We start from the raw sequence: 47,849 nt of genomic DNA on the forward strand, positions 1-47,849 counted from the left end.
CGCCGCGCGAGGGCATGCCTCGCCACGCGTATCGAGTCCAGGCAGGCAGGCAGCAACCGTTCCTCGTCACGGGCGGGCACCACCACGACGACGCGCTCGACCGACGTCACGCCAGCCCCTCCGCGGCCGCAGGCGACGCGAAGCCGGGTCGGGCCAGCACGTCGACCCTGAAGTCCTGCTCCACATGGCTCACGACCGTCTCCATACCCACGATCCCCGAAGCCACTCGGTGCACGGTGTCCCCGTCCAGGGGCCAGCCCTGCACCGGGTGGCGCCAGTGGCACAGGACCAGGACCCCGTGCGGGGCAAGGCACCCCACGGCGCGGCGCAGGGCCTCGTCGAGCTCGTCGGCGTGCCAGAAGTAGCCGATCTCCGACAGCACGACGACGTCGAACTCGCCCTCCGGCCACTGCTGCGGGGCACGCAGCCGCAGCACCTGCACTCCGGGCACGTCGGCGAACCGTCGACGGGCTCGCGCCACCGCCTCGGCACTGAGGTCGGTCGCCACGACCGAGGTCGCCCGGGACGCCAGCTCGGCGGTGAGGACGCCGGTCGAGCAGCCCACCTCGAGCACCCGGCCCAGCCGCGCGGTGGGCAGGCACGACATCGTCACAGCCCGCTTGCGCTGCTCGTACCAGGAGCTCTCGAACCCCCACGGGTCGTCGCCGTCGTCGAACATCGCGTCGAAGTCGTGGTCACTCCCCCGCGCCACCTCGCTGCCGTCTGACACCTCGTCATGGCCACGCGACTCGTCACCGCCCGCCGGCACGGCTGACAGGAACACCTCGAAGGGGCGGGCGAAGCGGGCCAGGAACTCGGGCGTGAGCAGGGCCTCGTCACCCGGCGACGGCGACAGGGCCGCGGTCTGTGACGTGTGGCAGGCCAGCGCCTCAGCCTTGAGCCGCTGCAGCTCGGGGTCGAGGTCGAGGCACGTCACGTCCAGGCTGTCGAGGGCCGCGGTGGCACCCCAGTGCCACAGCCACACGGGGTACTCCAGCAGGCGGACGCCGGCCCCGGACGCGACGCGAGCCGCGACCCGCCCGGTTGCCTCGTGGTCTGCGTGCCCGTCGCGGCGCCACGGCGCGGCGACCAGGGTGCTCGGGCCGACCAAGGGCGCCAGCGCCTGCTCCAGCTCGTCCTCGTGGTCGGCGAGCTGGCTGTCCGGCAGGGCGAGCAGCACCAGGTCGGCGCGGGGGTGTGCCCGCGCCACAGCTTGCCGGACCTCCTCCACGCGCAGGACGGCGAGTTGGTCCGGGCGGTGGGTCGTGGAGTCGGGGTGCGACGCCTCCCCCGACGTCGCGACGACGACGGTGGCGGGCAGCCCCGCCCGTCCCGCGGCGGCGAGCAGGCCCGCAGCGGCCAGCGTCTCGTCGTCCGGGTGGGCCGCGACCACGACGACTCCCGTCGAGGCGCCGAGCAGCTGCCGGTCGCCGACGCGGGTGCGGGTCCACAGGGCGCGGAGCCACTGCGCCTCCGGGGTACCCGCGGCGTGCGGGTCGAAGCCGGGTGCCTCGCCGTCCGGACGGCTGGCGGCGTCGCTCACGGTCGGTCGCTCACGGTCGGTCGCTCACGGTCGGTCGCTCACGGTCGGTCACTGCCGGCTGCCAGCACCTGCGCGCCGAGCGCCGCCTCGTCACGCTCGGCGTGGTGCTGGCGCAGGTAGACCTGCAGGTCGGCGGTGCGGGCGGCGTGCGCGGCGTCGGAGGTCAGTGGACCCGGCCCGAGGGCGTGGCCCACGCGCGTGGCGACGTCCTCGGCCACCGAGGCGACCACGCCGCGTACGCGGGCCGCGAGCAGGGCACCGGCGGCACCGTCGGCATTGCCGGCGTCCACCGCGGCAGCCGCCTCGGCCAGCACCGCGCGGGCGGCGTGCAGGCCGGTGTCGACCGCCCCGACGTGCATGAGCGCGACCTGGTCGGGCGCCCGGCGACCGGCTGTCGCAGCGAGGGTGCGGGCCATCCCGACCGCCCCGCCGTACCAGCAGGCCGCGACCCCCATGCCGCCCCACGCGAAGCCCGGGCGCTCGAGGTACCACTCGTCCCCACCCACCGGCTGGGCCGGCACGGCGTCGTAGTGGGTGGCCACGCTGGTGAGCTCGGGCAGGCCGCGGGAGACCCAGCCGGTCGGGTCGTCGTGGGTGACCCCGGGGTGACGCAGGTCGACGGCGAACGCGCGGCGGGCCGTCGGCGAGGTGTGGGCGGTCACGACGGCATGGGTCAGGTGCTGGGCCAGCGAGCACCAGGGCTTGGTGCCGGTGAGCGTCCAGGCGCCGGTGTCGTCGGCCACCGCCTCCAGCCGGACCCCGGGCGCGTGCGCGGCGTAGACGCCCCAGGACTGCCCGGGACCAGCGCAGTCCCCCGCACCCGCCTGGTCGAGGATGGCGAGGGCGTCGAGGTGCGGCTCGACCGCCCGGGCGACGGTGAGGTCGACAGCAGCGAGCGAGACCAGCAGCGACCACAGCTCGGCTGTGCGCCCGTGCCCGGGAAGCGGAACGTCGCCGAGGTCGTCGAGCAGGGCCAGTCCGGCGCCTGGGTCACCGGCTGCGTCCACCGCTCGCCGGAGAAGCTCGTCGACGCCCATGGAGGCCGCGCCTCCGGAGCCGGCGCCGGGCACGACACCCGAGGCACCCGGAGCGAGCTCCACCCAGACCGGGTCCGCCCCGGCAAGTCTCGCAGCCATCGGGTGCGGGGTGGGTGCTACTGGATCAGCTTGCGGTCGCGCAGGGTCGCCAGGGCCTCGTCGAGGATCGCCTTGCCATCGGCGTCGGAGCGGCGCTCCTTCACGTAGGCCAGGTGCGTCTTGTAGGGCTCGACCTTCGGCGGGGCGGGCGGGTTGGCCTCGTCCTGGCCGGCGGGGAACCCGCAGCGCGGGCAGTCCCAGGTCTCGGGGACCGCGAGGCCCGGCTCCTCGGCGAAGCTGGGACGGGTCTGGTGGCCGTTGGCGCACCAGTAGGACACGAAGACGCGAGGAGCGGCGTCGCCGCGCTCGGCCTCGCCCATCGGGCCGGCGCCGACTCGGCTGCCGCGGATTGCGTTGCCACCTGCCATGTTGGAAGTACTTCCTCTCGGGTCAGGCGGAGAAGCGGTCGATGAGACCGATGCCGACGATGCACGCGAACCACACGATGCCCACCGCGACGGTGAAGCGGTCGAGGTTGCGCTCGGCCACGGACGACGAGCCCAGCGAGGTGGACATGCCACCGCCGAACATGTCGGACATGCCGCCACCCTTGCCCTTGTGGAGCAGGATGAGCAGCGTCAGGAACAGACCACCGATGACCAGCAGCACCTGCAGGCCAATGCGTACGGCTTCCACGGTTCACCCATCTTCGTCGACAACAGTCCGCCACCGAAACGGCAGCAGCGGTCAGGATACCTGTTCGCCGCGCCGGCCAGAACCGGCCGCGCCGGGCTCAGGCCGTCTTGTGGTGGTCGCGGTAGCGACAGATGGAGGAGAACTCCTCCGGCACGATCGAGGCACCGCCGACGAGGGCGCCGTCGACGTCCTCCTGCTCCATGATCGCGGCGACGTTGGCCGCCTTGACCGAACCGCCGTACAGCACCCGCACGCTGTCGGCGAGGCTGCCGCTGTAGAGCTCGGCCAGCTTGGTCCGGATGGCCGCACACACCTCCTGGGCGTCCTCGGGGGTGGCGACCTCACCGGTGCCGATCGCCCACACGGGCTCGTACGCGACGACCAAGGTCGCGGCCTGCTCGGCGGTGACGCCCGCGAGCCCGGCCTCGACCTGGGCCAGGACGTGCTGCACGTGCTCGCCTGCCTGTCGGACCTCGAGCCCTTCGCCCACGCAGAAGATCGGGACGAGCCCGTGCTTGAACGCAGCCTTGACCTTGGCGTTGACGACCTGGTCGGTCTCGGCGTGGTACTCGCGCCGCTCGCTGTGGCCGACCACGACGTAGCTGCACCCCAGCTTGGCCAGGAACGCGCCGGAGACCTCACCGGTGTAGGCACCGGCGTCGTGGACCGACAGGTCCTGGGCGCCGTGCCGCAGCTGCAGGCGGTCACCGTCGATGAGCGTCTGCACCGAGCGCAGGTCCGTGAACGGCGGGAGCACGACCACCTCGACGGCGGCGAAGTCGTGGCGGCCGTCGCGCAGGGTCCAGTCGAGCTTCTGCACGAGGTGGGTCGCCTGCAGGTGGTCGAGGTTCATCTTCCAGTTGCCCGCCATCAGGGGCGTGCGGCCGGAGGTCTTGGCTGCCATGGGGTGGTCCTAGGGGTGTGACGGTGGGCCGGGCGCTGGGCCCGGCCCACCGGGGACGTCGTGGGGCGGGTGGTGCGGTGGTCAGGCGCGGGTCTCGTCGAGCACCGTGAGACCCGGGAGCTGCTTGCCCTCGAGGTACTCCAGGCTCGCGCCACCGCCGGTGGAGATGTGGCCGAACTGCTCGTCGGCGAACCCCAGCTGCCGCACGGCCGCAGCGGAGTCGCCTCCGCCGACGACCGTCAGGGCGCCCTGGGCGGTCACCTCGACGAGGGCCTTGGCCACGGCAGCCGTGCCGGCGGCGTACGGCTCCATCTCGAACGCCCCCATGGGGCCGTTCCAGAAGACGGTGCGGCAGTCGGCGAGCTTCTCGGCGAACAGCACCCCGGACTCCGGGCCGATGTCCAGGCCCATCCGGTCGGCCGGTATGGCGCCGGCCGGCACCACGTCGTGCTCGGCGTCGGCCGAGAACTCGGTCGCGGCGACGATGTCGACGGGGAGCACGATCTCGACACCTCGCTCCTTGGCCTGGTCGAGGTAGCCCTTGACCGTCTCGACCTGGTCGGCCTCGAGCAGGCTCTTGCCGACCTCGTAGCCCTGGGCCGCGAAGAACGTGAACACCATGCCGCCGCCGATGAGCAGGCGGTCGGCGGTCTGCAGGAGGTTGTCGATGACCCCGAGCTTGTCGGACACCTTCGCGCCACCGAGCACCACGGCATACGGGCGCTCGGGGTCCTGGGTCAGGCGCTGGAGCACGCCCACCTCGGTCTCGACCAGGCCACCGACAGCGGACGGCAGCAGGCGGGCCACGTCGTAGACGCTGGCCTGCTTGCGGTGCACCACCCCGAACCCGTCGGACACGAAGACGTCGGCGAGACCGGCCAGCTGACCGGCGAACTCCGCGCGCTCCTCGTCGGTCTTGGCCGTCTCCCCCGCGTTGAACCGCAGGTTCTCCAGCAGCACGACGTCGCCGTCCTGCGCGGCGTCGACGGCCGCACGGGCGCTGTCACCCACGGTGTCGGTGGCGAAGGTGACGTCGCGGCCGAGGACCTGCCCGAGGCGCTCGGCGACCGGGGCCAGGGAGTACCTGTCCTCGGGCGCGCCCTTGGGGCGCCCGAGGTGGGCGCACACGATGACGCGTGCGCCCGCCTCGGACAGGGCCTTGATGGTCGGCGCGGACGCCTTGATCCGGCCGTCGTCGGTGATGGTGCGCCCGTCGAGGGGCACGTTGAGGTCTGACCGGACGAGGACGCGCTTGCCGCGCAGGTCGCCCAGCTCGGAGATCGACTGCATGGGTCGGCTCAGTCCGCTCGGTGGGCGGCGCTCAGAGCGACGAGCCGACGAGGGTCACGAGGTCGGCGAGGCGGTTGGAGTAGCCCCACTCGTTGTCGTACCAGCCGACGACCTTGACCTGGTTGCCGATGACCTTGGTGAGGCCGGCGTCGAAGATGCAGGACGCCGGGTCGGTCTCGATGTCCTTGGAGACGATCGGGTCCTCGGTGTAGACGAGGATGCCCTTGAGCGGGCCCTCGGCGGCGGCCTTGACCGCGGCGTTGACCTCCTCGACCGTGGTCTCGCGGGACGCCTCGAAGGTGAGGTCGGTCGCCGAGCCGGTGGGCACGGGCACACGCAGCGCGTAGCCGTCGAGCTTGCCCTTGAGCTCGGGCAGCACGAGGGCGACGGCCTTCGCCGCACCGGTCGTGGTCGGCACGATGTTGAGGGCCGCGGCGCGAGCGCGGCGCAGGTCCTTGTGCGGGCCGTCGTGCAGGTTCTGGTCGCCGGTGTAGGCGTGGATCGTGGTCATGAGGCCCTTGACGATGCCGAACTCGTCGTTGAGGACCTTGGCCATCGGCGCCAGGCAGTTCGTGGTGCAGGACGCGTTGGAGATGATCGTGTGCTTGTCGGCGTCGTAGGCGCTGTCGTTGACGCCCATGACGACGGTGACGTCCTCGTTCTTGGCCGGGGCCGAGATGATGACCTTCTTGGCACCGTTGTCGACGTGCACCTTGGCCTTGGTGGCGTCGGTGAAGAAGCCGGTCGACTCGATGACGACGTCAGCGCCCAGCTCGCCCCACTTGAGGTTGGCGGGGTCGCGCTCGGCGAAGACCTTGAACGTCTTGCCGCCGGCGGTGATGTCGGTGTCGGTCGAGGTGACGTCACCGTCGAAGCGACCGAGGATCGAGTCGTACTTGAGCAGGTGCGCCAGCGTGGCGTTGTCGGTGAGGTCGTTGACGGCGACGATCTCGATGTCGGCGCCGGAGGCGACCACAGCGCGGTAGAAGTTGCGGCCGATGCGGCCGAAGCCGTTGATGCCTACGCGAACAGTCACGATGCCTGGTCCTTCTCAGATGGGGACGGTATGCCGCGTGGCGCGGCACGAGTGTTCGCTCCGACCCTATTGGATCGGGCGGCCACGTCGACAGCGTGGTCCGGTGTACGGGCCGGTAACCGGCGGCCGCAAACCTGCCGGCAGGCCACGGCGACGAGCCGGCGACCAGCCAGGTGCAGATGGCGATGTGCAGAAGGCGAGGTGCAGCCGGCTAGGAGTCGCCGCCGTAGAGGTCGCGCGTGTAGACCTTCGCCTCGACGTCGCGCAGCTCGGCCACCATGCGGTTGGCGACGATGACGTCGGACTCGGCCTTGAACGCCGCGAGGTCGCGCACCACCCGGGAGCCGAAGAAGTGGTCGCCGGTCAGGCCCGGCTCGTAGACGACCACCTCGACGCCCTTGGCCTTGATGCGCTTCATGATCCCCTGCACGCTGCTGGACCGGTAGTTGTCCGACTCGGACTTCATGATCAACCGGTGGATGCCGACCACCGTGGGCCGGCGGCGCAGGATGTCGTTCGCGACGAAGTCCTTGCGCGTGGTGTTGGCGTTGACGATGCCCTCGATGAGGCTCTGGGGCACGTTCTGGTAGTTCGCCAGCAGCTGCTTGGTGTCCTTGGGGAGGCAGTAGCCGCCGTAGCCGAAGGACGGGTTGTTGTAGTGGTGCCCGATCCGCGGGTCGAGGCCGACGCCGTCGATGATCTGGCGCGAGTCCAGGCCGTGGGTGGCGGCGAAGGTGTCGAGCTCGTTGAAGAACGCCACCCGCATCGCGAGGAAGGTGTTCGCGAACAGCTTGATGGCCTCGGCCTCGGTGCTGTCGGTCAGCAGGACGGCGACGTCGTCCTCCTGCGCCGCCTCGAGCAGCAGGTCGGCGAACCGCTGGGCCCGGTCGCTGCGTTCCCCCACCACGATCCGTGACGGGTGGAGCAGGTCCCACAGCGCCTTGCCCTCGCGCAGGAACTCCGGGCTGAACACGACCGAGTCGAGGCCGAGCCGCGCCGACACCTCCTTCGTGAAGCCCACCGGCACGGTCGACTTCACCACCAGGGTCGCGGCGGGGTTGCGGCTCGAGGCGTCCTTGAGGACGGACTCGACGCTGGAGGTGTTGAAGTAGTTGGTGTCGGGGTCGTAGTCGGTGGGGGTGGCGACCACGACTAACTCCGCCCCCGCGTAGGCCTCGTCGGGGTCGGTGGTGAACGACAGGTCGAGGCCCCCGCCCGCCAGGAAGCGCTGGATGTCGGCATCGTGGATGGGGCTGGTGCCGCCCTTGAGGGTCTGGACGCGCGCCTCGTCGATGTCGAGGGCCACGACGGGGTGCCGCTGCGCGAGCAGCACGGCGATCGAGAGCCCGACGTACCCGGTGCCGACGACCGTGACCCTGGTGCGGGCGGGGCCCTGGTCGGGGCCGGCGCCCCGGTTGGGAGCGGTGCCCTCGTCGGGGACCGCGCCCTGGTCAGGGGCGGCGCTCACGCGTCGAGCATGTCGGGCGTGAGGTTGGCCTCGGTACCGGGGATGCCGAGGTCCTGGGCCCGCTTGTCGGCCATCGCGAGCAGGCGGCGGATCCGTCCGGCCACGGCGTCCTTGGTCATCGGCGGCTGCGCCAGCTGGCCCAGCTCCTCGAGCGAGGCCTGCTTGTGCTGCAGCCGCAGCTCGCCCGCCTCACGCAGGTGGTCCGGGATCTCCTCACCGAGGATCTCCATGGCGCGGTGCACGCGGGCGCCGGCGGCCACGGCCGCACGGGCGGAGCGGCGCAGGTTGGCGTCGTCGAAGTTGGCCAGGCGGTTGGCGGTGGCGCGCACCTCCCGGCGCATCCGGCGCTCCTCCCAGGCGAGGACTGCCTCGTGGGCGCCGAGCCGGGTGAGCATGGCGCCGATGGCGTCGCCGTCGCGGATGACCACGCGGTCGACGCCGCGGACCTCGCGGGCCTTGGCCTGGATGCCGAGGCGGCGCGCTGCACCGACGAGCGCCAGTGCTGCTTCCGGGCCCGGGCAGGTCACCTCGAGCGCGGACGACCGGCCGGGCTCGGTGAGCGAGCCGTGGGCGATGAACGCCCCGCGCCAGGCAGCCTCGGCATCGCACGCCGAGGCGCTGACGACCTTGGGCGGCAGGCCGCGGACCGGACGGCCACGGGAGTCGATGAGGCCGGTCTGGCGGGCGAGCGCCTCGCCGTCCTGCACGACGCGGACGACGTAGCGGCTGCCCTTGCGCAGGCCACCGGCCGCCAGGACGAGCACCTCGCACGGGTGGCCGTAGAGGTCGCCGATGTTCTTGCGCAGGCGGCGGGCGGCGTTGGCCGTGTCGAGCTCGGCCTCCACGACGATCCGGCCGCCCACGATGTGCAGGCCACCGGCGAAGCGCAGCGTGGCGGCCACCTCGGACTTGCGGCAGCAGGGTTTGGTGACGTCGAGCCTGCTCAGCTCGTCCTTGACCCGCGCCGTCATCGCCATGCCGTCATCCTGCCATCTCGCCGTACCGAGCCGGTGCAGTACCGACCGCTGCCTTCGTCCTGCCGGGCCCGTGCGTCACCGCACCGACAGGGCCTCACCCGAAGAGGTCACGGTACGCCGCCGCGAGCCGCAGCGAGTCATGGTGCCCCGGTGCGCCGCGCTGTGCCACGGGCGCGATGACCACCTCCGCGCCGAGGCGCCCGGCCGCGGCCCGGAGCTCGTCGACGTCGTCCACAGCGACCGGGTCGGCCAGGACCACGTCGAGGCGCAGCCGGGGCGCGTGGTCGGCCAACGCCTCCACCTGCCGGGCACAGCTGAACCCGGCGGTCTCGCCGGAGTGCTCGAGGTTGAGGGTCAGCAGGCGCCGGGCGGAGGTGTCGTGCAGGGCGTCGCGCAGGCCGGGGACCAGCAGGTGCGGCATCACTGAGGTGAACCACGACCCGGGGCCCAGGATCACCCAGTCGGCCTCGCGGACCGCCTCGATCGTCGCGGGGGCCGAGGGCGGGTCGTGGGGCTCGAGGGCGATGCTGCGCACCCGTCCGGTGGTGGACGCGACCGCGACCTGGCCACGGACCGTCTGCACCGCCGAGGCGTCGGACGGGTCGAGACCCTCGATCTGGGCGGTGATCTCCAGCGGCACGGCCGCCATGGGCAGGACGCGCCCCCGGGCGTTGAGCAGGCGTCCGACCAGGTCGAGGCCGGCGACGGGGTCGCGGTCGAGGTCCCACAGGGCGGTGATGAGCAGGTTGCCGAGCGCGTGGCCGCCGAGCGGGCCGTCCCCGTGGAACCGGTGCTGCAGGACGTCGCGCCAGGTGTGGCCCCACTCGGTGTCGTCGCACAGCGCGGCCAGGGCCATCCGCAGGTCGCCCGGCGGCAGCACGTTGAACTCGTCGCGCAGCCGTCCCGACGAACCCCCGTTGTCGGCCACCGTGACCACGGCGGTGATGTCGTCGCAGACGAGCTTGAGCGCCTCCAGCGAGGCGGCCAGGCCGTGCCCACCCCCCAGGGCGACGACCGCGGGACCGCTCACTCCTGCCCCAGGTCGCGGTGGACGACGAACGTCGCGACGTCGTCGGTGGACAGCCGCGAGCGCAGGGCCTCGGCGACCGCCACCGACCGGTGCTTCCCGCCGGTGCAGCCGACGGCCAGGGTGGCGTAGCGGCGGCCCTCGCGGACGTAGCCGGCGACGACGGGCTCCATCAGGGCGGCGACCCGCTCCACGAACTCGGGCGCCCCCTCCTGGCCCAGGACGAACTCGGACACCTGCGGGTCCTTGCCGGTGAAGCTGCGCAGCTCGGGGATCCAGAACGGGTTGGGCAGGAAGCGCATGTCGAACACGAAGTCGGCGTCGAGCGGCACGCCGTACTTGAACCCGAAGGACATGACCGCGATCCGCACCTTGGGCCCGGCCCCCTCGCCGGCGAAGACAGGGTGGACCTTCTTGGCGAGCTGGTGGACGTTGAGGCCGGAGGTGTCGATCACGACGTCGGCCACCGACCGCAGGTCGGCCAGCATCTCGCGCTCGCGCACGATGCCGTCGAGCAGGCGACCCTCGCCCTGGAGCGGGTGCGGGCGGCGGACCGACTCGAACCGCCGGACCAGCGCCTCGTCGGTGGCGTCGAGGAAGACCAGGTTGGGGTGCCAGTTGCGCTCGCGCAGCTCGCCGAGGGCGGTCTGCAGGTGGGCGAAGAACCCGCGGGCCCGCACGTCGACCACGGCCGCGATCCGCGGCAGGCGCGCCGAGCTGCCCTCACCGTGCGCGAGGTCGGCCAGCGACACCAGCAGGTGGGGCGGCAGGTTGTCCACGACGTACCAGCCGGAGTCCTCCAGGACGTTCGCCGTGGTCGACCGGCCGGCGCCGCTCATCCCGGTGACGATGACCAGCTCGGGGCGCTGCCCGTGCTGCCCCTCGTCGTGCCCCTCCTGCTGCTCGGATCCCGCGGTGTCGCCTGGGGTGCCCCCTTCGGTGCTCACTGCCCTGCCCCGTCCTCGTCGATGATCTCGCCGGTCATGAGGTTGACGGCCGGTGTGGCCGGGCCCTCGCTGGACAACTCTGCCGCAATCGTGGCCGCCAGCGCAGGGCCGATGCCCGAAACCGCCACGAGGTCATCGACCGAGGCGGCCCGGACCTTCTTCACCGAGCCGAAGTGGCGCAGCAGCGCCTTGCGCCTGGTCTCCCCCAGGCCGGGTATGCCGTCGAGGGCGCTGGCGGTCATCGCCTTGGACCGGCGCTGGCGGTGGAACGTGATGGCGAAGCGGTGCGCCTCGTCGCGGACCCGCTGGAGCAGGTAGAGCCCCTCGCTCGTGCGCGGGAGGATGACGGGGTAGTCCTGCCCCGGCACCCAGACCTCCTCCAACCGCTTGGCGAGGCCGACGACCGCGATGTCGTCGATGCCGAGCGCGGACAGTGCCGCCCGCGCCGCGTTGACCTGCGGCAGGCCGCCGTCGACGACGACGAGGTTGGGCGGGTAGGCGAACTTCCTCGGCTTGCCGGTGTCGGGGTCGATGCGTTCCGGGCCGGCCTCGGGGTCGGGGCCCAGCTCGACGTCGGAGGACTGGTCGCGCTCCTCGAGGTAGCGGCTGAACCGCCGCGTCAGCACCTCGTCCATGGCCGCCGTGTCGTCGACGTCCTCGCCGCGGATGACGAACCGGCGGTACTCGGACTTGCGGGGCAGTCCGTCCTCGAAGACGACCATCGACCCCACGACCTGGGACCCCTGGATGTGGCTGATGTCGTAGCACTCGACGCGCAGGGGGGCGTCGACGAGGTCGAGGGTGGACTGCAGCTCCTGCAGCGCCTGGCTGCGTGCGGTGAGGTCGCCCGCCCTGGCCAGCTTGTGACGGGCCAGGGACTGCTTGGCGTTGCGGTGCACGGTCTCCAGCAGGGTGCGCTTGTCACCGCGCTGGGGCACGCGCAGGTCGACGTTGGAGCCGCGCAGCGACCCGAGCCAGGTCGACACCGCGTCAGGGTCGTCCGGGAGCACGGGCACGAGGACCTCACGGGGTACGCCCTCGCCGGACTCGCCGCCGTACACCTGCTGCAGGAGGTGGCCGACGATCTCGGGGACGGACTCGGCGTCCATCTCGGCGACCCAGCCCCGCTGGCCGCGCACGCGGCCGCCGCGGACGTGGAAGACCTGGACGGCGACCTCGAGGCCGTCCTCCTCGAGGGCGAACACGTCGGCGTCGGTGCCGTCGCCGAGGACCACGGCCGACTTCTCCAGGGCCTTGCCCAGGGCGACGAGGTCGTCGCGGAGCCGGGCAGCCTGCTCGAACTCCAGCTCCTGGGAGGCCGCGGCCATCTCGCGCTCGAGCCGCTTGACGAAGCGGGTGGTGTTGCCGGCCATGAAGTCGCAGAAGTCGGCGGCGATGTCGCGGTGCTCCTCCGGGCTCACCCTGCCGACGCACGGCGCGGAGCACTTGTCGATGTAGCCGAGCAGGCACGGGCGCCCGACCTGCCCCGCGCGCTTGAAGACGCCGGAGGAGCAGGTGCGGACGGGGAAGACCCGCAGGAGCAGGTCGAGGGTCTCGCGGATGGCCCAGGCGTGGGCGTAGGGGCCGAAGTATCGGGTGCCCTTGCGCTTGGCGCCGCGCATGACCTGTGCGCGGGGGAACTCCTCCCCCATCGTCACGGCGAGGTAGGGGTAGGACTTGTCGTCGCGGTACTTGACGTTGAAGCGCGGGTCGAACTCCTTGATCCAGGAGTACTCGAGCTGCAGCGCCTCCACCTCGGTGGACACCACCGTCCACTCGACGCTCGCCGCGGTCGTGACCATGGTGGCCGTCCGCGGGTGCAGGGCCGACAGGTCCTGGAAGTAGGACGACAGGCGGGGGCGCAGCGACTTGGCCTTGCCGACGTAGATGACGCGGCGGGCCGAGTCGCGGAACCGGTAGACGCCGGGGTCGACCGGGATCTCCCCCGGGGCGGGGCGGTAGGTCGACGGGTCAGCCACGAGTCCACTCTATGGAGCGCCACCGACGCCCCCGCGCCGAGGTGAGGTTCGCCGAGGTGAGGTTCAGGTGACGCTGATGCCGTCCCCGCTGATCGTGACCTTCTTCTCGGGCAGCGGGGAGGAGGCCGGTCCGTTCTTGACCGCGCCGGTGGTGATGTCGAACTTGCTGCCGTGGCAGGCGCAGTTGATGGTGCCGTCCGAGACGTCCGCGACGATGCACGCCTGGTGGGTGCAGACCGCGCTGAAGGCCTTGAAGTCCCCGGACGTCGGCTGGGTGACGACGACCTTCTGGTCGGCGAAGATCTTCCCGCCGCCCACCGGCACGGTGGCCTTGGAGATCGCGTCCTTCACGGCGTTGGTCGCCGAGCCGGCGGCGTCGCTCGCAGCCTGCTGGGCCGAGCCGCACCCCGCCAGGGAGGCTGCGCCCACCGCACCGACGGCGCCGAGGCCGGCGGAGGCGAGGACGGTCCGGCGCGAGGGGCCCTCGGGGGATCGGTCGTCGGTCTGGGTCATGGTGCGCCTTTCGGTGGGGAGCCGCGCACAGGGGTCGTCCGGTGCGGTGCGAGGGCCCGAGTATGCCGCCCGCACCCGGTAGGACGAACGGGGCCCGACGAGAGTTCACCGGGCCGTCTGGACGCCTGGTGTCTGGGATGTGCCGTTTGGTGAGACACGTGGTAACGACACGGTCACGCCTGAGACCAAGGTCCCCCTGTTCCCTGCGAGCCGCGTCATAGTCTGCACAACACCCCAACCGGGGTGACCGTGGGTGCTGCCTACCGCCGTCTCCACGAGCACCAAAGTGACTTCAGGAGGAGTCTTGCGTTCCGTCTTCAAGATTGGCGCGCCCGTCGTGGCTGCTGCCCTCGCACTGAGTGCCTGTGGTGGCACCACCAACGACGCCGGCTCCGGCAGCGGCGGCAAGGCGTGTGACCTCAAGATCGGCTTCTTCGGTGCACTGACCGGAGACGCCGCCAACCTCGGCATCAACATCAAGAACGGCGCCGAGCTCGCCGTCACCCAGTACAACGAGAAGCACGCGGACTGCAAGGTCTCGCTCACCTCGTTCGACAGCCAGGGCGACCCCTCGATCGCCCCCGGACTGGCCCAGAAGGCCGTCACCGACAAGAAGCTGGTCGGCATCGTCGGCCCTGCGTTCTCCGGTGAGTCCAAGGCTGCCGACCCGATCTTCGACAAGGCCGGCCTCAACATCATCACGGCCTCCGCCACCAACCCGGCGCTGTCCGAGAACGGCTGGAAGACCTTCCACCGCATCCTCGGCAACGACGCCACCCAGGGCCCGGCCGCGGCGAAGTACATCAAGGACGTCCTCAAGGCCCAGAAGGTGTTCGTCTCCGACGACACCTCCGAGTACGGCAAGGGCCTTGCCGACATCGTCAAGAAGGACCTCGGCTCGGCCGTGGCCGGCAGCGACGAGACCGCGGCGGACGGCAAGCAGGACGACTTCTCCCCCACCGTCACCAAGGCCAAGGCCTCGGGCGCGACCGTGTTCTTCTACGGCGGCTACTACTCCAACGCGAGCAAGCTCGTGAAGCAGCTCAAGTCCGGTGGCTTCACCGGCACCTTCGTCGCCGCCGACGGCGTCAAGGACGACGGCTTCATCAAGGGCGCCGGTGCGGCTGCCGAGGGCGCGATCGTCACCTGCCCGTGCCTGCCCCCGGACAAGGCTGCCGAGTTCTCGGCCGCCTACAAGAAGGCCTACAACTCCGACCCCGCGACGTACTCGGCCGAGGCCTACGACGCCGCGAACGTCTTCCTCGCCGGCATCGCCGCGGGCAAGACGTCCTCCTCGGACATGAACGCCTTCATCGGCTCCTACAGCGCCCAGGGCGTCACCAAGAACGTCAAGTTCGACGCCAAGGGTGAGCCCTCCGAGGTCTCCGTCTGGGCCTACAAGGTCTCCGGCGGCAAGATCGTCCCGGACCAGGAAATCAAGTAGCACCACACATGGCGGCCAGGGCTCTCTGCATCGAGGGTCCTGGCCGCTACCGTGTTCCCGTCCGGACCCGGACCTGCCGCGCTGAGGCGCTGCGGTCCCCCAATACGGAGGTCTGATGGATCTTCTCCTCAACCACTTCTGGGAGTTCACGATCACCGGGCTGGCCTTCGGGGCCGTCTACGCGCTGATCGCCCTCGGCTACACGCTCGTCTACGGCGTGCTGCGGCTCATCAACTTCGCCCACTCCGAGGTCTTCATGTGGGGCAGCTTCGCCTCCGTGTGGGTCCTGACCGCGCTGGGGGCGAGCAAGGCCAGCGGCGTCGGCGTCGTCGGCTTCCTCGTCATCGGCTTCGCCGCGGCGATGGTCACCTCGGCCCTGGTCGCCCTGGGCCTGGAGTTCGTGGCCTACCGGCCGCTGCGCAAGCGCAACTCACCACCGCTCATCGCGCTCATCTCCGCGATCGGCGCCTCGTTCGTCCTGTCCGAGGCGATGGGCCTGCGCGACAAGCCCTTCAAGTGGTTCGGGCTGGACACCGACCTCGCCAGCTACGTCGGCCGTCCCCGTGAGGCGTCGCCGCTGCCGCTGAACATCGACACCGTCCGGCTGTTCCGGGTGTTCGACTACCGCGTCTCCAACATCGACCTCATCGTGCTGGGCTCGGCCATCGTCATGATGGTCATCCTCGACCAGTTCGTGAAGCGGTCCCGCCTCGGCCGCGGCATCCGCGCCGTCGCGCAGGACCCCGAGGCTGCGGCCCTCATGGGCGTCAACCGCGACCGGGTCATCCGGCTCACGTTCGTCATCGGCGGCGCCATGGCCGGTGCCGCGGCGATGATGTACCTGCTCAAGATCGGTGTCACGCGCTACAACGCCGGCTTCCTGCTCGGCGTGAAGGCGTTCACCGCGGCCGTCCTCGGCGGCATCGGCAACCTGCGCGGTGCCCTGCTCGGTGGCTTCGTCCTCGGGGTGGCCGAGAGCTACGGGTCGGCGATCTTCGGCTCGAACTGGAAGGACGTGGTGGCGTTCACGCTCCTCGTCATCATCCTGCTGTTCCGACCCACCGGCCTGTTGGGTGAGTCCCTCGGAAAGGCCCGCGCATGAACGCCGTCTCCTCGTTCTTCCACGGCATCGGTGACCGCTTCCGGGCGCTCCCCCGCTGGGCCAAGATCGTGCTCGCCATCGCGGCGGCGGTCATCGTCTACCTGCTGCCGATCATCAACCCGCCGCTCATCACCACGACCGACTCCGACTTCGGCGCGGTGCTGTTCCTCTGTGCGCTCTACGCCCTGGTCGCCATCGGGCTCAACATCGTCATCGGCTACGCCGGCCTGCTCGACCTCGGCTACATCGGCTTCTTCGCGATCGGTGCCTTCACCGTCGGTGTGCTGGGCTCGGCTCACGCCAAGCTGCCGCTGCTGCTCTGCATCCCCATCGCCATGGTCGTCACCCTCGTCTCCGGCATCGTCCTCGGTGCCCCGACGCTGCGTGTCCGTGGCGACTACCTGGCGATCGTGACGCTCGGGTTCGGTGAGATCGTCCGCCTCATCCTCGTCAACGCCGACAGCCTGACCGGTGGCTCACGGGGCATCTCCAACATCCCGACGCCGCCGAACCTCGACCTGTTCGGGATCCCCCACCTGGTGTGGGACGGCTTCGTCGCCAAGGTCGACCTGTCCAACCAGACGCGGTTCCTGCAGTTCGGGGTCACCGACTCGATCCCCTACTACTGGCTGGCCCTGACCCTGGTCTTCATCGTGCTCTTCCTCGACTGGCGCATGCAGAACTCGCGCGTCGGCCGGGCCTGGGAGGCCACCCGCGAGGACGAGGACGCCGCCGAGCTGATGGGTGTCCCGACGTTCCGGTTCAAGCTGCTGGCGTTCGCGACCGGTGCTGCCATCGGTGGCCTGTCGGGTGCGCTCTTCGCCACCAAGCAGCAGTTCATCAACCCGGACAACTTCACCATCCTCTACTCGGTGCTGTTCGTGGCGATGGTCGTCGTCGGTGGCCAGGGCAACCGCTGGGGCGTCGTGGTGGCGGCCGCGCTGCTCACCTGGGCGCCCGAGAAGTTCCGCTTCCTCGCCGACGCCCGGTTCCTGCTGTTCGGCCTCGCGCTCATGGCGCTGGCCATCTTCCGGCCGCAGGGCCTGATGCCACCCCGAAGGTCGGTCCGCGCCAAGAAGGCCGACGAGGTAGCCCCTGACCAGATCGACGCGGAAGGAGTGGCTCGTGCCTGACACGACACCGGGTGCCACCCCCGACAGCACGCCCGACCCCGAGCAGCACGACACCGCCAAGGAGACCCGGGGCACCCGGGTCGACGACGACACGGTGCTCGGCCCCGACACCGAAGCGACGCCGGACACCTCCGTCGACATCTCCGTCGAGGAGGTCGCCGACCTGCCGAAGGGCAAGATGCTCGAGGTCGAGGACGTCACCCTGAGGTTCGGCGGTGTCACGGCGCTCGACGGTGTCTCGTTCCACATCAACACCGGCGAGATCCTCGGCCTCATCGGCCCCAACGGTGCCGGCAAGACGACCTGCTTCAACGTCATGACCGGCGTCTACCAGCCCACCTCGGGCGGCGTGCGGTTCATGGGCGAGCCGCTGGGCAAGCGCCAGAAGTTCCAGATCACCAAGCTGGGCATCGCGCGCACGTTCCAGAACATCCGGCTCTTCCACAACATGACGGCGCTCGAGAACGTCCTCGTCGGCGCCGACGCGCACCACTCCACCGGCATGTTCTCCGCGCTCCTGCGGCTCCCGAAGCACCACGCCGAGGAGTCCGAGGGCATGGACCGCGCCTACGAGCTGCTCAAGTTCATGGGGCTGGACAAGCGCGCCGACGAGCTGGCGCGCAACCTCCCGTACGGCGACCAGCGCCGCCTCGAGATCGCCCGCGCCCTCGCGACGAACCCCAAGCTGCTCTGCCTGGACGAGCCGGCTGCCGGCTTCAACCCGGCCGAGAAGGCCCGGCTCATGGAGCTCATCCAGTCGATCCGCGACCAGGGCTACACCGTCCTGCTCATCGAGCACGACATGAAGCTCGTCATGGGCGTGACCGACCGGATCGTGGTGCTGGAGTTCGGCAAGAAGATCGCCGAGGGCCTGCCTGCCGAGATCCAGGACAACCCTGCGGTCATCGCCGCCTACCTGGGAGTTGATGAAGATGCTTCTTGAGGTCGACGACCTCTGCGTCAACTACGGACGCATCGAGGCGATCCGCAACATCTCGTTCACGGTCGGCGAGGGCGAGGTCGTGACGCTCATCGGCGCCAACGGCGCCGGCAAGACCACGACGATGAAGACGGTCTCCGGGCTGCGCCCGGTGCGGCAGGGCTCGATCCGGTTCGAGGGCCAGGACATCACCACCGTCCCCGCCCACGAGCGGCCGGTGCTGGGTATCGCGCAGTCCCCCGAGGGCCGCGGCTGCTTCGTCGGCATGACGGTGCTGGAGAACCTCGACATGGGCGCCTACGCGCGCCCCGACCGGAAGTCGCCGAAGATCGGCGAGGACCGCGACCGCGTGTTCGGGCTGTTCCCCCGGCTCGCCGAGCGGCGCACCCAGGTCGCGGGCACCATGTCCGGCGGCGAGCAGCAGATGCTCGCCATCGGTCGCGCGCTCATGGCCAACCCGAAGCTCCTGCTGCTCGACGAGCCGTCGATGGGGTTGGCGCCCAAGCTGATCCAGCAGATCTTCGACATCATCACGGAGATCAACCAGCAGGGCACGACCGTGCTGCTCGTGGAGCAGAACGCGGCACAGGCGCTCAAGCGCGCGCACCGCGCCTACATCCTCGAGACGGGCGAGATCGTCCGCGAGGGCTCCGGCGAGGAGCTGGCCAACGACCCCGCCGTCAAGGCCGCCTACCTCGGTGGGGACTTGTAGTCCGACCCGGGCCCGTCACCTGACTCGGGCAGACGACCCACGTCGAGGGCTGAGGGGCGTGCTGCCCATGGGCAGCACGCCCCTCAACCACGTCGGGGCCGGCATCCCGGCGTCTACTGCGGGACGACGGCGACACCCTGGTGCAGCACGCCGTTCACGGTGGTGAAGTCGCCCCCCACCACCAGCGCGCCGGGCACGCCGCTGACGCTCCATACGCCCATGGCGCTGTCGAACGCCGCGGTGCCGGTCACGAGCGCGCCTGTGCTCGAGCTGAACGCTGCGAAGCGTGCCCGGTCGGCCCGCGTGGAGCTCCCGGGCGCCACGGCGCACGAGCTTCCGTGGGTGCCGTAGTAGAACCGCCCGGCGACCTCGAACGCGCCCTGCATCCCGCCGTTGCACCAGGTGCGCCACAGCAGGCCGGTCGGACGGGTCGTCGTGCTGAGGTTGTACGCGTCCCACTGGTAGATGTTGTCCGGGCAGACGTCGCCGCCGTAGAGGCGCCGGTCGTCCGGGCTGAGGTAGAGACGGGTGACCCACGGGCCGGCCCCCGAGCACCTGCCCACTCCGCCGAGCTGCCGTGGGTGGAGCGCGCCGTTGGTGCCGTAGACCACCGCGATCCCGGCCGGCATGGTGCGACCGTTCACCGTCGTGAAGGGGCCTCCGAGGTAGACGCGGCCGGCGTCGCTGCTGACCGCGAGGGACTGGACCATCCCGCCGGACCTGAGTACGCCGGTCGGGCCGACCGTGTCGGCGACGAACGTGGTGCTGAGGGCGCCGCTGGCCCCCCACAGCCTGGCGACGTGTCGGCGGGTCACCCCGTTGACCGTGGTGAACTGGCCGCCGGCGAAGAGCCAGCCGCGGGCGGTCCCGATCGACAGCACGCTGTTGTTGACCACCGGCTTGAAGACGCCGTCGACGGAGCCGGTGCTCGCCACCACCGAGGCCAGGCGCGGACGGCTGACCCCACGGACGGTGAGGAAGGACCCGGCCAGGAAGAGGCGGGTGCCGTCGGTGGACAGGGCGAGGTCGAGCACCTCGTTGTCGGTGTTGGCGCTGAACGTGGGGTCGAGCTGTCCGGTCCTCATGTCGAGGGCGGCCACGCCCTGGCGCACCTGGCCGTTCACGCTGGTGAACTCGCCACCGACGTAGACCCGCGCCGCGTCGTCGGCCACGGCCAGGGTGTTGACCCGGTCGCCGGGCGTCGGGTTCCAGGCGGTGAGTGCACCGGTGCCGGTGAGGAAGGCGGCCGCGTCGTGCCGCGTGGTGGTCCCGGACCGGCCGAAGCGGCCTCCGACGTACAGCACGCCGTCACGCACCTGCAGCGCCGCGACCTCGACCGAGCACGGCGGGTTGCTGTGGGCGTACCCGGTCGTGTGCCGGGTGTTGCAGCCGGCGAGGAGCGCGTTGAACGAGGTCACCGCACCCGCCGCGGTGACGGCCGCGAGCCGAGCCCGGCCCACCGAGGAGACGGTGCCGAACAGGCCCCCGACGAAGACCGTGCCCGTGGCCGGGTCCACGCGCAGCGCACGGACGGTGCCGTCGGCCGCCGGGGCCCAGGAGGTCGGGACGCCGTCCGCGGTGAAGGCGGCGAGACGGCTGCGCGGGACCTGGCCGCTGGGCCCGGACACTGCGGTGAAGGTGCCACCGACGTAGACCACGGAGCCGTCGGGTGAGACGTCGACGGTCTGGACGGCCCCGGACGCAGCCCCGGCGAACACCGGGTCGGTCGCGCCGGTCGAGGCGTCGAGCCGGACGAGACCCGAGTGCGGCTGGTCACCGACCGTGGTGAAGTCGCCGCCGGCGTAGAGCGCGCCACCGGCCGCCGCGAGGGCACGCACCGTCGCGTTGGTGGGGGCGGCGGTCCATGACGTGACGATGGAGCCGAGGTCGGGGTCGACTGCTGCGAGGTGGGTCGCCGGCACTCCAGCTAGGCTCAGGAAGTCACCACCGAGCACCACCCCGGCTGAGGTGCGGGCCATGGCTCGGATCGGGCTGCCGGGCCTGGGGTTCCACGCGGACACGAGCCCCTCCGCCGTGACGCGCGCCGCACCGGGTCGGTACGCGGTGCCGACCCGCTTGAACCGTCCCGCGACGTACCAGCCGCCGGCACCGTCCGGGATCGCCGCATCCACCGGGCCGTCGATGCTCGGCCAGGCAGCGCGCACGCCCGTTCCGGAGTCGACCGGCACGCCGTACCCGGTGGTCGGGCCCACGTAGTCGAACCCACCGGCGAGGTAGACCCGGTCGCCGGACACCAGGGTGTCGCTGACGCGGCCGTTAGTGCCCCACCACGACGCCGGGTCCGCGACCCCAGTCGAGGTGGTGGTCGAGGTGGTGGTCGCGGTGGTGGTCGAGGTGGTGGTCGTGGTGGCGACGGTCGCAGACGTCGTGGCGGCGACGGACGCCGGCGCGGCGGCGGCGGTCCCCCACACCGAGGCGAGCGCCACCACTGATGCGGTCAGGACGGCAGGCCACGGTCGCATGACCGATCTCCTTGGCTGGGAACACACCGCGGTCGCGGCGACGTACCCATGAGACGCCAGGACGTCTGTGCCCGGATCGTCCTGCAGGGGCAGGAGGACCTACCGCAGGGGGCGGAGGAGAACAGGCTGTTTGGTTGTTGTTGCGTTCGGCTGTTCGGCGGACTCCTCGGTCGGCTGCGTGACCGGTGGACGAGCCCGGGGTCTCAGGCGCGCTTGCGGGTGCCTCCCTTGCCCGCGGCCGCCGTGCTCGCACCCTTGCCCACGCCGGTCTTGCCGGCGGTCTTGCCAGCGGTCTTGCCAGCCGCAGCGGCCGCCTTGCCCGTGGAGGTCTTGCGTGCCGGGGCGGTGGTCGAGGCTGCCGCGCCTGCGGCCTTGCGTGCCTTCGGTGCGGCGGCGGTCTTCCGGGTCGCGGTCGCCTTCTCGGTCGCCGTCGTCCGCGCGGCGGTGGCGGCAGCCGTGCGCTTCGTGGCCCGGGTCACCGCCGCAGCCTTGGCCGCACCGGCCGCGGGCACCTTGGCGCCCGTGGGCCGGTGGGTCGAGCGCGCGCTCTTGGCGAGCACCGGTGCCAGGAACCGACCGGTGTGGCTGCCCTCGACCTCGGCCACCTCCTCCGGCGTGCCCTCGGCCACGACGAGGCCACCACCGCTGCCGCCCTCGGGACCCATGTCGACGATCCAGTCGGCGTTCTTGATGACGTCGAGGTTGTGCTCGATGACGATGACGGTGTTGCCCTTGTCGACCAGCCCCTGCAGGACCTCGAGCAGCTTGCGGATGTCCTCGAAGTGCAAGCCGGTCGTGGGCTCGTCGAGGACGTAGACGGTGCGGCCGGTGGAGCGCTTCTGCAGCTCGGAGGCCAGCTTGACGCGCTGGGCCTCGCCGCCGGAGAGCGTGGGCGCGGGCTGGCCCAGGCGCACGTAGCCGAGCCCGACGTCGTTGAGCGTCTTCATGTGCCGGGCGATGCCGGGCACCGCGGCGAAGAAGTCTGCGGCCTCCTCGATCGGCATGTCGAGGACGTCGGCGATGGTCTTGCCCTTGAAGTGCACCTCGAGCGTCTCGCGGTTGTAACGGGCGCCGTGGCACACCTCGCACGGGACGTAGACGTCCGGCAGGAAGTTCATCTCGATCTTGATGGTGCCGTCACCCGAGCAGGCGTCGCAGCGCCCGCCCTTGACGTTGAAGGAGAACCGCCCCGGCTGGTAGCCGCGGATCTTCGCCTCGGTGGTCGTCGCGAACAGCTTGCGGATCGCGTCGAAGACGCCGGTGTAGGTGGCCGGGTTGGAGCGCGGGGTGCGGCCGATGGGGCTCTGGTCTACGTGCACCACCTTGTCGAGGTGGTCCAGCCCCTTCACGGTCTTGTGGCGCCCGGGGACGTGGCGCGCGCCGTTGAGCTTGTTGGCGAGCACGTTGTAGAGGATGTCGTTGACCAGCGTCGACTTGCCGGAGCCGGAGACGCCGGTGACGGCCACGAGGTTGCCGAGCGGGAACGAGACGTCGACACCGTCGAGGTTGTGCTCTCGCGCCCCGACGACGGTGACCTCGCGCCCCCTCTCCTGGGGCCGGCGCTGCAGCGGGGTGGGGATCTCGAGGCGACCGGAGAGGTACTTGCCGGTGACCGAGTCCGGGTGGTCGAGCAGGCCCTGCACGGGCCCGGAGTGCACGACGACACCGCCGTGCTCGCCGGCACCGGGGCCGATGTCGACGACCCAGTCGGCCGTGGCGATGGTGTCCTCGTCGTGCTCGACGACGATGAGGGTGTTGCCGAGGTCGCGCAGGCGGGTCAGCGTCTCGATGAGCCGGTGGTTGTCTCGCTGGTGCAGGCCGATGCTCGGCTCGTCGAGGACGTAGAGGACGCCGACGAGGCCCGACCCGATCTGGGTGGCCAGGCGGATGCGCTGCGCCTCGCCACCGGACAGCGTGCCGGCCGGGCGGTCGAGGGACAGGTAGTCGAGGCCTACGTCGAGCAGGAAGCCCAGCCGCGCGTCGATCTCCTTGATCACGCGCTCGGCGATCTGGCGCTCGCGGGGCGTGAAGTCGACCTCCTTGAGGAAGGCCGCGCACTCGGCGATGGCGAGGGCACAGATGGCCGAGATGCTGTGGCCGCCGATGGTGACGGCGAGCGACTCGGGCTTGAGGCGGGCCCCGCCGCACTCGGGGCACGGCACCTCCCGCATGTAGCCCTCGTAGCGCTCGCGGCTCCATTCGGAGTCCGTCTCGGAGTGCCGGCGCTTGACGAACGGGACGACGCCCTCGAAACCGGTCGTGTAGGAGCGCTCACGGCCGTAACGGTTCTTGTAGCGGACGTGGACCTTGTAGTTCTGGCCGTGGAGCAGGGCCTCGCGCGCCCGCGCCGGGAGGGCGTGGAACGGCGCGTCCATGGAGAACTTGAGGTCGTGGCTGAGGGCGGTCATGACCCGCTGGAAGTACTCGGCCGAGCCGCTCCCCTGGGCCCACGGCGCGATCGCACCCTCGGCCAGGGAGAGGTCCTCGTCGGGGACGAGGAGCTCGGGGTCGACCTCGAGCTCGGTGCCGAGACCGCTGCACTTGGGGCAGGCGCCGAACGGGCTGTTGAAGGAGAACGAGCGCGGCTCGACGTCGTCCATCGACAGGGGGTGGTCGTTGGGGCAGGCCATCCGCTCGGAGAAGCGGCGCTCGCGCTCCGGGTCGTCGGCCTCCTTGTCGACGAACTCGACGACGAGCACGCCCCCGGCCAGGCCGAGCGCGGTCTCCACGGAGTCGGTGAGGCGGCGCTTGGCGCCCGCGTCGTCGCCCTTGGCCACGAGGCGGTCGACGACGACGTCGATGGTGTGCTTGACCTGCTTCTCGAGCTTGGGCGGGTCGGTGAGCGAGACGACCTCGCCGTCGACCCGCGCCCTCGAGAAGCCCTTGCTCTGCAGCTCGGTGAAGAGGTCGACGTACTCCCCCTTGCGGGCGCGCACGACGGGCGCCAGCACCTGGAAGCGGGTGCGGTCGGGCAGCTCGAGCAGCCGGTCGACGATCTGCTGCGGGCTCTGCCGGGTGATCGGCTCGCCGCAGACCGGGCAGTGCGGACGGCCCGCGCGGGCGAAGAGCAGGCGGAGGTAGTCGTAGACCTCCGTGATGGTGCCGACGGTCGACCGCGGGTTGCGGTTGGTCGACTTCTGGTCGATCGAGACCGCCGGGGACAGGCCCTCGATGAAGTCGACGTCAGGCTTGTCCATCTGTCCCAGGAACTGCCGCGCGTAGGCGGACAGCGACTCGACGTAGCGGCGCTGGCCCTCGGCGAAGATGGTGTCGAACGCCAGCGACGACTTGCCCGACCCGGACAGGCCGGTGAACACGATCATCGAGTCGCGGGGGAGCTCGACGGAGACGTCCCTGAGGTTGTGCTCGCGGGCGCCCCGGACGACGAGCTGGTCGTGGTTGGGGCGGGCTGGGGGCGTGGTGGGGTGCACTGCGGTCACGCACTTCATGCTAGGTGCCTGCACTGACAGCCGCGTCACCAGCGCCTACCGTGACCCCATGACGACGCCTCGTACCCACGCATGACGACGCCCCCCACGAGCACCCCGATCGAGGAGTACGCCGTCCTCGGCGACACCGAGACCGCCGCGCTGGTCAGCCGGTCCGGGTCGATCGACTGGCTGTGCCTGCCGCGGTTCGACTCCCATGCGTGCTTCGCGGCCCTGCTCGGCACGCCTGAGCACGGCCGGTGGCTGCTGGGCCCCACCAAGAAGGCGCGCAGCACCCGCCGCTACCTGGAGAACTCCTTCGTGCTGGAGACCGTCCACGAGACCGACACCGGCTCCGTACGGGTGCTCGACCTCATGCCCATCGGCGACGGGCGGGCCGACATCATCCGCACGGTCGAGGGCCTGCACGGCACCGTGCGCATGCGCCACGAGTGGGTCGTCCGCTTCGACTACGGCACCGTGCGGCCGTGGGTCTCCCGGGGCGTGGGGCACCGCCTGGACAGCGACGTCATCACGGCGGTCGCCGGCCCGGACATGCTCATCCTGCGCGGCACCCGCCTCCCGACCGCCGTCGACGGTCACCACGTCGACGAGTTCGAGGTCGCCGCCGGCCAGGTCCAGACCTTCTCGACGACGTGGTTCCCCTCGTACGAGCCCGTCCCTCCCCCGCTGGACATCGACTCCCGCATCGAGGAGACCATCGCGCGCTCCAACGAGTGGGCGGGGCGCTGCAGCTACGGAGGCCCCTACAGCGAGCAGGTGGTCAGGTCGCTGCTCACCCTGCGCATGATGACCCACTCCCGCTTCGGCGGGATCGTGGCCGCCCCGACGACGAGCCTGCCCGAGGACTTCGGCGGCGAGCGCAACTGGGACTACCGCTTCTGCTGGCTGCGCGACGCGTCTCTCACCCTGGAGGCGCTGGTCAACTCGGGCTACCTCGAGGAGGCGAGGCTCTGGCGCAACTGGCTGATCCGCGCGGTCGCCGGCGACCCCGAGGACCTGCAGATCATGTACACGATCGACGGCGCCCGACGTCTTCCCGAGCGCACGCTCGACCACCTCCCGGGCTACGCAGGGTCCACGCCCGTGCGGATCGGGAACGGTGCCGTCGACCAGCGGCAGTCCGACGTGCTCGGCGAGGTCATGATCGCGCTCGACGAGGCCCGCGAGAAGGGACTCGAGGTCTCCCGGCAGGGCTGGGCCATGCAGCGCACGCTCGTCAACCACCTCGCCGAGCACTGGCAGCGTCCCGACAACGGGCTGTGGGAGATCCGCGGCCCGCTGCGCCACTTCACCCACTCCCGGGTGATGGTGTGGGCCGCCTTCGACCGCGCCGTACGCGGCGTGGAGCACTGGGGGCTCGAGGGCCCGGTCGAGCGGTGGCGCGCCCTGCGCGACCAGGTCCGCGAGGAGATCCTCGAGCACGGCTGGTCCGCCGAGCGGGGCACCTTCACCCAGCACTACGACACCGACCAGGTCGACGCCTCGCTCCTGCTCATCCCGCAGGTGGGCTTCCTGCCCCCGGACGACCACCGCGTCCTCGGCACCATCGCGGCCGTGGAGGCGGACCTCATGCGCGACGGCTTCCTCATGCGCTACCGGACCGAGACGAAGGTCGACGGGCTCTCCGGTGACGAGCACCCCTTCCTCGCCTGCTCGTGGTGGCTCGTCACGGCGTACGCACAGTGCGGCCACCTCGACAAGGCCCGCCCCCTCATGGAGCGGCTCGTGGCGGTGATGAACGACGTCGGCCTGGTGTCGGAGGAGTACGACCCGGTGGCCCAGCGAATGGTCGGCAACTTCCCGCAGGCGTTCTCCCACCTGGCCTTCATCGGTGCTGCGCACGCGCTCGCCGACGCGGAGGCGCGGGGTGCCGCCGAGGCGGGGAGCCGGATACCGTGACGCGGATGACGCGCGAGCTCACCGTCCTGGCCGACCAGACCGACCGCCTCCTGGCCACCGCCCGGGGCCTCACCGACCCCGGCGGCCCCTCGTTGTGCGAGGGGTGGAGCCGCGGGCACGTCCTGACCCACCTCGCCCGCAACGCCGAGGCCATCGGCCGCCTCGCCTCGTGGGCGGTGACGGGACAGCGCGAGGAGATGTACCCCGGGGGTGCCGAGGCCCGCGACGCCGACATCGAGGCCGGGGCCCGCCGAGCCGCGGACGAGCTCGCCCGCGACGTGGCCGCCACGGCTGCAGACCTCGTCCCGCGCCTGGAGGCCCTCGAGGGGCCGCTGGCCGCCGAGGAGGTGGAGATGCGCGGCGGTATGCGGGTGCCGGCCACGGGACTGCCCTTCCTGCGGCTGCGTGAGGTCGTCTACCACCACGTCGACCTCGACGCCGGGTTCGCGTTCGACGACGTGGATCCCGACCTGCTGCGCCGGTTCGTCGCCGACGCCGTGCACCGGCTCGGTCTCGGCAAGCGCCCGCCGGGCGTCGTGGTGCGCTCCGACGAGGGCGACGCCTGGACGGTGGGCGACGGCTCTGCGACCGTGGCCGGTCCCTTGTCCGGGATCCTGCTCTGGCTGGCCCGGCGCGACACGTCGCAGGTCCGCGCCGTCGACGGCGAGGTCCCCTCGCTCCCCCGCGGCGCCTGAGACCGTCAGCCCGTCAGCCCGTCAGGACGGACGGGCCGGTGATCCCGGCCCGTCGGGCGATGGCGACCGCGGCGAGCGCGGAGTGCACCTTGAGCTTGTGCAGGATGCTCTGGATGTGGGTGCGCACCGTGTTGGGCGACACGTGGAGCAGCTCGCCGATCTCCGTGCGGCTCATGCCCTCCGCGAGGCACCCCAGCACCTCGAGCTCGCGGGTCGTGAGCTCGCTGATCCCCTGCACGTGCTCCAGGGGTGCACGCTGGCCGCGGGACAGTGACACCAGCACCCCGGCGAGCAGCTCGGCGGGGATCCGGGTCTCGCCGTGGGCGACGCCGCGGACCGCCTCGACGAGGTCCTCGGCGGTGGCGGTCTTGGCCACCCAGCCGCGTACCCCGCCCTGGACCGCCTCGACGATCTGGCTGCCCGAGTCCAGCCCCGTGACGATGACGACCCCGACGTCGGGGCGCCGCTGCAGCGCCTCGACGGCCAGCGGCAGCCCGTCGACGCCTGCGAGGTCGAGGTCGAGGACCATGACGTCGAACTCGCCCTCCTCGAGCAACGCCTGCCCGCCCTCGAGCGTCGTGGCCGTCCCCACCACCGTGAGGTCCTCGTAGTCCGCGAGGCACACGACGAGGGCGTCCACGAAGACCTCGTGGTCGTCGACGACGACGACGCGTATGGGGGCTGGCATAGCGCAACCATGCCGTCTGGCGCCCGCGCCACCCACCGACCCGTGCTGGAGAAGGCCCTACGTCAATAGGGTGATTCTGCGGACGACCCCTCTCTGGGCACCCTACGGAGCATGCGCGAGGGCTCCCACACCGGTCATGACCGGCGCAGGAGCCCTCGGCACGTGCGGGCTCAGCGCAGGTGCACCGGCCACGAGTCGAGCGACCCGTGGGCGGACATGAGCGCGGCGGCCTGGAGCCGGGAGTGGACCCCCAGCTTCGTGAGGAGGTTCTGGACGTGGGTCCGGGCGGTGCTGCGCTGCACGCCCAGGGCCTCGGCCATCTCCTCGGTCGTCTGGCCCTCCATGATGCAGCGCATCACCTGCCACTCACGGTCGGTGAGGAACTGCAGGGCCCAGAGCGGGTCCTCGGTCGACTTCTGCGGGCGCAGTGCGCGCTGCAGCAGGGCCGGCTCGACCGCCAGCTGGCCGCGCACGGCACGGTCCAGCATCTCGACGATCTCGGCGATCGGCTTCTCCTTGCCGACGTAGCCGGACGCGCCCTCGACGATGGCCCGCCCGACGATGGCGTGGTCCGCCTCGGCCGAGAGCATCACGACCTTGGTCTCGGCGGAGACCTCCCGGATCTGGTGGATCGCCATGACCGAGGTGCCACTGGGGAAGTTCACGTCCAGCAGGCAGACATCCGGCTTGTGCATCTCGACGGCCGCGATGGCCTCCTCGGGGTTGCCCGCGAGGGCGACGACCTCGTGGCCAGCGGCACCGAGCGCGAGGCCGAGGGCCTCGAGCAGGAGCAGGTGGTCGTCACAGACGACGATCCTCATGACGCCACGGACCGGATGGCCGTGCCGGCGAGGGTGATGTCGGCGACGACGCCGCCCTCCTCGGCCGTGCTGATGCGGAACGAGCCGTGGCAGGCCGCCACCATCGCCCGCGTGGTGGTCAGCCCGAGCGAGGTGCGCGAGCTGATGCGCCCCAGCCCCGGGCCGTCGTCGCGCACGGTGACGTGCACGCCGGCGGCGTCGGCGTGGACGGCGACAGCCACGTGGCCGTCGTCGCCCGCGGCCCGGACCGCGTTGTCCAGGACGCAGGCCAGTGCCCGGCTCAGGGCCACGGGACGCGCCCATGCCCGGAGCGGGGTGTCCGCGTCGAGGGTGATGACGCAGGCGGCGGTCGCCTGCGCCCGGTCGACGGCCGACGCGGCAACCTGCACCACGTCGGTGTCGACGACCTCGTCGCCGTGGGCCTCGCCGAGGACGACCTCGACGAGGTCGGCGAGCCATCGTGCCTGACCGGCGATCCCATCCATCTTGCGACCGACGTCGCCGCCTTCGGTCCCCGACAGGAGGAGGATCGCAGCGAGTGGTTGACGCAGGTCGTGGAGCAGTGCCCTGACCGTGTCCATCTCTCCACCAGCGACAGATCGCTGGTAGTCCTGAATCTGTGCAGCCATGTGTTCCCTCACCAACCCGCGGACGGAAACCTGCACCCCCTGTGAGCTCTCCGTGGCTCCGCGACCGGTCAAACGTAGGACGTGCAAAAGAACGGCAGCAATAGTCATTAGGGACTAAGCGAGTTCGCTGAGTCATGCTGTTTGCCTACCCTCGTTGCAGAATGCATGACATGACCTACGACGGGCACACCACCCCATCCGCACGAGGCACCGAAATCGTCCTGGAGCTTCTCAGCATCCGGAAGATCTCCGTCTCGGAGATGGACAACAACGCCTATCTCCTGCGGTGCCGGTCCACCGGAGCACAGCTGCTCGTCGACGCCGCGGACGAGGCGCCACGGCTGCTCGAGATGGTCGCCGAGGGCAGCGGCCCGCTCGAGACGGTGGTGACGACGCACCAGCACTGGGACCACCACCGCGCGCTCGCGGAGGTCGTCCGCGCCACGGGTGCGACGACGGTGTGTGGCGCCGACGACGCCGCCGGTATGCCGCTCCCCCCGGACCGCACGGTCGGCCAGGGCGACCAGGTGAGGTTCGGCGACGTGGTGCTCGACGTCATCCACCTCCGCGGTCACACCCCCGGGTCGATCGCGCTGGCGTACGGCGACCCGCACGGCCACACGCACCTGTTCACCGGCGACTCGCTCTTTCCCGGAGGGGTGGGCAACACCAGGAACCCGGGCCAGTCCTTCGACTCCCTCATCGAGGACGTGACGACGCGGGTGTTCGACGTCTACGACGACGACACCCACGTCCACCCCGGGCACGGCGCCGACACCACGCTGGGCGCCGAGCGGCCGCACCTGCAGGAGTGGCACGAGCGCGGCTGGTGACCTCGCGGGGTGGCCCGGGCAGATCGCGCCGACGGTCGGGCGGACACCCCGGGGACCCCGGCGTGGCGCTCACTACAGTCACCCGCATGTCGCCGCGCCGGGCACCCGCCCCTCCCCTGCTGCTCGTCCTCACAGCAGTGGTGTCGGTGCAGTTCGGCGGCGCGCTCGCAGCGACCCTCGTCCCCGAGATCGGCGCCGCGGGCTCGGTCACGCTGCGCCTGCTCTTCGCGACCCTGATCCTGCTCGGTATCGCGAGGCCCCGGCTCCGTGGTCACGACGCCGCGGCCTGGCGCACGGTCGTGGCCTTCGGGCTGGCCCTGGGCCTGATGAACCTCGCCTTCTACGCCTCCCTGGCGCACCTTCCCATCGGCGTGGCCGTCACCGTCGAGTTCCTCGGTCCGCTGACCCTGGCCACGGTGCTGGCCCGGCGAGCGCGCGACCTGCTGGCGGTGGCCGCTGCAGCTGTGGGGGTCGTCCTCATCTCCCGCGCCCTGCAGGTCCCGCTCTCCCAGATCGAGTGGACCGGGCTGGGTCTCGCGGCGCTGGCGGGAACCTGCTGGGCCGGGTACATCCTCGCCAGCGGCCGCGCCGGCACCCAGTTCGCGCAGCTCGACGGGCTCGCGCTGGCGATGACGGTCGCCTTCGTCGTCACCCTGCCGCTGGGGCTGCGCACCGTGCCGACGTGGACGGGCGAGTCGGTCGCGAAGGGTTTGGGCATCGCCGTGCTGTCCTCGGTGCTGCCGTACTCGCTCGAGCTCGCGGCCCTGCGGCACCTGACCGCGCGGGTGTTCGGCATCCTGCTCAGCCTCGAGCCCGCCGCCGCCGCCGTCGCCGGTTTCCTCGTGCTGCACCAGCGGCTCACGCCCCTGCAGCTGACCGGGATGGCCCTGGTGGTGCTGGCCAGTGCGCTCGTCATGGGAGGCGGGGGCCAGCGCCGCGACCCGGCGGCGCAGGGTGCCTAGGAGGTCGCGTCCGCGCGCTCGTCGCGCCGGGTCTTGAGCAGGCTGGCGACGGTGGTGACCCCGAGGATCAGGACGATCGCGGCCAGCGACACCGAGATCGGGATGTCGGGGGCTGCCTCGACGTGCTTGCCACCGTTGATGAACGGCAGCTCGTTCTCGTGGAGCGCGTGCAGCACGAGCTTGACGCCGATGAACGCGAGCAGCACGGCCAGCCCGATGCTGAGGTAGACGAGCTTCTTGAGCAGGCCGCCGATGAGGAAGTACAGCTGCCGCAGCCCCATGAGCGCGAACAGGTTCGCGGTGAGGACGAGGTACGGCTCCTTGGTCAGGCCGTAGATCGCCGGGATGGAGTCGAGCGCGAAGAGCAGGTCGGTCGTGCCCAGCGCCATGATGACGATGAACATCGGGGTGGCCAGCTTCTTGCCGTCGATCCTGGTGAACAGCTTGGCGCCGTCGTACTCCTGCGTCGCGGGGAACCGGCGCTCGACCCACTTCATGAAGCGGTTCTCCTCGTACTCGTCGTCGTCACCCTCGCCCTCGCGGGCCAGCTTGACCGCGGTATAGATGAGGAACGCGCCGAAGATGTAGAAGACCCAGGAGAACTGGTTGATCGCCGCGGCGCCGGCGGCGATGAAGATGCCGCGCAGGATGATCGCGATGATGATGCCGATGAGCAGGGCCGCCTGCTGCAGCTTCTCGGGGACCCCGAACCGGGCCATGATCAGCAGGAAGATGAACAGGTTGTCCACCGACAGCGAGTACTCGGTGAGCCACCCCGCGTAGTACTCCGTCATGAACTTCGCGCCGGCCTGGTCGTGGGTGAACCACCAGACGCCGAGGCCGAACACCACGGCGGCCCCGACGTAGAGGGCCAGCGCGCCGCTGACCTCCTTGGTCGTGGGCACGTGGGGGCGACGGGCGATGACGAACACGTCGAAGAGCAGGACCGCGGCCATCAGGCCGATGGTGAGCCACCAGGCCCAGGTGGGGACCTGCATCTGGGTCGAGGTGGTGTAGGCGAGGGTGGTCAAGGCAGAGCCTTCCGGTCACGGGCGTGGCCGGAGGTCTCTCCCGCCCTGGTGTGGCGGACCGGTTCCCCGGGCCGCGTGGGCGTGGCCGGGGCCACGAGCCGGTCGGCCGTGATGACGAGGACACCGCGTGGGGATACTCCCCTCCGAGTGGTCAGCACCAGACTGTACCCGCCTCCCGGGGTGTGGCCCGACCCGTGTCCGGGTACAACGGGGCACATGGCTGAGAACACGTCGAGGAACAAGTCCGGCTCCGGCAAGGCCGACCCGGGTCCCAGCGTCAAGGACCCGGAGGTCTACGAGGCCCTGCGCGACGACGGCGCATCCAAGGAGAAGGCGGCCCGGATCGCCAATTCGGCAGCAGCGCGCGGCCGGTCGGCGGTGGGCCGCAAGGGCGGTGAGCACGGCGACTACGAGGACTGGAAGGTGGAGGACCTGCGCCACCGCGCTGCAGACCTCGGGATCGAGGGCCGGTCGTCGATGTCGAAGTCCGAGCTCATCGACGCCCTGCGCAACCACTGACCCGCGACCGGCTACTGGGTCGCGGCCGACATCTGCCGCAGCTCCTTCTTCAGGTCGCCGATCTCGTCGCGCAACCGGGCTGCCAGCTCGAAGTGCAGGTCGGCCGCGGCCTGGTGCATCTGCGTCGACAGCTCCTGGATGAGGTTGGCCAGGTCGTTGGCGGGCAGGTTGCGCAGCCGGTCGGAGGCCACGCCGGCATCGGCCTGGACGGCCCCACGGCCACCCCGGCCGCCACCCTTGCCACGTGACTGGCTGCGCCCGGAGCCGATGAGCGCCTCGGTGTCGGCGTCCTCCCGCTGGAGCAGGTCGGTGATGTCGGCGATCTTCTTGCGCAGCGGCTGGGGGTCGACCCCGGCCTCGAGGTTGTAGGCGATCTGCTTCTCGCGGCGCCGGGTGGTCTCCTCGATGGCCTCCTGCATGGAGGGCGTGATCTTGTCGGCGTACATGTGGACCTGGCCGGACACGTTGCGGGCCGCGCGGCCGATGGTCTGGATGAGCGACCGGGCCGACCGCAGGAACCCCTCCTTGTCGGCGTCGAGGATGCTCACCAGCGAGACCTCGGGCAGGTCGAGCCCCTCCCGCAGCAGGTTGATGCCGACCAGGACGTCGTACTCGCCCATCCGCAGCTCGCGCAGCAGCTCGACCCGTCGCAGGGTGTCGACCTCGCTGTGCAGGTAGCGGACCCGCACCCCCTTGTCGAGGAGGTAGTCGGTGAGGTCCTCGGCCATCTTCTTGGTCAGCGTGGTGACCAGGACGCGCTCGTTCTTCTCGGTCCGGACCCCGATCTCGTGCAGGAGGTCGTCGATCTGGCCCTTGGTGGGCTTGAGCACGACCTCGGGGTCGATGAGGCCCGTCGGGCGGATGATCTGCTCGACGACGCCGCTGCTCTGCGCCAGCTCGTAGGGGCCGGGCGTCGCCGAGAGGTAGACGGTCTGCCCGATGCGGTCGAGGAACTCCTCCCACCGCAGCGGGCGGTTGTCCATGGCGGAGGGCAGCCGGAACCCGTGGTCGACGAGCTGGCGCTTGCGCGACATGTCGCCCTCGTACATGGCCCCGATCTGCGGCACCGTGACGTGGGACTCGTCGATGACGAGCAGGAAGTCCTCGGGGAAGTAGTCGAGCAGGGTGTTGGGAGCCGAGCCGCGGGACCGGCCGTCGATGTGCATCGAGTAGTTCTCGATGCCCGAGCAGGACCCGACCTGCCGCATCATCTCGATGTCATAGGTGGTGCGCATTCGCAGGCGCTGCGCCTCGAGCAGCTTGCCCTGCTTCTCGAAGGCCGCGAGCTGGTCGGCGAGCTCGAGCTCGATACCGCGGATGGCGCGCTCCATGCGCTCCGGGCCGGCGACGTAGTGCGTGGCCGGGAAGACGTACATCTCCTGCTCCTCGCGCATGATCTCGCCGCTGACGGGGTGCAGGGTGTAGATGCGCTCGATCTCGTCGCCGAAGAACTCGATGCGGACGGCCAGCTCCTCGTAGACCGGGATGATCTCGACGGTGTCGCCGCGCACCCGGAACGTGCCACGGGTGAACGCGAGGTCGTTGCGGGTGTACTGCATCTGCACGAACCGGCGCAGCAGGTCGTCGCGGTCGACCTGCTGGCCGACCTTGAGCCGGGCCATCCGGTCGACGTACTCCTGGGGCGTGCCGAGGCCGTAGATGCAGGACACCGAGGCCACGACGACGACGTCGCGACGGGTGAGCAGGGAGTTGGTCGCGCTGTGGCGCAGCCGCTCGACCTCGTCGTTGATCGAGGAGTCCTTCTCGATGTAGGTGTCCGTCTGCGGGATGTAGGCCTCGGGCTGGTAGTAGTCGTAGTAGGAGACGAAGTACTCGACCGCGTTGTGGGGCAACAGCTCTCGGAACTCGTTGGCCAGCTGCGCCGCCAGCGTCTTGTTGGGCGCCATCACCAAGGTCGGTCGCTGGACCTCCTCGATCAGCCAGGCGGTCGTCGCGGACTTGCCCGTGCCGGTGGCGCCGAGGAGGACGGTGTTCTCCTCCCCCGCCCGGACGCGCTTGGCCAGGTCGGCGATGGCCGCGGGCTGGTCGCCGGCGGGCTGGAACTCGGAGACGACCTGGAACGGTGCCACCGTGCGCTGCAGGTCGGTCGTGGGACGCATGGGACAACCGTATGCCTCCGCACCGACAGCGCACCGGTCGCCATGGTGTCGGGCACCGACGTCCGGGCCATGTCCGACCCCGCGCTACCGTGAGCGCCGCTCCGCCACCCGACCATCCCCACCCGTCACCGCCCCGTCCAAGGAGGCCACCCGTGTCCGCCCCGGCGACCACGTCCCGACTCACGCGCCGCGGCATACCGGTCGACCCGCGGTTGCGGGTCCTGGCCCTGGGCACCTTCGTCAACCGCGCCGGTGCCGGCGCGACCGTCACGACGTTCGCCCTGTACTTCACCCGGGTGGTCGGCCTGTCGGCCGCCCAGGTCGGGCTCGCGCTCTCGATCGCCGCGGTCGTCGGGATGCTCGCGCAGGTCCCGCTCGGCCACCTCGGTGACACCCGCGGGCCGCGCGAGGTGATGTCCGCGCTCACGGCCGGCTTCGGGGCGGTGGGGCTGCTGTTCCTCGTCGTGCGTGACTTCTGGACGCTGACCCTGGTGCTGGCCGTGGTGACCGCCCTGCAGAACGGCGGCGGCTCCGTGCGCAACGGCTACATCGGTCGGATCGCCGTCGGCGGCTCCGGGGTGGCCTTCAAGGCCTACCTGCGGGCGGTGACCAACCTGGCCATGTCGCTCGGGGCCGCCCTGGGAGGCATCGCCCTGTGGGTCGACCGGCCGTGGGCCTACCTCGCGGTGTTCGCCGTCGACGGCGTCACGGGCATCGTCGCCGGGCTGGTCAGCCTCCGGCTCCCGCACCTGTCCCCCGCCCCGGCGCGGGGAGCCGGTGAGCCCCGGCTCGCGGTCCTGCGCGACACCCCCTACGTCGTCGTGACCCTGTTGACCGGCATCGTCGCCATGCACTTCGTCGTCATGGAGATCGGCATCCCCCTGTGGGTCAGCCAGCACACGAAGGCCCCGACCGCGATCGTCGCGGTGCTGCTCGTCCTCAACACCGTCGCCGTGACGCTCTTCCAGGTGCGGATGACCCGTGGTGTGGACGGCGTCGTCGAGTCCTCGCGCGCCATGGTGCACGGTGCCCTGTGGATCGCCGTGGCGTTCGCCGTGATCGCGACCTCGGGCTGGCTGGGACCTGTCGGTGCCGCTGCGGTGCTGGTGGTGGGCGCCGCCGTCCACGTGGTCGGCGAGATGCGCTCCAGTGGTGGGCAGTGGGGTGTCCAGATGGGCCTGGCCCCGCAGGAGCGGCAGGGCCAGTACCAGGGCTTCGCCGGCCTCGGCTTCTCGCTGTCCAACGTCGTGGCGCCGACCCTCATCACGCTGCTGTGCATCGAGTGGGGCTGGCCGGGCTGGCTGGTCCTGGCCGCGCTGGTGTTGGGCGCTGCCCTCGCCCTACGGCCCGTCACCGCCTGGGCGCAGCGGACGCGCGAACGCTACGGCGCCCTCTCGGCCACGGGCTGAGACGTCGCTGCGAGCGCCCCGCTGCCCGCGTTGACTGCGGGGGTGGACACAGCTGCCGTCGGAGAGACCCGGCGGTGGGCGATGCTGGTGGCCAGCACCCTCGCGCAGGCCGCTTCGGCGATCGCCCTGCACGGGCCGGCCTTCCTCATCCCGGTCCTGGTGAGGCGCCTGGACCTGTCACTGGCGCAGGCGGGTCTGGTCAGTGCCGCTCCCGTGGTGGGCGTGATGCTCACCCTCGTCGGCTGGGGGCTGCTCGTCGACCGCAGGGGTGAGCGGCTCGTCCTCGTCACGGGCCTGTTCCTGACGTCCGCAGCGTGCCTCGCCGGCACCGTCGTGCACGGCCCGGTCGCTCTGGCCCTGACGCTGTTCCTCGCCGGCGGCGCCGCAGCCTCGGCGAACGCCGCCAGCGGTCGCGTCATCGCCGGCTGGTTCCCGCCGCACCGACGGGGGCTCGCCATGGGCATCCGCCAGATGGCCCAGCCGCTCGGCGTGGGCGTCGCCGCGGTCACCATGGCCGTCATCGCGGACGCGGACGGCATCGGCGCGGCCCTGTGGGTGCCGACGGTCGCGGCCGCCGTGGCGGCGGCCCTGGTGGTTGTGGTCGTGCTCGACCCGCCGCGACCGGCCCGGCGCGCCGTCCGCGCCGACAACCCCTACCGACGCGACCGCTACCTCGGGCGCATCCACGGGGTCTCGATGCTGCTCGTCGTGCCGCAGTTCGTGGTGTGGACCTACACGCTGGTCTGGCTCGTGGACGACCGTGGCTGGTCGCCCGGTGCTGCCGGTGGGCTCGTCGCGCTCACGCAGGCGGCAGGCGCGCTCGGTCGCATCGGGGTGGGCCACCTCTCGGATCGCGTCGGGAGCAGGATGCGTCCGCTGCTGTGGGTGGCCCGCGGCGCCGTCGTGGCGATGCTGGTGCTCGCCGCCACGACCGGGCTCGGCTGGGGCCTGGCGGTGGTGGTCCTGGTCGTCGCGTCCGTAATCACCGTGGCCGACAACGGGCTCGCCTTCACCGCCGTGGCCGAGCGCGCCGGGCCGTTCTGGAGTGGCCGGGCCCTGGGGGTGCAGAACACCGGCCAGTTCCTCGTCGCCGCGGTGGTGCCCCCGCTGGCGGGGCTGGCGGTCGTGCACGCCGGGTACGCCGCGGCGTTCGCCCTCGCAGGAGTCGTCGCCACTGCAGCCCTTCCCCTCGTCCCGGTACGGGCCGAGGACCGGCTCACCTGAGCCAGAGACTCACCCCGACCACGGCACCGCCCAGCGAGCACAGCACGGAGACGGCCAGGACGAGCGACATGGGGGTGTAGGGCGAGTAGCCACGGGAGTCGTCGCCGAGCTGGCCGAGGCGCCGGTGCACCGACCAGACGAGGACGCCGCTGACGGCCATGGCTGCCGCTGCGCCCACGGCCACCGGCGTCACGTGGGTGCGCAGGGACACCAGCACCAGGGGCACGAGGCACACCAGCGCGGTCACGGCGGTGCGCTGCCACGCCAGGGCGGTGCGCTCGGGCTGTAGGGCATCGCGGCCGGGTACGTGACCCCTGGGCCCACCACGAGAGCGGCGGAACCGTCCAGCGGCCAGCCGGGTCACGCCACCGACGCCCCGCCCGGCCACGTCACCGGCGCCCCGCCCGGCCACGCCACCGGCGTTCGGCCGGGTCGGGTTCATCGGGTGGTGAGCTCGACGACCGACAGGGTGAGGGTCAGCGCGGCCAGCGCCACCACGCCGGCCGCCAGCATGGCCAGGGCGCGGGGCGCCGGGAGGGGGCGCCCGAGGCGTAGGGCACGTTCGACGCGGGCCCAGGCGGACACGGAACGCAGCGCGAGCGCGCCCCCGCCGAGACAGGACGCGGCTCCCACGAGCGGCGCCCAGTCCGGCATCCCGTCCAGGCTCGAGACCGAGACGATGGCGACGCCGCCACCGACGAGGGCCAGTGCCGTGCGCATCCAGGCAAGAGCGGTGCGCTCGTTGGCCATGGAGAAGCGGGGGTCAGGCTCCTCCCCCACGCCGTACACCCGGTCCGGGCGCCTCGTCTCGCCGTGGCCGGCGTCCGTACCCTGCGCGTCAGCCACGACCCGGCTCCCAACCGCTGTCCAGCGCCCAGGCCCGCGCGCGCTCGTGGGCGGCGTCGAACCACGGCTCCTTGGCGTCGGCGTACTCCTCGACGGAGGACGAGCTGCCGGCCAGCCGGTGCTTCTGCGCGGCGTACTCCTCCCGGGCGAGGTCGTCGGCGCGCAGCCAGTCGCGGAACTGCAGCGCCCAGCGCCATCCCGGGCTGTCGATGACACGGACGTGGATGTGGGCCGGCCGCCCCGGGTCGGCGCTGGCGAGGAACCGCTTGGGCCAGGGCGTCCCGTCCTTGGCGTTGTCCTCGGCGGTCGGGACCGGCCTGGGGAAGCCGGCGTCGTCGAGGGCAGCCACGACGGCCGGGGCGTCGACGTCGGACAGGGACCGCACGCCGACCTGGAGGTCGATGACGTCCTTGGCCGCGAGCCCCGGCACCGCGGTGCTGCCGACGTGGTCTGCGGTGACCAGCACGTCGCCCAGCACGTGCCGAAGCCGCGCCAGCAGGCGCGTCGCCTGGTCGGGCCAGGTCGGGTCAGGGTCCACGAGCACGACGCGCGCAGGCCGGTGGGCGCGCCGACGGTGCCGGACGTTCGCCTCGAAGGGCACGAGCCGCTCGGCCCAGAGCCCGTCGACGCAGGCCAGGAGAGCCTCGCGGGTGTCGTCGTTGTCGAGCCAGACGTCGGCGGCGGCCCGCCGCTGCTCGTCGCCGGCCTGGGCGCCGATGCGGCTGCGCGCGTCGGCCTCGGTCATCCCCCGAGTGGCTGCCAGGCGGCGCACACGCGTCGTCTCGGCCGCGCCGACGACCACGACGAGGTGGTAGGCGGCCCCCATGCCCTTCTCGACGAGGAGCGGGACGTCGTGGACCACGACGGCGTCCGGCGAAGCGGTTGCGAACAGCTCGGCGGTGCGGCGCGCGATGAGCGGGTGCGTGATCCCCTCGAGGTCGCGCCGCGCCTGCTCGTCGCCGAACACGAGTGAGCCCAGGGCCGGTCGGTTGAGCGCCCCGTCGTCATCGAGGACGTCGTCGCCGAACCGCTCGGCGACCGCGTGCAACCCCTCCGAACCCGGCGCAACGACCTCCCGGGCCAGCACGTCGGCGTCGACCACGACCGCCCCGAGCTCCGCGAGCCGTCCGGCCACGGTGGACTTCCCGGACCCGATGCCCCCGGTGAGGCCCACGCGCAGCATGGCGCCACCCTACCGAGGTGGCGGGTCAGAGCACCGGGGCCGCTGCCGGACCGGCGTAGTGGCACGCCACGCCGTGGTCGGCGTCGAGCGGCACCTGGGCCGGCACCTCCTTGACGCACCGCGTGCGCTCCTGCTCGGTCAGCTCCTCCCGGAACCGCGGGCACCGGGTGTGGAAGACGCAACCGCTCGGCGGGTTGATCGGCGACGGCAGGTCGCCGGTGAGCAGGATGCGCGCCCGCCTGTTCTCCTTGCGGGGATCGGGCAGCGGCACGGCGGACAGCAGGGCCTGGGTGTACGGGTGCAGGGGGTCGCCGTAGAGCTCGTCGCGGTCGGCCATCTCCATGATCTTGCCCAGGTACATGACGGCCACGCGGTCGCTGATGTGGCGGACCACTGAGAGGTCGTGGGCCACGAAGACGTAGGTGAGGTCGAAGTCGTTCTGGATGTCCTCCAGGAGGTTCACGACCTGGGCCTGGATGGACACGTCCAGCGCCGACACCGGCTCGTCGCAGACGATGAGGGACGGGCGCAGCCCGATCGCCCGTGCGATACCGATGCGCTGGCGCTGGCCCCCGGAGAACTCGTGCGGGTAGCGGTTGTAGTGCTCGGGGTTCAGGCCCACGCGTTCCATGAGCCGCTGGACCTCGGCCTTGACGCCGCCCTCGGGGTCGATCCGCTGGATGGCGAACGGGGCCCCGACGATCGAGCCGATGGTCTGCCGGGGGTTCAGCGAGCCGTACGGGTCCTGGAAGATCATCTGCATCTCCAGCCGGAGCATCCGCAGGTCGTGGCCCGTGACGCCGGTGATGTCCCGCCCCTTGTAGCGGATGCTGCCCGAAGTCGGGGGCAGCAGCTGCAGGATGGTGCGGCCCGCAGTGGACTTGCCACAGCCGGACTCCCCCACGACACCGAGGGTCTCCCCCTTGCGCAGGCGGAACGAGATGCCGTCCACGGCCTTCACCGGGTCGGCGGGCCGCCGGAAGAGGCCGGAGGTCTTCATGGGGAAGTACTTCTTGAGGTCCTCGACCTCGAGGAGCACCTCACCGAGCTCAATGCGGTTCCCGGTCTGCGTCCTGCGTCCACTGAAGCGGCGGCGTCCCGGCGGGGCGCCCTGGCCGGCGCTCACAGCGACGGCCTGATCTGCGTCTGGAAGATGCGGATCCGCTCGTCGGGCGGGATGAGGCACCGTACGGGGTGTGGCCTGTCCGCGTCGAAGCCCGGCTCGACCTGCGCGCACCCGAGCCGGGCGTCGTCCCTGAACGTGCAGCGCGGGTGGAAGGCGCAGCCGGAGGGCGGCGAGATGAGCGAGGGCGGGTTGCCCGGGATGGGCCGCAGACGCTCGATCCGCAGCCGGTCCATCCGGGGCATCGACTGCAGCAGACCCCAGGTGTACGGGTGCTCGGGGGCGTAGAAGAGCTCCTCGGCGACGCCCCGTTCGACCGCGCGGCCGGCGTACATCACGAGGATCTCGTTCGCCATCTCGGCGACTACTCCCAGGTCGTGGGTGATGATGATGATCGAGGAGCCGAACTCCTTCTGCAGTCCCACGAGCAGGTCGAGGATCTGCGCCTGGACGGTGACGTCCAGGGCGGTGGTCGGCTCGTCGGCGATGACCAGGCGCGGGTCGTTGACCAGGGCCATCGCGATCATGGCCCGCTGTCGCATCCCGCCCGAGAACTCGTGGGGGTACTGGTCGATCCGCTTGGCGGGGTTGGGGATCCCCACCCTGTCCAGCATGTCGATCGCGCGCTGTCGGGCTGCCGACTTGCTGGTCTCGTGGTGCACGAGGTAGGCCTCCACCACCTGGTTCCCCACGGTGTAGTAGGGGTGCAGGGCCGAGAGCGGGTCCTGGAAGACCATCGCGACGTCCTTGCCACGGCGACGACGCAGCTCCTCGTCGCCGAGGCCCAGCAGGTCGACTCCGTCGAAGGAGATCAGGCCCGAGATCTCGGCCCGCGTCCCGCGGTAGAGCCCCATGATCGCCTGGCTCGTGACGGACTTGCCCGACCCCGACTCGCCGACGATGCCGAGCGTCTCCCCCTGCCTGAGGTCGAAGCTCAGCCCGTCGACCGCCTTCACCAGGCCGTCCTCCGTGGGGAACCGCACGCGAAGGTCCCGCACCGACAGCAGCACGTCGCCGCCCGGCGCCCTCTCCTCGCTCTCGACGCTGAGCGCAGTACTCATCGACGACTCACCCCTCCCTGCTCGTCGGGCGCATCAGCCGAGCCTCACGCGCGGGTCGATGAACGCGTACAGCACGTCCACGATGATGTTGGCGGTGATGACGAAGAAGGCGGCGACGATGACGATGCCCACGTCGACCGGCAGGTCGAACGTCGTCGACGCCTGCACGGCCAGCTTCCCGAGGCCGTCGTAGTTGAAGACCGTCTCCGTGACGATGGCCCCCGCGAGCAGGCCGCCGAGGTCGAGCCCGGCGATGGTGGCGATCGGGGTCAGGGCCGCACGCATGGTGTGCTTGTAGAGGATCTTGCGTTTCGTCAGCCCCTTCGCCACGGCGGTGCGGATGTAGTCCTCCCCCATCGACTCGATCACGAAGGCGCGTGTCAACCGCACGTAGGCGGCCATGAAGAACAGCGCCAGGGTGAGGCCGGGCAGCACCAGGCCCATCAGCCACGAGGCGGGACTCTCGCTGAACGGCGTGTAGACAGGCACCGGGGTCAGCTGCCACTTGATGGCCACGTAGATGTACAGCGTCAGGCCGACGAAGAACGTGGGGAAGGCGTAGAAGACCAGGGAGGTGCCCACAAGGGCGCGGTCGGTGAACCGCCCCTTCCTCAGCGCCGCGATGACCCCGCCCGAGACGCCGAGCACCATCCACATGATGAAGGCGGCGAAGGCCAGTGAGGCCGTGACCGGCAGCTTGCTCATGAGGATGGACGTGACGTTGTCGTTCATCAGGGGCGAGTAGCCGAGGCATGGTGCCGGGCACTTCGCGATGGTCTGGGGGGCCGTCTTCTTCAGGGCGGGGTCGTCGGGGAACTCACGACCCACGAAGACTCCCTTGACGAAGTCCGCGTACTGCGCGACGACGGGTTTGTCGTAGCCCAGCGCCCTGCGGTTCTGCTCGATGAGCTCCGGGGTGCAGTTCTTGCCGCAGGTGAAGCGGGCCGGGTCGGCCCCGCCGGAGAAGAACAGCAGGTACGTGACCGCGGACATGACGAAGAGCATCACGATGCCGGTGACCACGCGACGCACGACGTAGGCGAGCACGGCACCCCCTCACTGGTGGGCGGGACCGTGCGGGTCGACGAGCCTGTGGTCGCGACCCGCACGGTGGGGTCCATGGGAGGGCGGGTGCCCTCGCACGGGTGGTGCTACTTGGTCTTCACCCCGATGGAACCCAGCTCCGGGTAGCCGTTGGAGGCGGGCGTCTGCATGTAGTTCGTCACGCCCGATCCGTGGAGGAAGAAGAAGCGGTCGACCGACAGCGGGACGTACGCGACGTCCTGTCCGAGGAGGTCGTCGAGCTTGTTGAGCACCGTCGCCGCCGACTGCACGTCGGGCTTGGCGGCCGCCTCGTCGATCAGCTTGTTTGCCGCGTCGCTGGTGTAGTTGCCGTAGTCCTGTCCGTTCGACTTGGGGGTGAGGTTGATCCGGGCGTCGAACAGCGGTGGCGTGACGGTCGCCTGGGTGGGCCAGTCCGCACCCCAGCCGCCCCACATCACGTCGGACTTGTTGTTGGACGGGTTCTGGATCACGTCGTAGTAGGTGTCGGTCAGCGCGTCCAGGGTCACCTTGAAGCCGGCCTTGTCCCAGCCTGCCTTGAGTGCCGCGGCCGAGTTGTCACTGGCCGGGGTGCCGCCCTGGTAGGTGTAGGTGATGGGGTACGGCATCGGCACTCCCGCCTGCTGCAACAGCTGCTTCGCCGCGGCCGGGTCACCGGTGGGTGGAGCGCTGAAGTTCGGGTTGTCCTTGTAGCCGATGAGGACCGGGTTGACGATGGACTTCGCCGGGTGCCCGTACTTGTCGCCACCGCGTGCGGTGATGTAGCCCTGCTGGTCGGTCGACATCTTGAGTGCCTCACGGACCTTGAGGTTCTTCATGCGGTTGAAGTTCGGCAGTACGTAGTCCACGAACGGTGCGTCGACCAGGGTGCTGCGCGCCTTCACGGCCGGGTTGCTGTCGACCTGGCTGTAGAAGGCCGGCGGGACGTTGCGGTCGGTCACGGCGTACTTGTCGTTGCCGCTGTCCGCGATGAGCCGCTGGGAGATGATCTCCTCGGTCAGACCCTCGATGAAGACGATCTTGTCGGGGAGCGCCTTGCGCAGGGTGTCCTCCTTGGGGTCCCAGTTCGGGTTGCGCACGAACGTGCCACCGACGCCCTTCTTCCACGTCCCCTGGATCATGTAGGGCCCGTCGGAGAAGATCGCGTAGTTGGACTGGTCGCCCTTGTCCTGGTCGGCCCGGTAGGGGGCGAAACTGCGCAGCGAGGCAATCGCCAGTGGGAAGTCGGCCCACGGCTTGTTGAAGTGGTAGGTGATCTTCTTGCCCTCGCAGGTCACGGCCTTGTCGAACTCGGCCTGCCCTGCCTTCTTGTACGGCCCGTTGTAGACCGGCAGTCCGTTCTTCGCGGGCACGTCGAGGTAGGCCAGCGCGTAGTTGGGCCCGCCCGTGATCACGTCGGTGGAGAAGCCGCGGGAGAACCCGTACTTGAGGTCCTCACAGGTGATCGGCTTCCCGTCCTGCCACTTGACGCCGTCCTTCAGCGTGAAGGACCACACCTTGCCGCCCTCGGTGGAGGTCCCGGTGTCGGTGGCGAGGTCGGGCACCGGCGTGGTGCCCTTCTTGACGTCCGTCTCGATCGGGAACGACACCAGGTCGCGGTAGAACAGCCGGTTCTCGTTGGCCAGGTCGCGCCCGATGTACGTGCGCTGGGGATCCAGATGCTCCGCGGAACGCTTGGTCAGGTAGTACAGCGTGCCCCCCTTCGCACTACCGACCGCTCCACTGCTGCTGCCGCCGCCCTTCGGGGCCGTGGTGCCGCTGCAGGCCGCCATGGCCAGCACCGAGCCGGCGGCCAGGAGTGTCAGCGCACCATTCCTCGTGATGATCATGTGCTCTCCTTCGATCGTGCATCGATCGTGTCGATGCGCTCACCCGTGCCGAGTCAGCGCAGGGAGTGTCTGGGGGTTGTGAATGCCCCGGTGTCGTTCGCGGTGCCGAACCTGTCCTCCACCGCGGCCTTCACCGTGTTCACCGTCCGGCCTTCGGGTCGAAGGCATCGCGCAGGCCGTCGCCCAGCAGGCTGAACGAGATCACCAGCACCGCGATGGTCAGGGCGGGGTAGAAGAAGAAGGTGAAGTCCGCCGGGGCGTAGTTCACGGAGTACTTCAGGATGTTGCCCAGCGTGGGGGTGGGTGGCTGGATGCCCACCCCGAGGAAGCTCAGGGTGGCCTCGGCGGAGACGTTGACCGGCAGGAGCAGGGTGAAGTAGACGAGGATGGGGGCCCACAGGTTCGGGACCAGCTCCTTGACGTAGATGCGCCCGTTCCTTGCCCCCAGGCTCCGGGCGGCCTCGATGAACTCGCGCTCCCGCAATGAGAGCACCTGGCCCCGGATGATCCTCGCGATGTAGGGGATGGCGAAGATCCCGAGCACCAGGATGATGTAGAGCCCGTTGCTGGGGTTGCCCGCCGGGACCCCGAGCGACGTGAGCCGCTGGATGAACATTCCCGACAGGGCGAGCAGCATCAGCGTCTGCGGGAACGACAGCATCATGTCGATGAAGCGGGTGATGAAGAAGTCCGACTTGCCTCCGCGGAAACCGGCGACGACTCCAAGGGCAGTGCCCCCGACGATCGAGATGACGGTGGCCGACAGCGAGACGATCATGGAGAAGGTCATCCCGAGCAGGATCCGCGACAGGACGTCGCGCCCTGTTCCGGGCTCCAGGCCCAGCGGGTGCGCCAGGCTCATCCCCCCGGGCGTGCTCGACTTGGGCAGGCCCCCGGTGTTGGGGTCGATGAGCTCGCCGTGGAAGGAGTTGGGGTCCAGGACCCCGAGCTTGGACAGCAGCGGCGCGACGATGGCCACAACGACGGCCAGCAGCACCACGGTGAGGACGCCCATGGTGATCTTGTCCCGACGCAGGCGCGCCCGGGCCAGCTGGGCGGGAGTACGCCCGGCAATCACCTTCTCCGCGGTCTCCGCCCCGATGGCCAGGTCGGAGTCCAGGGTGTCGACCGGGGCGTCCCTCTGGGGGCCCCTCGGGTGGTCGGTCATCTGACGACCAGCGAAGTCCGACCGCCGGCCGGGAGCATACGCCGAGGACGAGTCCTCGCTGTGTTGCGGCCGTGGTCAGGAGCCATGGGACACCATCTCCTCTCCTCGCAGTCTCGACCTGCCCCCCACCACGGTCAATGACCCCTGGGTCTCGATTCGGGAGCGGTAAGGACACGCCGGGACCACGGTCGCGGCGACGCGGAGACGAACGAAAGCCTTGCTGGCGCAAGGCTTTTGCTGCGATGGGTGGAGAGCGCCCCCGTTTGGGCGAGTCGCGAGGTCCGTGCGGCCGGTGGCGAGGTCCGCGCCGCTCGAGGGACCGTGACCGGGTCCCCCGCAGCGGGCCGAGAGGGAGTCAGCTGTCGGCGAGGCGGGCGGGGAACCCGCCGGTGGCGACCGGCCCCCAGCGCGTCGGCGTGATGCGCAGCAGGGACTTGTCCTGGGTGACCATCGCCTCGCGGTACTCGTCCCAGTCGGGGTGCTCGCCCGAGATGTTCCGGAAGTACTCGACGAAGGGCTCGACGTCGTCGCGGGCGTCGATGACCTCCGCATCGCCGTCCACCTGGACCCAGGCCCCGCCGAAGTCGTCGGACAGCACCAGCACCGTCGCCTGCGGTCGCTTGCGCAGGTTGGCCGTCTTCGCGCGCTCGCGGTAGCTGGAGATGACGAGCCGGCCGCTGTCGTCGACGCCACCGGTCACCGGTGAGGTCTGGGGGCGGCCGTCGGCGCGGGTGGTGATGAGCACCATCTGGTGCCGGGGCCGGACGAAGTCGAGCAGCCCGTCGAGGTCCACGTCGGTGTTGGTCGCAATGGTTCGTGCCATGCCGCCATCCTCACATGCGACGTCCCGCGGACGCGCCGTCGAGGACGGGACGCCGGGACACGACCTGGTGCCACCACACCGTGGTCAGCGCGGCCACCAGCCCCAGGGAGCTCAGGGCCCGCACGACGGCGACGTAGACCACCATCGTCACCGGCTCCCCCGCCAGGGCAGCATCCGACGCGAAGACACTGCCTGCCACCAGGGGCAGCGCCAGCAGCGCCACCCAGGCGGTTCGGCGCTCCCCCGGCGTCGCCCGCCGCCCACCGGGGTACCGGGGCGTGGTCTCCTCGAGCGCACGCCCGGCCCACACCAGGACGAGGACCAGTCCGACCACACTGCTGCCGTACTGCGCGACCGAGTACACGGGCAGGCCCAGGGTGACCACGCGGTCGAACACCGCCGGCCAGCGCATCACCGCCCAGCCGTTGGCATGCGTGAAGGCGTCCCACACCAAATGGGTCGCGCCCCCGAGCAGGAGGCACGGCACCGACCACAGCCACTCCCGCGCGGTCGGGCGCAGCGGCGGCGGCACCCGCTCACGGTAGGAGCGCGGGGCGAGGTCGCGCAGGACGGGCCCGGCCGCAGCACGCCACAGCCCCACCAGGACCAGCCCCAGCAGGAGGTCGAGCGTGAGCAGCCCGTGCACCGAGTGGGAGACGTCCCGGTAGTCGCCGATCGGTACGAAGTACAGGACGTCGGGGACCATCGAGCCGATCACCAGGGCGCAGGGCACCACCCAGCTAGGCCGTCGCCGACCCACCACGGGCAGCACCGCGGCGACGTGGGCGGGCGTGAACGGCATACGGGAGAATCTAACCCGGACGCCGAGAGACCCGGCTCCCCATCGGGAGCCGGGCCTCTCGAAGCCGTCCAGCCGTGCACCGAGGTGCGTGGCTGGCGTGGGCTCAGTTGCCGGTGAGCTTCTCGCGCAGAGCGGCCAGGGCCTCGTCGGAGGCCAGGGTGCCCTCGGAGACCGGGGCGGCCGGACGGCTGCCGCTGCCCGAGTCGCTGTCGGACGAGGACGAGCCCGAGTCGGACGAGTAGGACGTCGCGGCGCCAGCGTTGGCCGCAGCCTCGGCGTCGGCCTTGGTGGCCTCCTCGACCTGGGCCTTGTGGGCCTCCCAGCGGGCGTGGGCCTCGGCGTACTGCTTCTCCCACTTCTCGCGCTGGGTCTCGTAGCCCTCGAGCCACTCGTTGGTCTC

The 47,849-nt window shown here is 71.0% G+C and carries 43 protein-coding genes and 1 pseudogene (1 of these 44 only partly in view); 12 read left to right on the forward strand and 32 right to left on the reverse strand.

Translation table 11 applies throughout. The features are described 5' to 3' along the window. The 14 genes from AB4Z02_RS08270 to AB4Z02_RS08335 all read right to left on the reverse strand — a co-directional run. Positions 1 to 110: the beginning of a glycosyltransferase gene (locus AB4Z02_RS08270; protein WP_441970332.1), read on the reverse strand. The gene continues 625 nt to the left of window position 1, outside the view; 110 of the gene's 735 nt are visible here — the first part of the coding sequence; it begins with the start codon at positions 108 to 110; its stop codon lies beyond the left edge, outside the window. Next, on the reverse strand, positions 107 to 1,543 hold the full coding sequence (locus AB4Z02_RS08275; RefSeq protein WP_441970333.1) for a PIG-L family deacetylase: 1,437 nt from the start codon (positions 1,541 to 1,543) through the stop codon (positions 107 to 109). The genes AB4Z02_RS08270 and AB4Z02_RS08275 overlap by 4 nt, the downstream gene beginning before the upstream one ends. A gap of 38 nt (positions 1,544 to 1,581) precedes the next feature. Further along, positions 1,582 to 2,679, reverse strand: a complete 1,098-nt coding sequence (locus AB4Z02_RS08280) for an acyl-CoA dehydrogenase (RefSeq protein WP_441970334.1) — start codon at positions 2,677 to 2,679, stop codon at positions 1,582 to 1,584. Between the two features lie 17 nt (positions 2,680 to 2,696). Next, positions 2,697 to 3,047: an RNA polymerase-binding protein RbpA gene (locus AB4Z02_RS08285; protein WP_056885235.1), complete on the reverse strand. Its 351-nt coding sequence runs from the start codon at positions 3,045 to 3,047 to the stop codon at positions 2,697 to 2,699. A 22-nt stretch (positions 3,048 to 3,069) separates the two neighbouring features. Next, positions 3,070 to 3,315, reverse strand: a complete 246-nt coding sequence (gene secG / locus AB4Z02_RS08290) for a preprotein translocase subunit SecG (RefSeq protein WP_056885236.1) — start codon at positions 3,313 to 3,315, stop codon at positions 3,070 to 3,072. A gap of 97 nt (positions 3,316 to 3,412) precedes the next feature. Next, positions 3,413 to 4,219 carry a triose-phosphate isomerase gene (gene tpiA / locus AB4Z02_RS08295; RefSeq protein WP_441970335.1) on the reverse strand — a complete coding sequence of 269 codons (807 nt, stop codon included), beginning with the start codon at positions 4,217 to 4,219 and terminating at the stop codon, positions 3,413 to 3,415. An 81-nt stretch (positions 4,220 to 4,300) separates the two neighbouring features. Next, positions 4,301 to 5,509, reverse strand: coding sequence for a phosphoglycerate kinase (locus tag AB4Z02_RS08300; RefSeq protein ID WP_441970336.1), 1,209 nt, complete (start codon positions 5,507 to 5,509; stop codon positions 4,301 to 4,303). 31 nt (positions 5,510 to 5,540) lie between these two features. Beyond that, positions 5,541 to 6,545 carry a type I glyceraldehyde-3-phosphate dehydrogenase gene (gap, locus tag AB4Z02_RS08305; RefSeq protein ID WP_056885239.1) on the reverse strand — a complete coding sequence of 335 codons (1,005 nt, stop codon included), beginning with the start codon at positions 6,543 to 6,545 and terminating at the stop codon, positions 5,541 to 5,543. A 211-nt stretch (positions 6,546 to 6,756) separates the two neighbouring features. Further along, complete coding sequence (locus AB4Z02_RS08310) at positions 6,757 to 8,013, reverse strand: nucleotide sugar dehydrogenase (protein WP_441970337.1); 1,257 nt, start codon at positions 8,011 to 8,013, stop codon at positions 6,757 to 6,759. Then, complete coding sequence (whiA, locus tag AB4Z02_RS08315) at positions 8,010 to 8,990, reverse strand: DNA-binding protein WhiA (protein WP_056885240.1); 981 nt, start codon at positions 8,988 to 8,990, stop codon at positions 8,010 to 8,012. The genes AB4Z02_RS08310 and whiA overlap by 4 nt, the downstream gene beginning before the upstream one ends. Before the next feature lie 94 nt (positions 8,991 to 9,084). Beyond that, a complete protein-coding gene (locus AB4Z02_RS08320) occupies positions 9,085 to 10,020 on the reverse strand; it encodes a gluconeogenesis factor YvcK family protein (RefSeq protein ID WP_441970338.1) in 936 nt (311 codons plus the stop codon). Further along, positions 10,017 to 10,874: an RNase adapter RapZ gene (gene rapZ / locus AB4Z02_RS08325; RefSeq protein WP_056885362.1), complete on the reverse strand. Its 858-nt coding sequence runs from the start codon at positions 10,872 to 10,874 to the stop codon at positions 10,017 to 10,019. Before rapZ ends, AB4Z02_RS08320 begins: the two co-directional genes overlap by 4 nt. Before the next feature lie 86 nt (positions 10,875 to 10,960). Beyond that, the gene (gene uvrC / locus AB4Z02_RS08330) at positions 10,961 to 12,943 is read right to left on the reverse strand and encodes an excinuclease ABC subunit UvrC (protein WP_441970339.1); all 1,983 of its coding nucleotides are present in this window, start codon (positions 12,941 to 12,943) and stop codon (positions 10,961 to 10,963) included. A gap of 63 nt (positions 12,944 to 13,006) precedes the next feature. Further along, positions 13,007 to 13,456, reverse strand: coding sequence for a Rieske 2Fe-2S domain-containing protein (locus AB4Z02_RS08335; protein WP_441970340.1), 450 nt, complete (start codon positions 13,454 to 13,456; stop codon positions 13,007 to 13,009). Between the two features lie 304 nt (positions 13,457 to 13,760). On the opposite strand from AB4Z02_RS08335, the gene AB4Z02_RS08340 reads away from it, so the two are divergent. The 5 genes from AB4Z02_RS08340 (at position 13,761) to AB4Z02_RS08360 (ending at position 18,787) form a co-directional block, all read left to right on the forward strand. Next, complete coding sequence (locus tag AB4Z02_RS08340; RefSeq protein WP_082591000.1) at positions 13,761 to 14,900, forward strand: branched-chain amino acid ABC transporter substrate-binding protein; 1,140 nt, start codon at positions 13,761 to 13,763, stop codon at positions 14,898 to 14,900. A gap of 115 nt (positions 14,901 to 15,015) precedes the next feature. Further along, positions 15,016 to 16,002: a branched-chain amino acid ABC transporter permease gene (locus AB4Z02_RS08345; protein WP_056885244.1), complete on the forward strand. Its 987-nt coding sequence runs from the start codon at positions 15,016 to 15,018 to the stop codon at positions 16,000 to 16,002. Continuing rightward, the gene (locus AB4Z02_RS08350) at positions 15,999 to 17,135 is read left to right on the forward strand and encodes a branched-chain amino acid ABC transporter permease (protein WP_056885245.1); all 1,137 of its coding nucleotides are present in this window, start codon (positions 15,999 to 16,001) and stop codon (positions 17,133 to 17,135) included. Before AB4Z02_RS08345 ends, AB4Z02_RS08350 begins: the two co-directional genes overlap by 4 nt. Beyond that, complete coding sequence (locus AB4Z02_RS08355) at positions 17,128 to 18,078, forward strand: ABC transporter ATP-binding protein (RefSeq protein ID WP_441970341.1); 951 nt, start codon at positions 17,128 to 17,130, stop codon at positions 18,076 to 18,078. The genes AB4Z02_RS08350 and AB4Z02_RS08355 overlap by 8 nt, the downstream gene beginning before the upstream one ends. Next, positions 18,068 to 18,787, forward strand: coding sequence for an ABC transporter ATP-binding protein (locus AB4Z02_RS08360; protein WP_056885365.1), 720 nt, complete (start codon positions 18,068 to 18,070; stop codon positions 18,785 to 18,787). The genes AB4Z02_RS08355 and AB4Z02_RS08360 overlap by 11 nt, the downstream gene beginning before the upstream one ends. A 113-nt stretch (positions 18,788 to 18,900) precedes the next feature. On the opposite strand, the gene AB4Z02_RS08365 is transcribed toward AB4Z02_RS08360, so the two are convergent. Both AB4Z02_RS08365 and uvrA read right to left on the reverse strand, forming a co-directional pair. Beyond that, complete coding sequence (locus AB4Z02_RS08365) at positions 18,901 to 21,270, reverse strand: hypothetical protein (RefSeq protein ID WP_441970342.1); 2,370 nt, start codon at positions 21,268 to 21,270, stop codon at positions 18,901 to 18,903. 203 nt (positions 21,271 to 21,473) lie between these two features. Further along, positions 21,474 to 24,719 (reverse strand): excinuclease ABC subunit UvrA, encoded by a 3,246-nt coding sequence (gene uvrA, locus AB4Z02_RS08370; RefSeq protein ID WP_441970343.1) that lies wholly within the window; start codon positions 24,717 to 24,719, stop codon positions 21,474 to 21,476. 72 nt (positions 24,720 to 24,791) lie between these two features. Here uvrA and AB4Z02_RS08375 point away from each other — a divergent pair, with 72 nt between their 5' ends. Both AB4Z02_RS08375 and AB4Z02_RS08380 read left to right on the forward strand, forming a co-directional pair. Next, a complete protein-coding gene (locus tag AB4Z02_RS08375) occupies positions 24,792 to 26,621 on the forward strand; it encodes a glycoside hydrolase family 15 protein (RefSeq protein ID WP_441970344.1) in 1,830 nt (609 codons plus the stop codon). 5 nt (positions 26,622 to 26,626) lie between these two features. Beyond that, positions 26,627 to 27,316: a maleylpyruvate isomerase family mycothiol-dependent enzyme gene (locus AB4Z02_RS08380; protein WP_441970345.1), complete on the forward strand. Its 690-nt coding sequence runs from the start codon at positions 26,627 to 26,629 to the stop codon at positions 27,314 to 27,316. Between the two features lie 13 nt (positions 27,317 to 27,329). On the opposite strand, the gene AB4Z02_RS08385 is transcribed toward AB4Z02_RS08380, so the two are convergent. The 3 genes from AB4Z02_RS08385 to AB4Z02_RS08395 form a co-directional block, all read right to left on the reverse strand. After that, a complete protein-coding gene (locus AB4Z02_RS08385; RefSeq protein ID WP_056885249.1) occupies positions 27,330 to 28,004 on the reverse strand; it encodes a response regulator in 675 nt (224 codons plus the stop codon). Positions 28,005 to 28,174: 170 nt separating this feature from the next. Next, positions 28,175 to 28,825 carry a response regulator gene (locus tag AB4Z02_RS08390; protein ID WP_056885250.1) on the reverse strand — a complete coding sequence of 217 codons (651 nt, stop codon included), beginning with the start codon at positions 28,823 to 28,825 and terminating at the stop codon, positions 28,175 to 28,177. Next, positions 28,822 to 29,454, reverse strand: a complete 633-nt coding sequence (locus AB4Z02_RS08395; protein WP_441970346.1) for a sensor histidine kinase — start codon at positions 29,452 to 29,454, stop codon at positions 28,822 to 28,824. The genes AB4Z02_RS08390 and AB4Z02_RS08395 overlap by 4 nt, the downstream gene beginning before the upstream one ends. Before the next feature lie 170 nt (positions 29,455 to 29,624). Between AB4Z02_RS08395 and AB4Z02_RS08400 the strand changes: the two genes are divergently transcribed. Both AB4Z02_RS08400 and AB4Z02_RS08405 read left to right on the forward strand, forming a co-directional pair. Beyond that, positions 29,625 to 30,287: an MBL fold metallo-hydrolase gene (locus AB4Z02_RS08400; protein WP_441970347.1), complete on the forward strand. Its 663-nt coding sequence runs from the start codon at positions 29,625 to 29,627 to the stop codon at positions 30,285 to 30,287. Between the two features lie 86 nt (positions 30,288 to 30,373). Further along, positions 30,374 to 31,249 carry an EamA family transporter gene (locus AB4Z02_RS08405; RefSeq protein WP_441970348.1) on the forward strand — a complete coding sequence of 292 codons (876 nt, stop codon included), beginning with the start codon at positions 30,374 to 30,376 and terminating at the stop codon, positions 31,247 to 31,249. On the opposite strand, the gene AB4Z02_RS08410 is transcribed toward AB4Z02_RS08405, so the two are convergent. Then, positions 31,246 to 32,247, reverse strand: coding sequence for a TerC/Alx family metal homeostasis membrane protein (locus AB4Z02_RS08410; protein WP_441970353.1), 1,002 nt, complete (start codon positions 32,245 to 32,247; stop codon positions 31,246 to 31,248). The genes AB4Z02_RS08405 and AB4Z02_RS08410 overlap by 4 nt on opposite strands. Before the next feature lie 249 nt (positions 32,248 to 32,496). Between AB4Z02_RS08410 and AB4Z02_RS08415 the strand changes: the two genes are divergently transcribed. Further along, entirely contained in the window at positions 32,497 to 32,799 is a 303-nt protein-coding gene (locus tag AB4Z02_RS08415) for a DUF7218 family protein (RefSeq protein ID WP_056885254.1), read from the forward strand. Between the two features lie 11 nt (positions 32,800 to 32,810). Here the strand turns inward: AB4Z02_RS08415 and uvrB are convergent, their stop codons facing one another. After that, a complete protein-coding gene (gene uvrB, locus AB4Z02_RS08420) occupies positions 32,811 to 34,919 on the reverse strand; it encodes an excinuclease ABC subunit UvrB (RefSeq protein ID WP_441970349.1) in 2,109 nt (702 codons plus the stop codon). A 152-nt stretch (positions 34,920 to 35,071) separates the two neighbouring features. Here uvrB and AB4Z02_RS08425 point away from each other — a divergent pair, with 152 nt between their 5' ends. Together AB4Z02_RS08425 and AB4Z02_RS08430 are read left to right on the forward strand one after the other, a co-directional pair. Beyond that, positions 35,072 to 36,328 (forward strand): MFS transporter, encoded by a 1,257-nt coding sequence (locus AB4Z02_RS08425; RefSeq protein ID WP_441970350.1) that lies wholly within the window; start codon positions 35,072 to 35,074, stop codon positions 36,326 to 36,328. Positions 36,329 to 36,370: 42 nt separating this feature from the next. After that, positions 36,371 to 37,552, forward strand: coding sequence for an MFS transporter (locus tag AB4Z02_RS08430; protein ID WP_200949334.1), 1,182 nt, complete (start codon positions 36,371 to 36,373; stop codon positions 37,550 to 37,552). Here the strand turns inward: AB4Z02_RS08430 and AB4Z02_RS08435 are convergent. The 11 genes and pseudogenes from AB4Z02_RS08435 to rpsA form a co-directional block, all read right to left on the reverse strand. After that, on the reverse strand, positions 37,545 to 37,994 hold the full coding sequence (locus tag AB4Z02_RS08435; RefSeq protein WP_441970351.1) for a DUF202 domain-containing protein: 450 nt from the start codon (positions 37,992 to 37,994) through the stop codon (positions 37,545 to 37,547). The two genes, AB4Z02_RS08430 and AB4Z02_RS08435, sit on opposite strands and share 8 nt — an antisense overlap. After that, positions 37,991 to 38,398, reverse strand: coding sequence for a YidH family protein (locus AB4Z02_RS08440; RefSeq protein ID WP_235531576.1), 408 nt, complete (start codon positions 38,396 to 38,398; stop codon positions 37,991 to 37,993). Before AB4Z02_RS08440 ends, AB4Z02_RS08435 begins: the two co-directional genes overlap by 4 nt. After that, positions 38,391 to 39,581, reverse strand: a complete 1,191-nt coding sequence (coaE, locus tag AB4Z02_RS08445; RefSeq protein WP_441970352.1) for a dephospho-CoA kinase — start codon at positions 39,579 to 39,581, stop codon at positions 38,391 to 38,393. Before coaE ends, AB4Z02_RS08440 begins: the two co-directional genes overlap by 8 nt. A gap of 25 nt (positions 39,582 to 39,606) precedes the next feature. Then, positions 39,607 to 40,707 carry an ABC transporter ATP-binding protein gene (locus tag AB4Z02_RS08450; protein ID WP_369818947.1) on the reverse strand — a complete coding sequence of 367 codons (1,101 nt, stop codon included), beginning with the start codon at positions 40,705 to 40,707 and terminating at the stop codon, positions 39,607 to 39,609. Next, on the reverse strand, positions 40,704 to 41,765 hold the full coding sequence (locus AB4Z02_RS08455) for an ABC transporter ATP-binding protein (RefSeq protein ID WP_056885261.1): 1,062 nt from the start codon (positions 41,763 to 41,765) through the stop codon (positions 40,704 to 40,706). The genes AB4Z02_RS08450 and AB4Z02_RS08455 overlap by 4 nt, the downstream gene beginning before the upstream one ends. Positions 41,766 to 41,798: 33 nt before the next feature. Continuing rightward, the gene (locus tag AB4Z02_RS08460; protein ID WP_056885262.1) at positions 41,799 to 42,812 is read right to left on the reverse strand and encodes an ABC transporter permease; all 1,014 of its coding nucleotides are present in this window, start codon (positions 42,810 to 42,812) and stop codon (positions 41,799 to 41,801) included. Between the two features lie 104 nt (positions 42,813 to 42,916). After that, positions 42,917 to 44,656 (reverse strand): ABC transporter substrate-binding protein, encoded by a 1,740-nt coding sequence (locus AB4Z02_RS08465; protein WP_056885263.1) that lies wholly within the window; start codon positions 44,654 to 44,656, stop codon positions 42,917 to 42,919. Between the two features lie 139 nt (positions 44,657 to 44,795). Then, the gene (locus AB4Z02_RS08470) at positions 44,796 to 45,824 is read right to left on the reverse strand and encodes an ABC transporter permease (RefSeq protein ID WP_082591005.1); all 1,029 of its coding nucleotides are present in this window, start codon (positions 45,822 to 45,824) and stop codon (positions 44,796 to 44,798) included. A 355-nt stretch (positions 45,825 to 46,179) separates the two neighbouring features. Continuing rightward, on the reverse strand, positions 46,180 to 46,647 hold the full coding sequence (locus tag AB4Z02_RS08475; RefSeq protein WP_056885264.1) for a PPOX class F420-dependent oxidoreductase: 468 nt from the start codon (positions 46,645 to 46,647) through the stop codon (positions 46,180 to 46,182). A 10-nt stretch (positions 46,648 to 46,657) separates the two neighbouring features. Continuing rightward, on the reverse strand, positions 46,658 to 47,449 hold the full coding sequence (locus tag AB4Z02_RS08480; RefSeq protein ID WP_056885265.1) for a DUF4184 family protein: 792 nt from the start codon (positions 47,447 to 47,449) through the stop codon (positions 46,658 to 46,660). A 103-nt stretch (positions 47,450 to 47,552) separates the two neighbouring features. Continuing rightward, positions 47,553 to 47,849, reverse strand: a pseudogene (gene rpsA / locus AB4Z02_RS08485) (30S ribosomal protein S1); the annotation flags it as partial.

This window comes from Pedococcus sp. 2YAF34 (genome assembly GCF_052114585.1).
In the GTDB taxonomy this organism is placed as follows: domain Bacteria; phylum Actinomycetota; class Actinomycetes; order Actinomycetales; family Dermatophilaceae; genus Pedococcus.

Bases quoted from the DNA above. Each gene is read 5' to 3' on its own strand.
- AB4Z02_RS08280 (WP_441970334.1), bottom strand. From the start codon at position 2,679: ATGGCTGCGAGACTTGCCGGGGCGGACCCGGTCTGGGTGGAGCTCGCT.
- AB4Z02_RS08285 (WP_056885235.1), bottom strand. From the start codon at position 3,047: ATGGCAGGTGGCAACGCAATCCGCGGCAGCCGAGTCGGCGCCGGCCCG.
- tpiA (WP_441970335.1), bottom strand. From the start codon at position 4,219: ATGGCAGCCAAGACCTCCGGCCGCACGCCCCTGATGGCGGGCAACTGG.
- AB4Z02_RS08300 (WP_441970336.1), bottom strand. From the start codon at position 5,509: ATGCAGTCGATCTCCGAGCTGGGCGACCTGCGCGGCAAGCGCGTCCTC.
- whiA (WP_056885240.1), bottom strand. From the start codon at position 8,990: ATGGCGATGACGGCGCGGGTCAAGGACGAGCTGAGCAGGCTCGACGTC.
- AB4Z02_RS08335 (WP_441970340.1), bottom strand. From the start codon at position 13,456: ATGACCCAGACCGACGACCGATCCCCCGAGGGCCCCTCGCGCCGGACC.
- AB4Z02_RS08345 (WP_056885244.1), top strand. From the start codon at position 15,016: ATGGATCTTCTCCTCAACCACTTCTGGGAGTTCACGATCACCGGGCTG.
- AB4Z02_RS08350 (WP_056885245.1), top strand. From the start codon at position 15,999: ATGAACGCCGTCTCCTCGTTCTTCCACGGCATCGGTGACCGCTTCCGG.
- AB4Z02_RS08360 (WP_056885365.1), top strand. From the start codon at position 18,068: ATGCTTCTTGAGGTCGACGACCTCTGCGTCAACTACGGACGCATCGAG.
- AB4Z02_RS08365 (WP_441970342.1), bottom strand. From the start codon at position 21,270: ATGCGACCGTGGCCTGCCGTCCTGACCGCATCAGTGGTGGCGCTCGCC.
- uvrA (WP_441970343.1), bottom strand. From the start codon at position 24,719: ATGAAGTGCGTGACCGCAGTGCACCCCACCACGCCCCCAGCCCGCCCC.
- AB4Z02_RS08375 (WP_441970344.1), top strand. From the start codon at position 24,792: ATGACGACGCCCCCCACGAGCACCCCGATCGAGGAGTACGCCGTCCTC.
- AB4Z02_RS08380 (WP_441970345.1), top strand. From the start codon at position 26,627: ATGACGCGCGAGCTCACCGTCCTGGCCGACCAGACCGACCGCCTCCTG.
- AB4Z02_RS08385 (WP_056885249.1), bottom strand. From the start codon at position 28,004: ATGCCAGCCCCCATACGCGTCGTCGTCGTCGACGACCACGAGGTCTTC.
- AB4Z02_RS08390 (WP_056885250.1), bottom strand. From the start codon at position 28,825: ATGAGGATCGTCGTCTGTGACGACCACCTGCTCCTGCTCGAGGCCCTC.
- AB4Z02_RS08395 (WP_441970346.1), bottom strand. From the start codon at position 29,454: ATGGCTGCACAGATTCAGGACTACCAGCGATCTGTCGCTGGTGGAGAG.
- AB4Z02_RS08400 (WP_441970347.1), top strand. From the start codon at position 29,625: ATGACCTACGACGGGCACACCACCCCATCCGCACGAGGCACCGAAATC.
- AB4Z02_RS08405 (WP_441970348.1), top strand. From the start codon at position 30,374: ATGTCGCCGCGCCGGGCACCCGCCCCTCCCCTGCTGCTCGTCCTCACA.
- AB4Z02_RS08410 (WP_441970353.1), bottom strand. From the start codon at position 32,247: ATGCAGGTCCCCACCTGGGCCTGGTGGCTCACCATCGGCCTGATGGCC.
- AB4Z02_RS08415 (WP_056885254.1), top strand. From the start codon at position 32,497: ATGGCTGAGAACACGTCGAGGAACAAGTCCGGCTCCGGCAAGGCCGAC.
- uvrB (WP_441970349.1), bottom strand. From the start codon at position 34,919: ATGCGTCCCACGACCGACCTGCAGCGCACGGTGGCACCGTTCCAGGTC.
- AB4Z02_RS08435 (WP_441970351.1), bottom strand. From the start codon at position 37,994: ATGAACCCGACCCGGCCGAACGCCGGTGGCGTGGCCGGGCGGGGCGCC.
- coaE (WP_441970352.1), bottom strand. From the start codon at position 39,581: ATGCTGCGCGTGGGCCTCACCGGGGGCATCGGGTCCGGGAAGTCCACC.
- AB4Z02_RS08455 (WP_056885261.1), bottom strand. From the start codon at position 41,765: ATGAGTACTGCGCTCAGCGTCGAGAGCGAGGAGAGGGCGCCGGGCGGC.
- AB4Z02_RS08465 (WP_056885263.1), bottom strand. From the start codon at position 44,656: ATGATCATCACGAGGAATGGTGCGCTGACACTCCTGGCCGCCGGCTCG.
- AB4Z02_RS08470 (WP_082591005.1), bottom strand. From the start codon at position 45,824: ATGACCGACCACCCGAGGGGCCCCCAGAGGGACGCCCCGGTCGACACC.
- AB4Z02_RS08475 (WP_056885264.1), bottom strand. From the start codon at position 46,647: ATGGCACGAACCATTGCGACCAACACCGACGTGGACCTCGACGGGCTG.
- AB4Z02_RS08480 (WP_056885265.1), bottom strand. From the start codon at position 47,449: ATGCCGTTCACGCCCGCCCACGTCGCCGCGGTGCTGCCCGTGGTGGGT.